The sequence below is a fragment of the uncultured Aquimarina sp. genome (assembly GCF_947495315.1).
GTDB lineage: Bacteria > Bacteroidota > Bacteroidia > Flavobacteriales > Flavobacteriaceae > Aquimarina.
In genome coordinates, this window is record NZ_CANLYD010000008.1 from 57672 (window position 1) to 115342 (window position 57671).

The following is a 57671-nucleotide window of genomic DNA, read 5'->3' on the forward strand; positions in this document are numbered from 1 at the left end:
ATTCAAATCTTGGTCCTTTTGATAATTGAACCAAACCAAATAAGCGAGGGGTAATTCTCCAAGCACTTTCAGTGTCATCAGTTATTCCATTTATATGGTCATCAAAGGTTAAATCATAATTAGTTCTCTGATATATGATGGTGGTTGTAAACTCTAGCTTGAAATTCTCTTTATCTATTAGATGTATACCACCACCGATGCCTGCAAACCATCTAAAATCAATAGCTCTTGTATTGCTTAATTCTAATCCAACTATAGCCAGTGGGAAGTATTTGTCCGTAGGGTTTAATCTAAAAATGTTATATGTAAAAAAATCATTCTCTTTAATTTCTCGCCTTACTTTTCCTACCTGGTAGTTCATTACCACACGATCCGACCATGCGTTATTACCTACAGTAAAAACACCTAGATTATTGAATAATACCCGCTGATTGCCATCATCACTAATAAATCCAGAAGCGGTTATGTCATATGTCCATGTTAAACTATCCCGAGCCACAGAGGTATTTTGAGCATTTAGATAACTAACATTCAGTAAAAAAAAGATCGCAACCAAAAATTGGATGTTATAGTATTTTTTCTTTAACCTTGCGACTTTTAAATTCATTCTTGGTTACATACGATTAAATTGTTATTTATTCTTCAATGTCCTTGCTGAAAAATTCAAGTACGTCCTTAACAAACAACTCTGGCTTTTCTACTGCAGCAAAATGACCTCCGCCAGACATTTCGGTCCACCGTACAATTTGGTATTCGTCTTCCACCCAAGAACGTGGGGGCATGGCGTTTTTCAAATCCTTTGGGAAATTGGCAAAGGCTGTGGGAACGTTTACCTTTTTTCCAGGAGTGGGATGAAATATCCCGTTGTTTTCTAAGAAAATTCCGTGATACCACCAAACTGAACTGTCTATGGTATCAGTAAGGGCGTAGATCATCACGAAAGTAGCCAGGTCTTTTATCGAAATGGCTGTTGTAAGATCCCCTTCGTGGTCCGTCCATGAATAGGCCTTATCCAATATCCACCCGGCAATACCCACCGGATTATCATGAAGTGCAAAAGCTACCGTGGTAGGTTCTTGCGCCTGCATAAAAAAGTAGTCGAATTGGGCTCTTTGAAATTTTTGACCATTATTGAACCATGCCTGCTCTTCTGGGGTGCGATTTTCGGGTTGTTTCCAATCCCATGGAATAATGTTCATATGAAGACCCACTACATTTTCTGGATATCTTGCGGCTAATTGCGAAACAATCAATGATCCAATATCGCCTCCTTGGGCACCAAATTTTTGATATCCTAGAACTTGGGTCATCAATTTGTGATATAGATCTGCCGTAGTTTTTGGTCCTATCACCTTATTTTCGGCTAATGTCGACCAGCCGAAACCTGGGACAGAAGGAATTACTACTGTAAGAGCATCTTCGGGGTTGCCACCAAATTTGGAAGGTTGTGTTAACCGTTCTATGATGTTTAAAAATTCAAATACCGACCCTGGCCAGCCATGGGATAAGATTACAGGTCTAGGATTATTGCCTTCCCCTTTAACATGATAATAGTGAATATTATAGCCGTCTATGTTTACTCGAAATTGGTCAAATTTGTTCAGAGCAGTCTCTTCGGTACGCCAATCATACTCTTTTATAATAAAGGCTCTGAAGGTTTCCATGAAATTGCTACTAGTGCCGAGATCCCATTTCCCAGTAGTGAGTTTGTCAGGGAATTTTGTGTTTTCAAATTGTGTTAATACTCGATTTAGCTTTTCTTGTGGAATATTAATTTTAAATGGTTCCGGTTTTCCTACTTGACCTGAACTAGATTCAGATATCATTAATGATAAAAATGCTATCATTAATAGAGGTTTGACTTTTAGTATTGAATGCATCATATTGTTTTTAAGTTTTAGTTTGATTTGTTTTTTTGATGTCTTCTGTAAGATGTGCATCTTCATAAATAGATAAATAATTTATAGCAATACATCTTAGCTTTATGTCTTTAATAATGAGTATGATAAATCCAAATAAAAATGATATACTTTTTACACATAGCTTTTAAGGGTATAAAAAATGGTCACTTGATTAACTCTTGCAAAAAGAGTATTGTTTATAATGAATTTATAAGCAAAAAAGAACAATGTCAAAACTAATCTACCAATAAGGTGATTTCATCTACGAATTATGAAACTAAAAATACCTTATGCGCTTTCGCGGTCTATATTGTATCTGAGTTGATAATTTTCATTTTTAATGTATTTCTATGTGTTCTTTGCTTTTCTAGAATCGTGCCATTAGTGAATAGTTATTTAAGGATTAATTTAAGTCGCTGATAGTCAAGTTTATGTATTTGTTTTTCAATTAAATTTTAGTTGCTTTTTCTATTAATGAAAACATTTAAAAATCCAATTTTTTGGAGATTTTGTTATATTATTTAATAATTTTGTAAATAAAGTTTGAAATGATCATGCCGAAGAAAAAAGGAAGTAGTGACAAAATATACTCTAAAGAGTTGCTTAAAATAAGCACCACTTTACTTAATAATATCACCAGTAAGGATTTATTACGGACGATTTATGACACCATAAAGCCTATCTTTCCATTTGACAATGCAGGATTATTTTTAATTGATCACGAATTGGATATTTTTTGGGAGATTTTAGAAGAAGGTATATTACCTCAAAATGACTTACAGGATTCTTTGGCAATAAATAATCTATTAGGACCTTTTGCCTATACAGGAAACCATCCCGATACTTTCTTTTATGCCGATACTCCAATCATTTTTAGTGTAGAGGCGCAGTCAAAAATTTATCAGAATCCCCAGTGGGAATTAATGAAAGCACATGGTCTAAAGGAAATGATTGCCGGACCACTTATGGTCAATAACAAGAAAATCGGTTTTTTCTGTTTTAATAGTAAAGAAGAAGGTTTTTACAGAGAAAAAGATTTTGAGTTATTTGAGACCATAGGAAACCAGCTTGCTGTAGCGGTAAGTAATATAATGACCAATGAACAACTGCTGGAAGAAAAACGGTTCAAAGAAACGTTGTTGGGCATCAGTAAAGCAGTGGCCACTATTCAGGATAGGAAGCAACTTTTTAAGATTATATTTGAAACCGTCAACAAAGTAATTCCCGTAGACGATGTAGGCTTTTTAGTACTGGACGAAGCGGGTACTCGCGTAAAAGATTTGGCCGTCAATGACAATTACCACAATGTAGAAAGCAATGAAATTTTGTTTGAAAAGGGACTTGGTGATTTTTTGGATGTGGATGCTTTTGTTAATCTGGCCCTTACTGAGACGGGTATCATAACTATTGAAGAAGCGATAACAAAATTTCCTGAAAACCCTATTTTTCCTACCTTAAAAAAATCAAGCAAAATTAAAGAAATGCTATTTACACCTATGAAAGTAGGAGATAAATCTATAGGTGTCCTTATTGTAGATTCTTTTTTAGAAAACACGTATTCTGAAGAAATGTTTTCTTTGTTCAAGGCCATTGCCGACCAGCTAGCCGTAGCGGTGAACAACGTACTGGCCAATGAGGAATTGCTCACACGACAAAAGCGAATTCAAGACCTGTTAAAAATCAGCACCGCTGCCACCAAGATTAAAAATCGAAGCGAATTGCTCAAAGTAATTTTTGAGACCATTAAGCCCATCTTTCCATTTGATACGGCAGGAATTTTCATCATTGATTTTGAGAATGATCTTCACTATGATTTATTGGATGCAGTTGAAATTTTAGGTTCAAATGATAGTATCCAAGTTGAACTGATTGAAAAAAAACTATTAGGTAGTTTTAAGCATAATGGTAGTGGTATTGATTATGTCACCAGAACTGGGGAACCTGTAGTTTTTAATATTAAAAAGGATGGAAAAAAGTGGCCGCATCCACAGCTTGAAGTCATGTACGATGCTGGTCTTAGAGAACTTTTATGTGTTCCGCTTAAAAGTGCCAATGAAACGTTCGGAATGTTCTGTGTCAATTCAAGAACAGAGAATTTTTTCAATGAAGGCGACTTTGGTTTTTTTAAGACAATTTCTGAACAAGTTGGGCTGGCTGTTAAGAACATTGTAGCCAATGAAGAGGTGCTCTTACAGAAACAACGACTTGAAAATCTGCTAAATGTTAGTACTGCTGCCACCAAGATCAAAAATCGAAGTGAATTGCTCAAGGTGGTTTTTGAGACCATCAAACCTATTTTTCCATTTGACTCGGCTGGTCTTTTTATTATTGATAGAGAACAAAACGAACATTATGAGATATTGGACGATATAGCTATTCTGGGAGATGAAGATATTTCGCAAAAGGAACTCATAACAAGCAATCTACTAGGTCGTTTTAGGCACAAAGACAGTGCTGTCGATTTTCTATCTTCCGGTGACCATCCACGACTTTTTACTATTAAAAAGGATGGGAAAAAATGGCCACACCCGCAATTTGAAATCATGTATAGCACTGGTCTTCGTCAAATCATAGGCATTGGACTGCGCAGTGGAAAAGAAACCTTCGGAATGCTATGTTTTAATACGAAACAAGAAGACTTTTTTTCAGAAAAGGACTTCCCATTCTTTCAAGCTATATCCGAACAAGTTGCCTTAGCCGTTAGAAATATGCTTGCAAAGGAACAAATTGTAAAACTCAACCATGAACTACAATTAGAGCGCGATTATCTTATAGAAGAGGTCAAAATTGAACATAATTTTGAGGAAATCATAGGAAACAGTCCTTTGTTAAGAGAGGTTTTTAAAAGTGTAGAAATGGTATCTCATACCGATGCCACCGTATTGGTTGAAGGGGAAACGGGCACAGGAAAGGAGTTGATAGCCCGCGCCATCCATAATAGATCCGACCGCAAAAAGAAACCTATGGTCAAGGTCAATTGCGCCACCTTGCCCAAGGAGCTGATAGAGTCTGAGCTCTTCGGGCATGAAAAAGGAAGTTTTACGGGAGCCTTTGAACGCAGAATCGGTAAATTTGAACTGGCTAATAAGAGTACTTTGTTTCTGGACGAGGTTGGCGAAATGCCTTTGGAACTACAAGCCAAATTGCTACGTGCCATCCAGGAAAAAGAGATTGAACGGGTGGGCGGAAAGGAGACTATTAAAGTGGATGTTCGTATTATAGCCGCTACCAATAGGAATTTATTGGAGGAATCGGAAAAAGGCGGGTTCAGATCAGATCTTTACTATCGATTGAATGTTTTTCCTATTCGTATGCCGGCATTACGGGAGCGCATTGAAGACATCCCGCTTTTAGCCACTTTTTTTGCGCAAAAATATTGTGGCAAGTTCAATACAAATTTTAAAGGCATCAAGGAAAAAGCAATGCAAGAGCTACTAGAGTACCACTGGCCTGGAAACATACGTGAACTTGAAAACCTAGTAGAACAGGCCTGTATTTTAAACCAAGGAAAAGCATTGTCGTGGGCTAGGGAATTAGTGTCTGCAAAACCTAAAAGAAGAGTGCTCAAAGAAAAACAGGATTATGGGAATTTTGATATTAAAGCCATCAAAAAAGAACAGGAGAATAAAGAACGTGAAACTATATTAGAAGCTCTCAAAAAGACAAATTGGCGTATACGTGGAGATAAGGGAGCGGCAAAACTATTGGGAATTAAACCGACTACTTTGGAGTACAGAATGACTAAATTGGGGTTAAAATAGCTAATAATGGATGTTAAAAGTTGACTACGATATCTAGAGTTTCATTAGCATTTTTGTACCGAACATCCTTATACTTTAAGTCAAAGAAAGGAAAATGCGAATACTATTATTAGGTGTTTAAAATCGAAGTCAGATCGCATAAAAAAAGCTAAATCCCACCAAGATATCCGCTATTTTACACCATAGAAATAGTAGATGATATACCTGTATGAATACAGTAATTTTTATGAGAAGTACTCTAAACCAAAGAACATAGTCTAATCGGTTTCTCGATTTAGCATTTTCCTTATTTCCGTCTGAATTGATTTTAATTGTTTTATAAGAGTTTCATCCTCCATATAATGCAGTAAAAAGTCAATTTGTCTTATTTCAATATTTATATAACGAGGACTATATAATAGTTGAAATACGTTTTGATAGGTTTTTATAATATCTATTTTAGGATCAACTTTAAAATCATTATTCAGTAACATCAAACTATATTGAGTTTCTGTGATACCTATTTGAATTGATACATCAAAATTTACAGTATTCATATTTCGTAATTTCTCCTGTAGTTGTAATAAATAATCTTTTACGTTACTTACTTGTTGAAGCGTTTTAATATTGCTTAATCGTTCAATAAGTGTTTTGCTTTTTCTTAGTTCTAAAATATAACCTACGAAAATTAAATTGGTAATAGCATCAAGATAATCGCCATCATCGATATCCCCAGAAGCAATTTCAAAAGCTTCGGTGTATAATGAAAATGCTTTTTCTAAAGATTCTATTTGTTTTTTTGGAGTGTCCTTAAAAAGTAAAGAAGCCATTTTATAAGCATTTGCTACTATGTTTAGTCGCTTTGGATTACGCCCAAGCAGACACAGTTTTTTTATTTCATTTAAATCGTCTTCAACACTCTCGGAAGTTAGATGATACGATTTAATGGTACAATAGTGTTGAAGCGCACAAATAGAAAAATTTCCATTGGGTATTAAAAACAACTCTTTAAATTTTGAAAGCGCTATGTTTTCCATTCCCAATTCATCATAAATCAAAGCTTCTTTCTCTATAACTACTGCATCCAGTAAATCTGCCTGACGGGCTTTATGGAGATAGTTGTCTAATTTTTCTAATGTTATAGAGGTATTATGTTCCTGGTCCCTTATGGCTACTAGCAAATTATCCATATCCGTATGGATTTGATCTGAGATTACGTATTCTAATCCTTCGTGTTCAGTACCTTGATTATTATTGAATTTATAAAATGGATTTCCATAGCACTGATAGGCACCCCAGGTATTGGTGGTTGAGTGATTCTGATAGCAGCTCATACGGGCTTTCTGAACGGATTGACCAAAATTATAACCCATAAACATATTGTTGTAAAATGTTTCAGCAAAAGTTTTTGCTGCCGCATCATTCACGGCCCATCCAGAGATTACAATTGCTTTAACACCCATTTCGATAAGTTGTGTTCCAACATCTGCTGCTAAACTATATCTGGATTTATAATATTTATCATCTTCTGCATTCAACGCTCCAGAGTAACAACAGTTTATAAATACAAACTCTGGTACCGTACTGAGTTGTTTTATCATTCCAGGATCGATGAATAAATCGCCACCAATGGCGATTCCTATTTCTCCTTTTTCGGGATTATAAACACCGTGTCCTGCAAAATGAAGCATCTTATATTCATAATTAAATAATTCTTTTAAAATATCCGAAGCTTCCATACGTATTACTGGATTAGGTTTATAGCTGTTAAACCTCATTTGATCGACAACCCATTCTGCCTCTATTTTTGCTGCGATAAGTGGTTTTAAGTCATCACGATTGTATAACGGATCCCCAACGACTAGTACATTGTTGTTATTTAGTTTTGCGTTTTCAACTTGGTAACTATCTTTGGTAATTAACTGTCTAATAAAGCCTGCCATAACAGAAGCTGGCATTTTATCAATATATCTATCGTGTAATAATTCCCAGGGAATCTGGGCAGCACATTTATCTAGTTTTACTACCATACTATTTTGATCCCTGAATATATTCTTAAAATCATTGGGGATCAGCATTTCGAAAAGGGTCTTTGATAACTTTGTATTCCATGACGATTCCAATATATCTTTATCCAGGAGATGCTTTACATGGCGAATTCCAATTCCTGTGGTCTTTTTTTCGACTCGAGCTTGATTGTTACTTGTGTATACTTCAAGTCTATTTTCTCCGACACATGCAATATGCAAGTTAGACCATCTGGTATATGGGTTTTCTTCTATTAAATGACGCCTTTTGGCTCCAGGCATTCGTATAATTTTGGGATGTAGCTTGAACTTAATCCGTTCATCTTGTTTTTGAATTCGATTTAAACAAAAATATGCCTGACTGGAGAGTGATTGATAATAGTTCACGATCTCTACATTTTCAATAGGTCTTAGACCGTGATTGGTTTTTTTGATGTAATTATTCGCTTGGGTTACCCCAAGAAGGATTCCTTTGATCGATTGTTCTATCGAAAGTTTGCCGTATCCAATACCGATCATCACAAAAGAAAGTCCTTTAGAATACTGCTTTGCTCTTGGCAGCGTGTAATTATCTCTCATGAACATGGCATATTTTCTGACGGCAAGATTTACAGTTTTTGCTAAAAGAAAAGAGGTAAGTTCATCGGGTAAACCTAATCCGCAAATGATAGCTCCTTTAGGTTTTGTCAGAAGATTAAAAAACACTTCGCTCTCACCAATTTTACCGGGATAATAACCGATTCCCATCCTCTGAGAAAGTCTGCCTCCCAGATAACTATCTAGTGCTTTTTCTGCACTTAAAATCAAATCCATGAAAAAGTGTCCTACCATAACAGGAAATGATGAAGCTTTTAAATCCCCGTGTATGACATCCACTCTTAATTCGCTAGGTTCGATTTTACTGGTGACTTTTCTGCCTCCAAAGATGGTATTGAATACTTCATCAGAGTCAAATAACGGAACCGGGTATTCTTCTCCTTCCGTAATAATTTCTTCGCTTCTAAGAGAGAATTCGGTACTAACTAATGCGGTAGTACTTCCTATTTCTAAAATATCGCCAACCCCTTTAAATACTTCTTCTTCATCGGCAAGACTTCCGTGAGTCGCATTAGCATAATAAAGATTTTTACTTCCGATAAGTGGTTTTGGAATTCCGGTATCCCAGGTTACGCTTCCATCTCCTCTCGAAGTAGATTTGTATATAAGTTTCTTTTTACTCGAAAAAGTTCTGTTTCCTAATCTATAATCAAATACAGTACGATCATCATTACCACAGATATAATAGATATTTTTAAAGAAGTCATCTTTATTATAAATCTCTTCTAAAAAAGATAGTACTTCTTCTCTATATTTTTCGAAGTGATGGAGTGATGGTTGATTGTTTTTGGGGTTAGGCATAGTATCTATTTTGGCATCTTCTTTTAGTTCATCCCAAAACTGTGACTGCCAAAAAGGGCGATTTTTTGTATCTTCAATAGGTAATAATTCAAATACTCCTTTGTATTTCCAAAATATACGTAGTAATTCTTTTCGATTATGTTTAAAATCTAACATGGCAAGTTGCTTAACTCTACCACTATGTCCGGTAAGAACTTCCATGATTAAGTAAGAACCTAACCATGGTGTGCCGAGCATGACAAATTTGTTTTGATTATTTTTTTGATAATCCTCCCAGAATTCTAGATGCGCCATCATGCATTGTCTCACAACAAGACCACCCATAGAATGTGCTACGATATGAACATTTAACTCTTTTGAAGCGTTAGAAACCTCTTCTACAACTTTTTTTAATTCATCGGCCGCTTTAGATATCGAAAGACGCCAATCGAATTCTAGAGTAACAACATCATACTTGGTGTTTAAGTATTGTGCAAAACTATCATAATATTTCTCGATGACTCCAGAAGGTCTTATTTTATCATTACTAATATTTAATTGAGTCGCTATTGCTCCTTTTTTTATCTTTTTAAACTGTACCCATAATTCTTCCTCACCTTCAGCAAGTGCAGACCCCATAATACCTGGAATAATGATAACCACGTCTCTTTCATAAGTGGTAGGTTTATAACTAACACTTTTCATGGAGAACCACTTCAGTAAAACGCCTCGATCTCCTTCTACATCGATCTTTCTCTTAAATAATGAAGTATATGTTTTTTCAGAAACAGACAGTGCTTCTACTATAGCCTGAGAGGTATCAGGATTCGAAAAATATTTAAAATGATTTGTATCACTATTTTGAGATTCATAAAAAAACATTCCTTGATTACGTTGGATACCGTGATACATACGTTGTGTATCTACTACTAAATCATTTGGCGAAAAATAAAATAAATTGGCTAAAATGACTTTCAAGGACTCAAAATTGAATCCACCAACCTCAGCGTCTCCTGCTATACAATACAATTCACTCTGAACCTTAGAGATTCCACTATTCATCATTTGCTGAAAAGCTGATTCTGGCATCATACTATTGAGTCCCGGTAATACTTCAGGATCTTCTTTTTGGGCTAGTAATTCTAATAAAAAGGATTTGACAATTCCATATAGAGGGTTGCTAACTCCTAAGCTTAAGGATATAGCATTCAGTAATAAATTAAAAAAATGATCTACTCTGCGAGATAAGATCGTAGTACCGCTAGATGGCGACGCTACTCTTACAACTTTGTTTACGTAGAGGCGATGAGCCTCGGCTTTTTTGTTAATTTCGGCTATGGTCTTGGTTAAGGATTTGTTGTTTTTTCTAACAATACTCAGCTCTTCATCACTAAATCCAATGGTACCATTAGACCGATTACGATAATCACATTTTGCCAAAATATCAGCAACCAGACCTCCTCTGGAATGACTTAGTATGTCTATTTCGCAGTTTTTGGGAGTGTTTTCCAAAAAAGTCAAGGCGTTGTCCAATGGGCTTTTAGAAAGAGTCTCATGTTCTAAAGCTATAATTTTATCTTTGTATATCTCTACCAATTCTTGCCAAACTCCATTTCCTATAAGTTCTCCAAATGCTTGTTGAGCCGTGGACAGTGTTCCGTGTAGTAACAATAGATATCTGCCGTTTTTATGATCTTCTATATCATAAGGTCTACGCTCCATATTGGCGTCCAGACAATAAAGACCAGGTTCTGGCTGTACTTTTTTGTCATATTGCGCTCCTAGTACTTTTATTGTTGTTGCAGCTGTGTTTTTTGGTTTGAAAACACTGAATAGCTTAATAGCTGCTTGTTTAATGCTCCCTCTTGAAGTTTCTTTGGATAGTATAAAAGGTTCGAAGACGTAATCTTCTTTTCCCGCAGAGCGGCTCGATTGAGTTTTTGTATCATAGATTTCCTGAATATCCTCCAGATGACCAATCCACTCTGTTTTATCTGTAAACTGAATTGCCAATAAATCGGTATCATCAAAATCAATCTTGATGGCTTCATTACTTGAACGAGTAGACGATACTTCTATACAATTTCCTAATTCATATGTTCCTTTTAGATGCTCAGGTAATAAATGGGACATCTTATTCACATCTATTTTTTTTCCGAAGAGTTTTGCTGTTTTTGTCATAATACAGAAGTTGTAATTATAATCTTTGTTTAAATCGATACAATCGAAATACTATTTTGATTGAGGTAGGGGTAAACAGGGTAGATTCTTCGTCATCCGGGAATTTCTAAGCATTTATTAATGCCATAATGTTGTTTTTTTAAATGGATAAAAATAAAAAAACCGTTTTCAAATCTGATGTTTGAAAACGAAGTAATCTTACTAAGATGGTACGTGGTAAACGTTAAGTATTATAAAATTAAATAAGTTAAGGTCTATGATTTGATCATGAAAACCTCTTAAATTTATTTTATAAGCAACTGAAAATCAAGTATTAATTATGTTTATAAGATGTGATATTCGAAAAGAGGTAATGATTCTTAGGTAACGTTAACATCACACCTTACTACATAGTGTTTTTGTTTTATGGAGTATCTTCTCCTTCACCCACAGGTTCTTTACCAGTACTAAGAGACCCCCATTTTAGTGTAGTATGAAACTTCACGTATACAGGATCTTCATTTCTTAGGGTATCAAGCAGCGTTTCCATCTCAGCTTCGTGGAAATAAATATTAAGAATTTTATTTGCGTGCTGTACATTTTGTGGTAGTGCTTGTCCATCCTTTATGATTCCAAAATATCCCAAATATTTGTTATTTGGATCATATAGATATAAGAAGCCTACTTGTTTTCCTCCAGAATAATTACTAATAATTAAGGTGCTATAATCTTTGATTTTGTGTGAAACTACCATTTTGTTTGGTTTAAAAGTTAAATTTTGTGTAGTCACAAAAGTAAACCTTGCTATGGAGTGAGAAAAGAGTTAAAAAACTGATTATTAAGGGGTTGTTTCCCCTTTGGAGATGCTTTTTTAGCTCATACTTATTGAGTCCAATATGTAAAAGATGAAACTAGTAGTGAATATTCTAATGTTTTCCGGATACTTTGTATTGTAAGAGTTAGAGAATAGGATTGGTTTTTTAATAACGATTGTGTTTAGAATCGTTTGTTTTGTTTGTAACATCTATTTCTATTTCGGAAGGGTCACTTTAATTTTAATCTTTTTTTAGATGGTCCAGAATAAAAGCCATTTCAATATCCTTTTTTGTGATCCATTCATCTAAGGTTGGATACATAATAAAATCTGGAATTGCACCTCTTCCAAAATTCTTTTTTGAGTCTACTGCAGTAGTGTATTTTTGTAATGGTATTGTAATCAACATATTACCGTGTATTTTGATTTCAGGCATCATTCCGCTAGTGTTTCCTTGAAACCCACCGCCAGTTTCTTGCCCTACTATTTTGGCAATGTTATTTTCTGCAAGAATTGCTACAAAGTCGCTACAGGAAGACATACATAAACCGTTGGTTAGGATATAAACATCTCCTTCGTAGTTGTTCTTAGCGGGATTTTGAATCTCATAGTAATCAAATTCATTTGTTTGCTTGGCTTTTTGCCAATGGTAGGTGTCACCAACTTTTATAGGTTTCTTATAAAAAAGTCGATTGACTCCTGTTATTTGCTCAACAGTTTGTTCTGTTACTTCTATCTTTTCCCAATATCTAAAAGGTTTACTAAAAAAATGACTTGCTAAAAAAACAGCATTACCGTCTGTTCCGCCAGCATTATATCTTAGGTCAATAACCAATTTCTTGATTTCCTGATCTTTTAAATTTTTGAAAGATTTTTTTATGAATTTCTTGAAGTTTTGACCATTTTCTTTTATAGTAGTTTTAGCAAAAGAACGAATTTTTAAAAATGCAACATCATTTTTAATTTCTAAATGTAGTTGTTCTTTATCCGAACCTTCTTGTGATAGAAATGAAGGAAAAGCTTCCTTATCAATACCATCCAGTTGGAACATTTTAATTTCGTCATTAACCTTCACTTGAATGTTAAAAGAAGTCTCACATTCAATAATACTTTGATACCAAAATGAAAAACGATGATTGAGTAAAAGTATTTTTAATGTTTCATTGTAACCATCAGAAGGGATAGTATTTAATAATGTTTCTAATATTTCGGAGCTCGATTTGCCATTGATAGTAATGAGCTCACTTCTGATGGGTAACTTCGTATTATTTGATAGGTTCTCTGTAATAAAGATCCTTTTATCTTTTGCTATGAATATGTTTATCGGAAGTAGTTTGTAGGTTTTATCTAAATACGTATTATAGCTTTCTGATAAATTTATTGAAGTGTGAAGACAACCAATCTGCGCAAATAAAGGCTTAAGTTTTCTGTAATACGCTATAGATGTTAATGAATCTGTTATAGTCTGAGTAGTGGAATCTATAATGTTATCAAAAGACTCTTTAGTCGTATATCTATAGAATCCAGGATGTCCTTTTTCTATACCTATCATAAGCTCCTTTGTCCAAACTTTTAAGCTATCGGCAGAAAACTTTTCTAGAGGATCAAAGGATGTTTCATTTTGAGCATTACTGTTATTAATTATCAAGAATACATTGAGTAAGATCAGGGTTATAAGTTTTTTGTTTTCCATATAGATACACTTCTTCAAATAGGATAGTATAGAGACGCAATCTCTAATAAGATAGTTGCAGAAAACCATTTTGAATTTTACCAAATATCAATAATAAAGGAGGAACATCATTATTTTGATCTGTTAGTCTCGTAACTACATTTCAAAATTGAAATGATTGAAATAATCTTTTATAATTAGCAAGAACAATTATACCCGTTCCTATCGAAAAGAATAGTATGAGTATAGATATTATATCGATTGTTCTATTAAAGATTGATTTATCTATAATCATACTCAAAGCATATATCCCGATTAATAAGATTCCGGCAAGAAAATAGTGCATAGAAGTTTTCAATTTAGACGATACTTCTTTCTTGTACTCATGAGTTTGACGGATAGTATTCATCAATTGATTTTCAAAATCGTCAGTTAACGTTGTACGATCCGCTTTTTTAACAATAGATGTTACAAAATCATCTTTAAATTCTGGCAGTCCTTTTTCCATAATTTTTTATAAAGAGGTTTTCCAAATTTGACGAACGCTTTTTCTTGCTCTATGCAATATTACCTTAGTGTTTGCTGTGGTCCAACCAGTAATAATTGTTACGTCATTTATACTTAATTCTTGTAAATAAAAAAGCTCTAAAGCTAGACTTTCTTTAGGGTCTAAAAGCGATAAAACTTTGTGTATTTTATCAGTATGATCTTTAGATATTTCTTCAAATTGTTCTTCTAAGATAGCATCACTTTGCTCTTCAATATATACAAACGTTTTTCTTTTTTTTAAAGATCGTAATCGTAAAAAAGACTCATTAACCACAATTCTGTAGAACCAAGATCTAAATTGAGCAGTTCTATTGAATGATTTAAGTCCATTAAATGCCTTCATAAAAGCATCTTGAGTGACTTCTTCCGCATATTGTTCATCCTTAACAATGGATAAAGAAATACTATATGCCATATTTTTATATTTTTTTATAAAATAGCTAAAGGCTTCAATATTGCCTGAGAGAACACTATCAATATAGGTGTCATCCATATCACTTTTGTCTCTTTTTACTTATGAAATTTATAATAAAGAGAGAAATACTTAAGCAAAAACCAATTACGCAGGTGATTAAAAAACCTTTGAACAATTCTAGATCATTATCTAAATATAGAATAATGAATGCTATGATTAAGAACGCTACGCTAAGAGCGCTTGTTATGATTGCTAGTTGTAACCAAGGGAAAATAAATTTAATTCGATGTTCCTTTTGAGCTTCTAGAATGTCTGAAAATTTCACGCCTTTTTCTATCAGATATATCCGTTCTTTATCTCTTGCTTTTTGATAGAAATACCAGGCAAAAAATAGGGCAGCAATGGCTGCTATGGCTACGATGCAAAATACTATTGATTCAATCATACTAATTATCTATGTTATAAAATTTAGTTGTCTACGTTTTTATTTTTTTTGGGCTGTCATTTCCATTCCTGAACCTTTCATATGCAAACCCGTTACGTTTCCATTCTGGTTCAATAAAAATTCTAAATCATGAGTTCGTTCATCATCAATAAACTTATGTTTGTCATAACAATTTATTTTTACACCTTGACCTTGAGATTCACCATATAATTTACCATCTTTTAGTGATACTGTTAATATAAATTCTGGAGAAAATTCATAAGCTCCCACATATTGCTTTAGTTCGTCTATAGATAGCTTTAAGTTCTTAGTTTTAGAAATGTTTTGATCTTGGTGATGGTTGTAACTCAATACTCTTGAAAGTTTCCATTGCTGCTTATCAATTAACCATAGATGGGAATAGGTAGCTTGAGTTTGCCCAAAACTATGACTGCCATTTTGTATAGCACCATATAACTCTCCATTTTTATATAAAGGAAAAACTTCAAAACTGGAATCATCCAGTACTCGACTTATGATGTTTTTTCCAGAGGTACATAAGTTATTTTTTATAGAGGCAATAAACTTTTCTCTAGATTTAGTGATTCCATCTCTATCGTGATAGAACTCAATATCATGAGCAATTAATTTTTCTATTTGAACAAGATTACATTGATTAAAACCAACTTCAAATAAGAGACTGTCTTTTGCTTTTAAGGTTAAAAATAGATCTGATTTAGTCTGGGCATAACCACTCGTAATAGATACAAGAAGAAAAATAAAGAATACTGTTTTTAATTTGAATGTCATTTTTTTAAAATTAAATTACTATTACCCATAGGATACAGATCTTTATAAAAGGTTACAAACTGAATACTATATTAGCTCTATTTGTTAGAAGAGAAGGTTGTAGTTTAATTTTAATTCTTGTTTAAATATTGTAAATCAAATAGTTATGTGCTTAAGATTTGTTTTTATTTAATTTTATAAAATTTTACATTTTGAATTCTACCAGATGTTAACAGTAAATTTGAGATAGCATTGTTCTCACCTCTTTTTAAAGTGATTTTATAATTGTAGTCATTGATGACCAGCTCATTTGGTGATAATAGAATCGCTTTCATTTTTGTTTTACCACTTCTAATTTTGTAGTCAACCCCAGAAATATATTTGATAGAAAATTCTACTTTTGTTTCTTTATTTAGGAAAGTTCCGTTTACTGATTTGAAGTCAAAATCACTGAAATCAGTATTTTTTCTGGTAAGTGTAAAAGGTTTTGTTCTGGTGTAATAGGTGGTGACTTCCATCTCGCCGTTTTCATTTTTTGTAAATTCTTGTTTAAAAGGTGCATCATTCCATTTCTGAAAAACGTTATCAGCTTCTCTAATTAATTTGGTGTCATTTCGCCCTGAGCGCACCAAAAACAGATCTCCTTCTTTTTCTACAAACTGCCATACGGCATCGTTTAATTGGTAGAGCCCTACGATGTCTTTTTTAGATACATAAGGACCAATTTTTTCTGGAGTTAATCGAATGTTTTCTGAATCAGATTTCAAATCCATTAAAATATTAGCACTGCTTAATGTTTGCGACATTGGATCTGTTTTGCCACTATTTGTAAGCGTGATAATTGAAAAATTTTTATCAGGAAATCTGGCGGCAATGGCTTTCCAGGCGCCTGTTGAACCTCCATGAAATTTATACGGGATATTCTGGTGTTCTCCAAATTCTACGCCATATCCATATTTTTTATTGGAAGAGTTCGTAAGTAAAGATTGACTTTTTTCTAATAATTGTTTTGAGAATCGTTTGTTTTCTTTTGTTTGAAGAATTTGTTCCCAGGACAATTGATCTTCTAAAGTGGAGAAAATGTTTCCATCGCCATAAATATTCCAAATCCAATCATATCCAAACCAGGTGTCAAAATTGAAATAAGGCTTGGCGATAGGCTCTTTGATTGCCTTGTGATTGGAAATGAATGAAGTATTCGGCATATTTAAATCCCGAAACATTTGATTGGTATAATCTATAAAAGAGGTTCCGGAGACTTTATCTACAATTTCTGCTAATAAGATGTAGTTAGAGTTGCTATATGAATATGTTGTACCAGGTTCACAATTTAGATCAGCTTGTTTGCTAAACAAGGATAAGGCATCTTCCATAGTATATGAATGTTCCCACCAAGTAATGCCTTGTAAAGACCATAAATCATAAACATCTCTGATACCACTTGTATGATTAAGTAAATGGGCAACCTTAATTTTAGATTTTATTGTGGGATATAGTTTAGGAAAGAACGTTCTAATATCATCGTTAAGGTCTATTTTTTTGTCTTCAATTAAACTTAGCATAGCCAAAGCAGTAAATTGTTTTCCATTGGATGCAATATTGAAACGTGATCTTTTATCAATCAAAGTACTGTCTTTCAGATCAGCAAATCCTGCATATTTCTCATAAATTATCTTACCTTCCCTGACAATACCTACGGCAATTCCGGGAGCTCCTTTTGGCACATCTTTAGTAGCGATAGAGTCCAGTTTTGTTTTTTGTAAAGCTGTTAATTGATTAATGTCTTGACAATATGCTAGGCTTGGTAATAGTATTAAAAAGAAATAGAGGATGAATGATTTCATGGTGTTGATTTTTGAACAAAAATGACAAATAGATATTCTCTGAACGCTTCAAATCAAGATTTGAGACCTTCTTTTAGGATAATTTAACAAGAAACTCTTTTGGAGATAAAGTAGTATTCTTCTTAAACGCTCTATTAAATGTTGCTTTAGAATTAAATCCACATTCCAGGGCAATACCCAATAATGTTTTGGTGTTTTGTTCGCCAGATTTCATGTTTTCAATAACTGCTTCTATCCGATAATGGTTTACAAAATCATTAAAATTCATCTGAAACCCCTGATTGATCAGATTCGAAATAGCTTTTGGGTGTGTGTTCATTTGTACTGCTACATCCGATAAAGTGAGCGTTGGGTTTTTATAGAGCTTTTTTGATACCATCAATTTCTCAAGCTTTACCTTTTCTTCTTCTATACTTGATAGAGTAGATTCAATAGCGGTTTGCTTTTTAGATGATCCTACTGGTATTTCAGGTTGTAATTCAAGGAAAGGAACAGAAGATTTTACTGTATTCGAATACCCACTTAGTGCGATAAAGTAAAAAAGGATTGAGAAACATAAATAATACCAAAATTTATTACCGAATTGACCCCATTCCGGATTCAAGATAAAATACAATATCCTAAGGATAAGCAAGGCAAGAAAAGCAATAAAAAAGTATTGTATCCATTTGAAAAGAACTGAATTAGCAAAACTCACGGTTTCGAATGCAATTTTTTTGTATTTCCAATAATATCGTAAACTCAAAATTAAATAGAATACCATAGAAAGCCATCCCGCAATTTGATACCATAAATCAAAATCTTTATCTCTTCCATCCGCGTAAAAGTAATAGTCAGATAGTATGAATTTATCTGTAATAAAAATAATCAAACTGTATCCGATATAAAGGAGTGCAGGTATAAAATGAATCCATTGACTTTTAGAAAATCGGAAAGATTGATTTAACAAACTTTGTGCATAGAGATACAGTATAGGTCCGATTAAAAATAATTGTTGGAACGGAATAAAAAAAAGAATTTCTCTATATATCTTTTGTGAATACCAGTTTGCATACCCCAGCATAAAAGGAGCTATATACAAACAACCTAAAAAAATAAACAGGCTTAACCATTTGCTAGCGTTGTTTTGGTCTTTTATGCCTTTTTGAAAAAGTAATATTGAAAAAACAATCCCTTGACAAAAAAATATCAGTAATATCGAACTTTTGGGACCGAAATCGAATAGCATATTTAAGGATAGGTTATGTTCTGAGGAATTTACAATTAGACATTACTCGTTAAAGATATTAAAATTGAGTATACTTAAGTGTTATATTATTGTCTTCATTTAGCTTATAAAAATATGGTTTTAGCAGTTAGGTTAACTAGTTTTTTACAACTACTTTTTTCTTTTGAAAATCATATTGTAGATTTCAGAATGTGATTAAGGATTGTAATAAACTGAAAAACCACTCATTTTTTTAGTGAGTGGTTTTTTTATATGAATATTTTAGTGTTTAGTTTTATCGGTGCATACTATCCAGAATTTCCATGACTTCCACTTTTTTACGAACAGAAACAGGGACATTTTCACCATTTTTTAACATAAGATAACCGCCATCTGCTTTTATAAAAGCGCTGATGCATTGTAGGTTAATTAAGTGGCTTTGATGAACTCGTAGAAACTGATAGTTTTTTAGCATATCAGCAAAATATTTCAATGTCTTAGTTACAAAAACCTTTTGACCGTCTTGTAAATAAAAGATGGTATTGTTACTATCGGATTCACAACGGACAATATCATCTAAACTTACTATAATAATTTTATCTAAAGTATGTAAGGATATTTTGTCAGGCTTTTGTTCTGGAGCAGATAATGTATCTTTAAGTATGTCCAGGCGTTCCTTATTAGGTTGGATTTGTTGCTTTGCTTTGCTTACGGCTTGTGCTAATTCTTCATTAGAATATGGTTTTAATACATAATCTATAGCGGCAAATTTAAAAGCTCTGATTGCATATTCATCACTGGCAGTAACAAAAATAATTTTGGATTTTAATTCAGGAAATATTTCCAAGACATCAAATCCAGTACCATCTCCTAGCATAATATCCAAGAAAAGAATATCAGGTTCGTTAGTTCTAAGCGCCTTAGCAGCTTCTACTACGCTTCGAGCAGTATCAATAATTTTTATTTCGGGATGATTGGTTTCCAGATCACTTTTTAAAAGTTGAAGCGCATCTGGCATATCTTCTACAATAATAGCTGTTAGCATAGTGGTTATTAATAGTCTGTTAATAATGGTATTCTGAACGATATTTCGGTGCCTGCTACAGTAGCATCTTCTTCTAGAATTTCTTTTATCTGTAGCGCATCTTTTCCTGAGATTGATTCTAATCGTTCTCTGGTTACCGTTAATGCCATGGATTGGTGATCAGTTTTGGTTTTCGCTTTTTGAGATTGAAAAATACCCAATCCATTATCTAATATCTTACAATGTAAGAATTCTTCATCAGTATCAAAAAATACTTTTAGTTTTCCATCTCTGTTTCCTTTCAGGATACCATGTCGTATTGCATTTTCTACAAAAGGTTGAATAAGCATCGGTGGGATCAAAACTTCTTCTGGATCAAATTCTGAGTCTATAGAAATAGTATACTCAAAAGACTTATTGGCCATTAGTTTTTCCACTTCTATATAGTGTTTTAGGGTCTTCATTTCCTGATCAAGTGTAATGTGATCTTTTCTGGAATTATATAGGGTTTCTCTAAGAAGTGTGGCAAAGGTATTAATGGTGCTGTTCATTTTAGTTGGGTTGCTGGTTCCCATAGCTTTAATGCCATTTAGAACATTAAAAATAAAATGAGGGTTCATTTGTAGGCGCAATGCTTTTTGTTCTAAAGAAAGTAAATGGTTTTGCATCTGCAGTTTTTCTCGTTCTTCATCATTTTTCAATTTAACTTTTCTTATGTACAATAATGTAATGATGGTGAGCGCTAAAAGTAAAATTCCGAGCATTGTGAGCTGAAACCATATTTTATTGTAGATAGGACTATCAATAAATATTTTGAAAGTAATAGGTTGGCTTTCTTCCCATCGATAATTTCTAGATTGAGCAGAAAATGAATGTGCTCCATAAGCCAAACCTGCCAGGTTTTGCTTTTTTTCTGATGACCAAGGACTCCAGGCGGTATTATTCAATTTATAGCGATATTCTATATCGTTAGGATGATCTAAATCAATAGTTTTATAGCTAAAGGATAATTCAGTTTGTTCTGGAGATAATTGTAATACGTTATCATTTTTAGCCCATATATCCGGATTTATAGAATCCAGTGTCTGGTAAGCTATTTCTACATTTTCGAAGTGTACCTCAGGTTTAACGGTAGCTTTGCCAATTTCTCCTGGTTCATATTTAGTTAATCCATAAATGGCACCAAACCATAAGTTACCCTCTGTATCTTTTGTAATTGCGTTAAGACAGGTTTCGATTCCTAAAAAACCATCATTTCTTCCAAAATGAAGAACATCTTTGATTTGGTTGAGAAGATTAATCTCTATGCGATCCACTCCACGTTCGGTTCCAACCCATAGATTCTCTTCATTATCAAAAATCATTTGATAAATGTTATTAGAATATAAATCCTTTTCCCCGTTTAATTTTTTAAAAGAAAGGTCTTCTTCCAAACTGCTCCACCATATTCCTTGTCCCGCAGTTCCGAGGTACAGTTTATTATCTTTAAAAACGAAAGAATTAATTGCGATTTTTTGATCAAGGACATTGCGATGATGTGTGACTTTATTCTTTTTAATAAACCCAATGCTTCCATTTTCTGTAGAATACCATATTTTGCCTTTCCCGTCAGAAGCCATATGTTTGATTTCCAGATCCTTTATTCCTCGTTTCTTGGAGAACCTTCGTATAGATCTTACTTTGTGTTTTTTATAATCATATATAAATCTTGTAATTCCAGAAGAATATGTAGCTGCCCAAACTGTATCATTAGAGATATGTATCGATCTCACCCAGTTAGCCGATAGCCCACGTTTTTTGTCGATGATATAGTTCTTAATTACTTTTTTAGTAAGCGTGTCCTTTGTAGGGTTTTTAGAACTCTTATTAGTAACTATGATACTATCTTTAAACTTAATTTCTTTCAACAAAATACCTTTTCCTTCTGTACCTGCCCAGATATTTCCTCTGTTATCACTAGTAATACTTTTGATTTTTATATCAGACAGTCTTTTATCTTGTTTGATTTGATGTATTCCTGTACTATCTATTCTTATAAGTCCTGACTCCGAATTAGAAGCCCAAATTTCATCATTTAGTGTGTGAACTGCGTATACTCGATTTCCCTTTAATCCGGTATCTTGATTATAGTGTGTAAAATTGTTTTGAGAATACTTATAAAATCCTCCTCCTGATGTAGCAATCCATATGTTGGATTGACGGTCTATAATACTTTTTCTAATATTAGAGACTGCGAGGCCATTTTTACGATTTATTTTTTTCTTCAACCTATAATTAGTAGCGTCTAATACGGTGATTCCAGCATTATTTGTCGAAAACCATAATTCTGTATCTAGAATAGAAATATCATTGACGCTCAATGGCTCCTGTATCCACTTATTTCCATAGCTTTTTGCGTTAGTGTTTAAAACTAAGACACCTTGATTTATGGCAGCAGCAAATACTTTTGTTTTGTGATATAGTGCAGTGGTAAAATTATAAGCACTATGTCTTACCATAATACTGGCATTTTTATCAATTTTGTTTAGTTTCCAGAGTCCTTTGTTAGTAGCAACCCAGAATAGTTTGCCATCAAATACAATATCATTTACAATACTAGTATTGATTTTGGGATCTAATTGTATTTTTTTTAATCCAGAAGTTGGAGTATATATGTGAATCCCAACGTTAGTAGCAAGATAGATTTTATTATGGATTCTAAATATTTTATTAATCTGTAACCCTTCAAAATTGAGGAATTGTTTTTTTGTTTTAATAGAAAGTCCTCTTCTAGTTCCAATAAATAGACTATCATTGGCAAAGTTCAAAGAATGAATATAGTTAGATAATAGTCCATCATCTTCATTCCATGTTTTAAACTCTTCTCCATTGAACCTGCTTAGACCTCCACCTCGAGTTCCGAGCCATAAATAACCAATATCGTCCTGTATGATGTCATATACTTGTGATTGAGGAAGCCCGTCTTCTAATGTATATGCTCTTAGGCCATTATTCTGCGCGGATAATGAATAGATAGAGTTTATCCATATAACAAAAATAAGGAGTGAATAAGAAAAGTAATTGGGGCTCATAAAAACTAATGTTTGATAACAAATATAATCAAACTGATTTTTTTGTTTTGTAAACCCATTAAATACTTAGATAAAAAGATGTGTTTTTTAAAACCGTATACAAGCAGGCAGTTTTTTTGGGAAAAACAATTGGAAATAATTGGACGCGCCTGCTGTATACATTGGTTTTATATCTCAATAGAAAATCTTAAAACTTAATAGAATGGTGAAAAAAAATAGCACAATGCAGTATAATAAAATAATAGAGTAATAAATAGTATATTTCTCTCTACTTAAGATATTAGTAGCTGGTAATTGCTGTATTCTTTGGAGTATTAACTTTGTTGTCATTCCAGGTTAAACTTAGTTTTAGATTTACGTATTTTGTTTCTAATTTTTCGTTATATAAAGTTTCCGTTTCTAATATATTACCTTTTATTCCATATTCTTGGCTAGGAAATGTATATTGAGAATTGGTGTCTGAGTTTTCACAATAAACATTAGTTAATTGTGGTAGTGAAACAAGTTTATCATCATTAGTAACCATAAAATAGTAGGATTCTACCTGGGCACAACATGATAAATATTCTACTTCCATCTTAATCACCTCAGAGACCCCTTCCAGACCAGGATTCTCTAAGGTGGTGATAAAGATGTCCTCAAAAAGCTCAATATCATTGATAGTGAAAGTAGTTAAGTTTTCCGAAATTCCCCCCAAACGAACCAGATTAACAATGCAAGTTGGTTGTTCTGATCCATTCTCTTTAATTTCAGTAACTGCTGCGTACTTTCCCGTTTTCTGAAAACTTTGTGCTTTCATAAACTGAAATCCTAAAATTAGGATGAAAAAAACAATGATCCTTTTCATAACAGTATATTTTGAGGTTGATTATTTTGTACGAATTTATGTACTTAATCTAGTTACGAAGTTTAGGTTTTAGAATTCGTTGCTATCAATTTAGAATTCGTAACCTTTATTAGTTTTCAATAAAATTTTAATTGTGATTAGATCATGCAGTTTATATTTTTGTAGTATGATTGATAATTTTGAAAATGAGTTTTTTGGTATTGGTATTCAAAATGGAAAAACACCGGAGAATTTAGGGGTTCTGTGGAGAACCGCTCAGAATATGGGAGCAAGCTATATATTTACGATAGGTAATCGCTATGCTAAACAAGCCTGTGATACACATAATGCCGTAAAATCAATGCCTTATTTTCATTATGATACTTTTCAGGATTTTTATGATCATCTTCCTAAAGGAGCAATGCTGGTAGGTGTAGAATTAACAGAAAAAGCGGTTCCACTAGAAACCTTTAATCACCCAAAGCGTTGTGTATATTTATTAGGGGCAGAAGATCATGGGTTGTCTAAGACTGCTATAGAAAAATCACATTTCTTAATTAAGTTTACATCAGAGTTAAGTGTTAATGTGGCCGTAGCCGGCAGTATCGTGATGTATGATAGAGGCATAAACAAACCAAGATTTATAAGGTGATTTAATTTAATTTCACATAATTTAATATAATTTGTTCTTCCTCATAATTAATAGCTGCTATTTTGAACTTGAAAAGTAAATTATCATTTGTTTTAACTACGAATATTGTACCTTTTTTTATATCATTTTTTGTTATGTATGTTTCTGTGAAAGGAGTATCATTTAATAGATTATAATCTACAATATCTAAATCATTATCAAAGATCCATAAATTCCCAGTAAAACTACCGTCTTTTCTTCTTAATATACTAATTTCGGGGTCTCTAGGTTCAATAAATAATCCAGGTGTATCACGGTCAAATTGCAGTTTTTTTTTAAAATCAATTGTATCTTTATTGTTTGATAAATCTAATGCAACAGCAGGGTAATTTCCAAAACTTTTTTTATTAATAATAATCGTATCCACATTATCTTTTCTTAGTTCTATTTTTTTTGAAAGGCTTTTTACTCTTTTTAAATATATTCTATAACCATATTTGTCCTTTAAAATAATATCATCAGATAATTGATTTTCAATTTCTAAATCTGTTCCCTGATCAAAGGATAAGATATTGTTTTTAGAGTCCAAATTCCAACAGCGTTTTTCAAAAGCTTTTTCATTTCCCAAAAACCCAATCTTTATATATCCTTCAGAAGATAAATGAAACCACACTCTTCCTTTAAATACGTTGTTTTCAGGATCTATTGTTTTTATAGTTTCCCATTGTCCAATTATTTCTGATGATTGAGAATAAGTGGAAATGGAGACCGAACTAATAAGTAAAATAAAATATATATTTTTCATGTAAACAAAACAGCCTATTTAATTTTTTACTATAGATTATTTTTCGATGCAAATGAACGTATTATAAGGAATTTGGTCATCACTGAATACAGTGAAATAAAAATTTAAGGTACTAGAAATAGCTAGTTTATGATTATATACTTTTTGATTGTCAATTTTTGTCAATTTTTGTTACTACATTTATTGAATAGTATCATCCTATGTTTGAAAAAATAGAAGCCAGTATTAAATTATTCAGTTCTTGGATATGGGATTGGCCTTTACTAATCCTTTTGATCGGTGGAGGACTATTTTTTCTGATATATTCTCGTTTTACACCTTTTTTATACTTCAGACATGCTATTGATATTCTTAGAGGAAAATATGATAATGAAAATGCTCCAGGACAATTAAGTCATTTTCAGGCATTATCATCGGCAATTGCTGCAACCGTAGGGATGGGGAATATTAGCGGAGTAGCAATTGCATTGGTTATGGGTGGTCCGGGAGCTATTTTCTGGATGTGGATCAGTGCATTGATCGGAATGGCTACTAAATTTTATACATGTACGCTAGCGGTTATGTATAGATCCAAAAGTGAAGAAGGAACTACACTTAGTGGTCCTATGTATGTAATAACAGAAGGATTGGGAAAACGTTGGAAACCATTAGCAGTTTTCTTTGCATTAGCAGGATTGGTAGGGACATTACCTGCATTTACAGCAAATCAGCTTACACAAACATTAGTGGATGTATTAGATTGGAACAATAGCGATAAACTCTATATAGGTCTTGTCCTTGCAGGTATTGCATCTTTTGTAATTCTTGGGGGAATTAAAAGAATCGGTTTAGTAGCAAGCAGACTAGTGCCTGTTATGGTAGTTTTATACTTTATCACTGTGTTTGCTATTCTGATATTACAAATTGATAAAGTACCCGAGATGTTTGTCTTGATTTTTTCTGATGCTTTCTCTGGCGAAGCTGTAGCAGGTGGCGCTTTAGGTCATTTAATTAAAACTGGTGTAAAACGGGCTGCTTTTTCTAACGAGGCTGGAATTGGTACTGCTCCGATGATGCACGGGACAGCCAAAACGAATGAACCCATTCGAGAAGGTTTGGTGGCTATGATTGGTCCAGCAATTGATACATTGCTGGTCTGTACGTTAACTGCGTTGGCAATTTTATCCACAGGAGTATGGCAACATTCTGATGATAATGGGATTTCGTTGACATTACAGGCATTTAATTCGGTTTTGCCATATGGAATAGGAGATGGTGTTGTAATAATTATGGTGCTTGTCTTTGCTTTTTCTACCTTGTTTTCTTACTCTTATTATGGAGTAACCTGTTTAGGGTTTTTAACCAAACCAAAATATGGAAAGTATTACAATTACATTTATATAATATCTATAATAGTCGCAGCGGTGGTCAAGATAGACTTTGCAATTAATTTAATTGATAGTGCATTTGCCTTAATGGCAATTCCTACAGTTATTTCTGGATTGTTACTAGCTAAAAAAGTAAATGTTCGTGCAAAAAGTTATTTTGAAAAACTTAAAATTAGTGCTAGTGATAATGCTTAACGGATATCATTATTTTCTAACAATAAATTCACTTCTTCTATTTTCTTGATGTTCCTCTTCTGTACAAGGAATACCATTAGCACATTTATTAATAAGTTGTCGCTCTCCATAGGCTTTTCCTCTTATTCGCCTCCAATTAATTCCACCATTGCGAATAATATAACGAACGGTGGCTCGCATACGTTTTACACTAAGCCTTTTGTTATACCAATAACTAGATCTACTATCTGTATGAGAACGAACCTCAATTTTTAGGTTAGGGTTTTGTTTCATAACGGCTATGACCTTCTGTAAATCAGCTTCTGCATCAGGTCTGATCTCATCAGTATCCAGATCAAAAAAGATGGTTCTTAATTGTAATGGAGCCACAATATCATCTCCAATATTAACAGGTTCTGAGGTAGTAGAAAGTAATTTTTCTCTCTTAAATTCTATGGGAACCTTGTTAGTGGTTTCATAAGAGGTCTTTGATCTAAAGATAATGTCATTAGGATTAAATCCTTCAATAGAAGCTCTGATGATATATTGTTCGTCACAATCTACTTCAAAAATATAACTTCCATCATAGTCAGACTTTATGTTGTTTACGATGTTTCCATCCATATCTATTAATGAGACATCAACATTAGCTAAAGGCTCGTTAGTTTCACTATCCGTAATAACACCTTCTAGGTATTCTTTGCAAGAGGTAATTAATGCAGACGTTTGTCTAAAGCTATAGATATCATCGTTTCCTTTTCCTCCCTTTCTGTTACTGGCAAAATATCCTGTTTTGTTTTCTTCATTTAGTACAAAAGAGAAATCATCTTTAGGGCTGTTTATTGGTTTGCCTACATTGAATACTTCGTAGCTACCATCTTCTTTGGAGATCGCTACAAAAACATCTAATCCGCCTAGTCCAACGTGTCCATCACTGGCAAAATACAATCGACCACTATCGCTTATGTAAGGAAAAGTCTCTCGGCCTTCTGTATTAATGTCATCACCTAAGTTTTTTGGCTTTCCGTATTTTCCTCCGGGTAGGATGTCAACAACAAATAAATCAGACTTGCCTCTTGTTCCCCTCATATCACTGGCAAAATATAATTGCTTGCCATCTGGACTTAAGGCAGGATGAGAAATAGAATAATTATCGCTATTAAAAGATAATTCTGTAATATTGGTCCACCTTTGGTTGGTTAGCGTAGCTTTATATAGTTTTAATAAAACCACACCTTTTCTATTCTTTCCGAGTTTGTTATTGGTAAAGTTATTTCTGGTGAAATATACTGTATTTCCATCTTTAGTAAAACTAGTAGAAGATTCATGAAACTTAGTGTTTATTTTACCCTTTAGTTTTTTTGGCTCCTCTGTAGATATATTATCTTCTTTGATAGTAGAAGAGAAAAGATCTAAAAAAGGCATTTGATTCCATTCATGAACTTTAGAATTCTTGCTTCGAGAAGAAGCAAATACAATTTGACCTTTATGATCAAAACTTGGTGCGTAATCAGAATATTCAGAGTTTATTGTTAATTTGTATAAATCATATTTCCCTGATTGCATTTCTATAAAATCCAGATAATCTCGTTTATTAATAAAAGATTTTGCTCGTTTATCGTTTCCGGTAACAGCGTTAAATCTTTCCATAACAGCATCAGCATCATTATATCGCTCTGCACTTTTTAAACTTTGTGCATATCTAAATAGGTACTCGGGTTTTATTTCTTCAGAAAAGTTCGAAATTAATTTTTCATACCACTGGATAGATTCTTCTAGTTCTCCTGTGAAATAATAGGAGTCAGCAAGTTTCCTATATAGGTCATAAGAGGAATACCCTTGGTTAGCGACATCCAGGTAGATATCACGCGCATTAATATATGCCAATGCTTCAAAACTTTGATCGGCTTTAGCAAGTTGCTTATTTCTATCTTGTCCAAAACTAGGATATGAGAACAATAGTAATGCTATCGCTGATACACATACATGTATATTGCAATATGTTTTCCAATAAGGTAAAAAAAAGATTGAATAGTTTCCCAAAATGATCCCAGTATTTTTAAAATAAATTATTTGTTTTCGTGGGGTTTTGAAAACGTACTGGAATTAAATTTACGAAAAATTAACAAAAGGTTTATTCTCTATATTGTTTTTTTACTTTCTCTGTGTACCACTATGAGATTATCCTATCTATAAAATAATAGATATCATGATAAATAATCCTTTGTAAGATTGGATAAACTTGTAGAATAATCAATTAACTTTGCACCAAAATATTATGTATGAGTCATAAAGCTGGTTTTGTAAATATTATAGGAAATCCTAATGTCGGAAAATCCACTTTAATGAATGCTTTTGTTGGAGAAAGGTTATCTATTATTACTTCTAAGGCGCAGACCACAAGGCATCGAATTCTTGGTATTGTGAATGGTGAAGACTTTCAGGTGATTCTATCAGACACTCCAGGGATTATTAAACCAGCATATGAGCTACAAGAATCTATGATGGGGTTTGTGAAATCTGCTTTCGAAGATGCGGATGTTCTTATTTATATGGTAGAAATAGGAGAAAAAGAATTGAAAGATGAAGCATTTTTTAATAAAATCACCAATGCAAAGATTCCAGTATTTTTATTGTTAAACAAGATTGATCAATCTAATCAGGAGCAATTAGAGGAGCAAGTACAATTTTGGGCAGAAAAAGTTCCGAACGCAGAATTATATCCAATCTCAGCCTTAGAGAACTTCAACGTTAAAGAAGTATTTGGAAGAATCATTGAATTATTACCTGATTCACCACCTTTTTACCCGAAAGATCAGCTAACAGATAAGCCAGAACGTTTTTTTGTAAACGAAGCTATTCGCGAAAAAATCTTAATGCATTACAAAAAAGAAATTCCATATTCTGTAGAGGTTGAAACCGAAGAATTTTTTGAAGATGAGAAAATTATAAGAATAAGATCGGTTATTATGGTAGAGCGCGATTCTCAGAAAGGAATTGTCATAGGTCACAAAGGTACTGCGCTTAAGAGAGTTGGAGTAGAGGCTCGAAAAGAATTAGAGAAGTTTTTTGGAAAACAAATTCATATCGAGTTGTATGTAAAAGTTAATAAAAATTGGCGTAATAATGAACGCCAATTAAAACGCTTTGGTTACAATCGCTGATTTTAGGATTAAAATATTTTAAATTAATAGGCTTGTAAGATTTTTGTAAGTGTTTCAATTTTATTGTTTACGGTAAAACTGTATTTCGAAGATAAAATGCTGCATTTGAACGTTTTTGCGCCTTTTTTTGATGCTTTTTTGAAGTGAATCCTCTAATTTAGCATTATTAACATATTTAAAACGCCCTAAAATATGATATAAACATTACGCTATCTTCACACGTTTTTTAAGTAACGGCTTAACTTTAAAAATCAAATATTTTACAAAAGATTACTTTATTCGTACAGTCAAGGACTGCTACGTTTTTTGGCATCCCTTGTATTTATTTAAGTAAAACCCAGAATAAATTAACCAGACTGAATTTTTGAAATTCAAACGAAAAAAACAACTACACAATGTCGAAAACTACTAACAAGCTTAACTTGTTGAGCAATAAAATCGGAGCAACTCCAATTGTTTCGTCTTTATTTGGCTTAACTATGATCGTCATTTTTATAATGACATCTGGATTTAAAAATATTGATGATAAAAGTAATGTAGCATCTTACTCAACAGCATCAGTATGTAATAACCCCTTATCAGAAGCATTAGGATATAATGCATTTGTTAGATACAATACCACAGTTCACGGTGGAGATACCGAAGGTCCTATTGCACTAGGAGGGGATCTAATTATTGACGGAATTATTACATTAGCTGCTCAAACGGCAGGTTCTAACTTTTTCAATGGAGATGATCAAGCATCATCATTAGTTGTAAACGGAAAAGTGATTTATAATTCTGGAGAAGGAATACATCTTAATCAAGGGTATGTGAAAGTAGGTGATTTGGATGGCTCATCAGTTTTTGATGTTGATTATAATAATGCCTCAGTAAATACCCGAGTAACTTCTGGAAATTATGAATCAAAGCCTAGAGTGCAAGTACAAAGAAAACAGGCTCAAAATTCAGTTGGTCAAGCTAATTTGATTGATTTCGAAGCGGCTTTCGCATTATTTGAAGCAAAGTCAATTTCTTATAGTAATATGCAACCTAATGTAACGGTAGGTAGCGATAATAAAATTTTGCTCACTCAGAATATTATTAATGTTTTAAATATTACAGGAACCGAGTTGCAAAACCTTCCTTATTTAACTTTTGAGAATACTCCTAATCAGGATACACCATTAATTATTAATGTTGATGCATCGGGTGATTTCGAATGGAATATATTAAACCTTACAGGAATTGGGGATCAACAAGGCACATTTATTATTTGGAATTTTTATAATAATTCCAGTCTAACATTAAAAGGAGGATCAACAATTATCGGAAGTGTATTAGCTCCTAAGTCAGATGTTATTAAGGATTCTTCTGGAAACATTAATGGACAAGTAATTGCGGCTAATTATGATCATATTCAAGGAGAATTGCATCAACACGTATTTGATTCTTGTACTGATGATGAAATAGGTTGTCAACTAACAGTTGATGCGGGAGAAGATGCAGAGTTTTGTGGAGAAGGAGAAGTAACACTTACAGCTACTATATCTGGGGAATCTGAGTGTGTTGATTGCACTGGAGAATACGGTGTAGAAAACACTAATAACTGCAAAAGAGATCAAGACTATGTAATGTGGTTAACAGATGGAGATAATCCACGATGGTTTTCCAATGTAGATTTAGAGTGGAATGAATTAGCAGATGGTACGGCTACATTAACCGGGACGATTTTTGATCATACATTAACCCAAACGACATATGAAGTAAATGCTATATATTCTGGAAGAACAAGTACTGCACCTGCAAATAGTCCTAAAGGACATGAATGCAATACTGAAGATGAATCAGCATGGATTTATTATACAGGGTTAACAGGAACAGTAACAAGTACAGATGGATCCTGGTCGATTGATTTATCAAGAAGAGGACCTGCTTTTCAGTTAGGAAACGGGGCTAATGTAACCGAGACAGAATTAGGAAAATATGGAGCATGTGGGTGGTTCAATACTACCGATGGTCAATATAATAGAGGAGATTTTAACTTTAATCTTGGAGATTGTGTTACTACCTCAACTACAGCTGTTAGTTATTTATGGTCAACAGGAGAAACTACTCCATCAATTACAGTAAATCAGGGAGGAACATATACCGTAACAGTAAAAGATTGTGAAAATTGCGAAGCTTCAGACGCTGTTGAAGTAGTGATAAACGATGCGCCTCAGGTAAATGCTGGTGAAGATCAGGAAATATGTTTAGGTGATGAGGTGACTTTAACTGCTACAACTAGCGGTAATGAAAGTTGTGAGAGTTGTATCGAGTATGGTATTCAGAATACAGATTTTTGTAGAGGAGATGAGAATTATGTATTGTGGTTAAAAGGTGGAAGATTCTTTTCTAACGTTGATTTGGAGTGGAATGAACTTGCTGATGGTACTGCTACGCTAAAAGGTACCGTGTTTGATTATACAAATACACAATCAAACTACGAAATAGATGCAGTTTTTACAGGAAAAACAACAAATACACCTACTAATAGTCCTAAGGAACATGAATGTAATAATGAGGATGAATCAGGGTGGGAGTATTATACAGAATTTACAGGTACAATTACCAGTGCTGATGGATCTTGGTCTACAAGTTTAACAAGAAGAGGTCCTGCATTTCAAATGGGTAATGGTGCTAATGTTACAGAAACAGAACCAGGAAAGTTTGGAGCTTGTGGATGGTTCGATACAACTGATAGCGAATATTCTGTAGGAGATTTTAATTTTAACTTAGGAGATTGTATAACTTCAGAGACGAATAATACTTCTTTCCTATGGTCTACAGGAGAAACTACAGAAAGCATTACTGTATCACCAGATGAAGATACTTTGTATTCTGTAACTGTAACAAATTGCAATGGATGTTCAGGTACAGATGAAGTAATGGTATTGGTTAAATCTGCTGCCGTTGATGCTGGTGATGATCAAAATGTTTGTTTAGGAGAAACAATTACTTTATCAGCCACAGGAGAAGGAACGTTCTTATGGTCAACGGGTGAAACTATAGAAACTATTACTGTTACACCAACAGAAACAACAACATATACAGTTACTGCAACTAGTGGTAGTTGTGAGGCTTCTGATTCTGTAACGGTTGTTGTAAATGACCCTGTAATAGTGGACGCAGGAGAAGATCAGGAAATCTGTTTAGGCGAAGAAGTAACTCTTACAGCACAGGCTAGTGGTATAGAAAATTGTACGGATTGTACAGAATACACTATCACTGGTACAGATTATTGTGCAGGAAATCATGACTTTGTTATTTGGATGACAAATGCAGATAGAAGTGATAAAAGATGGTACTCTAATGTTGATTTGGTTTGGAAAGAAAATGAAGATGGAACTGCAACGTTAACAGGTACTGTTTTAGATTATACAGTAACTCAAGAAACATATGAGTTGGATGTGACATATTCGGGTAGAACTACTATAGTACCGACGAATAGTCCTAAAGAGCACGAGTGTAATAATGAAGATGCAACTGGTTGGGCGTATTATCCTGAAATGAACGGTACGATTACTAAAACAGATGGTTCAGAAGTGATTACTATTACAAGAAGAGGAGAAGCATTTCAGGTTGGAAATGGGGCTAATGTTTTCGAAACTGAAGAAGGTAAAAATGGTGCTTCAGGATGGATTGATGTAGTTGATGGTTATTTCGCTTATGGAGATATCAACATTAATTTTGGTGATTGTATTACAACTGGAGCAGGAGAAGCAAATTATTTATGGTCCACAGGAGAAACTACTCAAAGTATTACTGTGTCACCAGAAGAAGGTACAACGTATACGGTTACCGTAACCGGCTGTACAGATTGTGTGGGTGAAGATGAAGTAACAGTAACTGTAGATTCCGCAACCGCAGATGCTGGAGATGATCAGGATATTTGTGCTGGAGATACAGCGACACTTACAGTTGTTGGAGATGGAGATATAGTATGGTCAACTGGAGCAACAACAGCTAGTATCGAAGTTTCTCCGCAAGAAACTACAACTTATAGTGTTATAGTTTCTAACGGTAGTTGTGAAGCTACTGACGAGGTAGCTGTTGTAGTAAGTTCTGCAACCGCTAATGCTGGAGATGATCAGAATATTTGTGCTGGAGATACAGCGACACTTACAGTTGTTGGAGATGGAGATGTAGTATGGTCAACTGGAGCAACAACAGCTAGTATAGTAGTTTCTCCACAAGAAACTACTACTTATAGTGTTACAGTTTCTAATGGTAGTTGTGAAGCTACTGACGAGGTAACTATTGTAGTAGGTTCTGCAACTGCAGATGCAGGAGAAGATCAGACTATAGCTATAGGAGAAACTACTACCCTTACTGCAATAGGTGGTGATACATATTTATGGTCTACAGGTGAGACTACAGCAACTATTGTTGTTTCTCCAGAAGAAACAACAACATATAGTGTTACAGTATCTTTAAATGGTTGTTCAGCTGTTGATGATGTTACTGTTTTTGTAGAAGGTTGTACCCTTACTGCAGATGCAGGGGAAGATCAGGAAATATGCTATGGTGAAGAGGTAGTACTTACCGTTCAAGGTGAAGGAGATATTTTGTGGTCCACAGGAGAAACTACTGCTAGTATTACGGTTTCTCCAGGAAACACTACTACATATACAGTTATTGTAACAAGTGGAGATTGTGAAGCAATGGATGAGGTGAAAGTAAATGTAACTATAGTAGAAGTAAATGCAGGAAGAGATAAGTTTTTGTGCGAAGGATTTGGAGAAGAAGCAACATTAACGGCTTCTTTAGGAGATAGTTATTTATGGTCTACTGGTGAGACTACGAGAATTATTATTGTTTCTCCGGCAGTTACAACAGATTACACACTAACAGTAACTATTGGAGACTGCAGTGCTACAGATCAGGTAACTGTTTTTGTAGATAATTGTGATGAGAGTATAATTGCAACAAGTGTGTATCCTACTGTGTTAAAATCAGGAGAGACACTTACTGTGGATGTAATGTCTAAGAAAGATCAAAATGTGTATGTGTCCTTTTATAGTATGTCTGGGGCTACCATAATTCCGACAGCTAAAAATGTAATTCAAAAAGGTAAAACATCTCTAACTTTTGATATGGTTGGATCAATACCTTCTGGAATGTATTTGGTAAAAATAAATAAAGAAGAAGGTACTGAATACAAAAAGATTATTATAAAATAGTAAACATTCAAAATAATATTTTTAAAACTGCCTGGAATTTTTTTCAGGCAGTTTTTTTATGAAAATATAAATTATTTATAATTTATTCTTTTCGTAACATTAAGGATATACTCATTATTGATTTTTGATAGCTAATTCAAATCAAATTAATAATGAAAATCTTTAATAAAACTGTTGTAGTTCTTGCTGTAGTAAGCATGTTTATTTCTTGTAATTCTGATGACGATAATGTCATAGATCCTATCGATATAGCTGATTTAACTTTTAAAAAAATTGGAACCTTCAGTAATGGTATGGGTGAAGAGGGATTTGCGGAGATTTCGGCATTCGATCCCATTACCAATAAGTTGTTTATTGTGAATCCTAATGATACCGAAATATCAGTTTGGGATTTATCTAATCCGGCAACTCCAATACCAGGTACTAATATAACAGTGAATGGAGTGCCAAATAGTGTAGCTGTTTCTAATGGAGTAGTTGCTGTTGCTTTGGAAAACGCAGCCAATAAGCAGGCTAACGGAACTATAGCTACTTATAATTCTGATACTCAATCTTTATTAAATACATATGATGCTGGAGCGCTACCTGATATGGTAACTTTTAGCCCAGATGGTAAATTCATCTTAGCTGCTAATGAAGGTGAACCGGATGATTTGTATGAAAATGACCCAGAAGGATCTGTTACTATTATAGAAGTAGCTTCTGGACAAACAACTAATGCTGGATTTACTGCTTTTAATGGTCAAACTATTGGCAATGATTTTAGAGTTTTTGGTAAAGGAGCTACTTTGGCACAAGATGTAGAACCAGAATATATAGCCATTTCAGATGATTCTAAAACTGCCTATGTTTCATTACAAGAAAATAACGGATTAGCTGTAGTAGATCTAGATACTAAAGTAGTTACAGACATTCTTGGACTGGGATTAAAAGACCATTCATTACCTCAGAATCAATTAGATGCTAGTAATAGAGATGATGTTTCTGGAAATTTTAAGAATTGGCCAGTGTTTGGAATGTATCAACCGGATGCAATAGAATTTGTCTCTATTAGCGGCATAGATTATATCATTTCTGCAAATGAAGGAGATGCTAGAGATTATGACGGGTTTTCTGAAGAAGAAAGAGTAAAGGATTTGGTTTTAGATCCAATCGCATTTCCTGATGCTGCAACTTTGCAGTTAGATGAAAACCTGGGAAGATTAAAAACTACTACAGCTAATGGGGATACAGATGGAGATGGAGATTATGATGAAATCTATGCATATGGAGGAAGATCTTTTACAATCTGGAGTACATCAGGAAGCGTTATATATGATAGTGGAGATCTAATTGGTAAGAAAACTTTTGAGCTAGAGCCTATGCTTTTTAATAACGATGAAGGTGAAATTGATGATCGATCTGATGACAAAGGAGCAGAACCAGAAGCAGTAGAAACTTTAAAAATAGGAGACAAAACATTGCTCTTTGTTGGATTAGAAAGAACTGGAGGTACTATGGTATTTGATATCTCAAATCCTGCAAGTCCAACATTCTTAGATTGGATGGTAGATACTGCAGATGTTGGGCCAGAAGGATTAATAGCAGTAAAAGCGGAGGATAGTCCAACAGGAAATGATTTAGTGATTATAACACATGAGGTTTCTAATACAATAGCAATTTATGAGATTAAGTAATCGTCCATAAAAAGTTTGATGTTTTACAGTAACCAAGATATCTGTAATTGTTTTTATCTTTGAATAAGTAATTATTTCACTGACTGACTATCAATTATGAAAAAGTTCAATAGGTCGATGCGCTGACCATTGAGCTTTTTCGTTTTTTAATAATGTACTAGTCTTCTAAATCATTTAACAAAGCAATTGCACTTTTTTTGTATCTGGTATTTTTAGAAATCAATTCTTTTAGAATCGGAATCATTCTATCTTTTTGATCCATTCTTAAATAAGTAAGAGATAAAAACCATTGAGCATCGAAGTGGTTTGTACTTTCTCTTGAAAAAGCCTTAAACAATGTTTCGGCTTTTATCAATTGATCGGTATTGAGATAACTATTTCCTAAGCATAGTTTTAACTTTTCGTCATTTGGTTTTTGTGCTATCAAGTTTTCCAAGTCAATAATAGTTTCGCTGTATTTCTGACTTTTATAATTTAACAAAATGTCTTTGAGAACTTTATTTTCCGTAGTATCAACACCTCGTTTAATGTCTCCAATAGGATAGGGAGTATAATACATGGCATATAAATCTTGTTCAGTATTATTTTGGAACCAAAAAAAGGTGGATATCCCAATAATAAATATGATGGATGCTGCAATTTTCCAGTAAGATAATACAAGTGATCTTTTCTTTTGCGTATTATTTTCTTGTGCTAATTCTTCCTTGGCTGTTATTAACTTTCTCCTAAAATCGATTGCTTTTGTACTTGCTAATTCATTTTGAAGTTCTTTGTGAATTGTTATTTCATTCTTAAGCTCAGGATTAGCTTCTATAAGAGCCTCAAAACTTTCTAATTGCGTTTCAGATAATGAACCTTCAATGTATGCTTCTATTGTTTCGAATAGTTCTTGTGTCATTTCCATAATTGAAACTTATTTAGTGTCTGTTTTTCAATTCTTCAAAAACAGGATCTGTCTTGATTAATTCTGTTAGCCTCTTTTTACAATTGAATTTTTTCTTTCTTACATATGATTCAGTGCTGTCTCTTTGTTTTGCAATATCTTTCATCGATAAACCTTTAAAAAATAGCATTAGTAGTTCTTGACAAGCCGGGCCTAGTTTCAAAAAATACTTCTGATATACATAACTTCTTTCTTTTTGTTCAATTTCATCAATAATATCCTCGCTATCCGAGGCAACTATAGAAAGAATACCTTCGTTTTTTATTTCTTTTTTACTCCTTCTTAACTCATTCATCCACATGTTTCTGCATACAGAGTAGATGTAAGTTCCTAATGAGCTAGTAAGTTGTAAGGAATTGCTTTCAAGTTTCTCGTAAACAAAAACCATGGCATCTTGAAAAATATCTTCAGCATCTTTTTCACTTCCCGAATTCTTAAGAATAAAGCTTTTTACTTGAGGTAAATACTTTTTGTAACATTCTTTTATAATGGTTTGATCTCCTGCAACAATTCCTGCTAAAATTTCGTTTTGTATTTTGTTACTCATCGATTAATGTTAAATAACTCCGAATTGTTACCCGGTTAGGAATAAAAATATGATATAAAAGTAACATATTTATTCTTTTAACTACTAATGAAAAAGATTCAATACTATATAAAACTTTAATACAGGATAAGTATATGCGCGAAAATACAGGTCTTTTAGTAATATTATTGTTTTTATTTATTTCTAACCCTTGTCGGTCTCAATCCAGAAATGATACACTTGCTGCTCATAGGTATTTTGTTATTGGAGATTCCCTGTTAAATGTGGAGGAATATAAAAATGCTATTGATAATTTTCAAAATGCAGCGATACGTTATAAGGAAAATGCTTCCTCAAAAAGACATGCAGAAAGTCTTCAGAGAATTACAGATGCCTACTACTATTTAAATGATTTTGACAGGGTAATTCTTATCGCAGATGCGGTATTAGGTATTTGTAATGAAAAGCTTGAAAAAGATACGCTAATAGAAGCTAATTCTCTTATAATCAAAGGGAAAGCATATAAAAGAAAAAATCAGTACGGCAAGGCGATAACGCTATATAAGAAAGCTCTTGAAATCTTGATAAAAAAAGTTGGGGAGTATCATATTGAAACTGCCTATCTAGAAATATATCTCGGTATAGCATATGACGATTGGGGGCTTTCAGAAGAAGCACAAAAACATTATACCAATTCGTTAAAAATAAATCAGAAGCTATATGATGAAGGAAAAGATAATGAATTAAATACTGTCTATTTAAACTTAGCTGTTTTATATAGCAGACTTGGATTATACAAACAAGCAATTCCTTTTTATGAAGAGGCTATTGCTTTAGATATAGAAAAGTATGGAGAAAAAGATCCGTATTTGGCAGAAAGCTACGGTAATTTAGCGAGTAATTATAGTAAAATTGGGGAGGATTATATATCACTTCAGTATTTCTATAAAGGGCTGAATATTTGCAAAGAAAACCTCAAAGAAGGAGATGAATACTTTGCTGTATTATATAACGGAATTGCAACCCAATATACAAAGTTAGAAAAGCTCGATAAAGCCCTTGAAACATATAATAAATCATTAAAAATTTACCAAGATATTTATGGTGATTCTCACATAAATACGGCTGAGGTTTTGGGTAACATCGGTGGAACATATAGAATACTTAAAGAGTATGATAAGGCTTTAAATTATTTACAAAAAGCCAAACAAATTATGGAGTCTCTTTTTGATAAAAACCATAGGAATTTATTTTTACCTAATTATGAGCTTGGTCAATTATATGAACAACTGCAAGAATATGACCTAGCGATCGAATATTATGAAAAAAATCTGGCTATCGCACTACAAAACTTTGGTTTAAAAAATCAAAAGACTTCAGAAGCATATATAGAAATCGCAAGAATTCAATTGATAAACAAACAATATAAAAAGGCTATAGATACCTATCATAAAGCTATTATTGCGGGATCGAAGAAGTTTAAGGATGAAAAAATTGATGCAGTTCCAGAGATCAAAGATTATTTTAATGGGGATACTCAGCTAACCGCTTTATATGGAAAAGCAAAAGCAATAAAACTATTGGCCGAAACTCATAACGACACCCAAAATATTAAATTAGCGTACCAGCATTTTTTTATCTGTGATGCATTATTAGATGAAACTAGAATATCGTATCAATCAGCAGAAGACAAAATGTCTTTAGAAAAAAATGCAAAAGAATTGTACAGGGAAGCTATTAGTGCCGCACTATGGTTGAACCAAAAGACTGGAGATAACAAATACTTGAAGGAAGCTTTTTATTTTTCAGAGAAAAATAAATCTCGCTTGCTAGACGAGCAACTACGAAAAACGAAAGCGACTAATTTTGCTGGAATCCCTTCTGATAAAATTAAAGAAATAGAGGAAGTGAAGATCAAATTAGCTCAGTACACCTCAAAATTGTATGAGTATAAAAGTGAATCAACTGAACAAGATTCAGAACAAATAGATAAGTATTCGGATTTGGTGTTTTTATACGCTCAAAAAAATGATTCTATTATCAAAGAATTGGCTCATGATTATCCAAAGTATTATAGACTTATTTATGATCATACCATTGTATCTGTGGATGAGATTCAATCAAAATTACCAAAAAATACCGCCCTTCTGGAATATTTTACCTCAGAATCAAAGATCTATAGTTTTTATATTTCTAATGATGCGTTTACCATACAATTATTACATACCGAAAACCTAAAAGAAAAAGTAATTGGTTTTAGGGATGCCATTATCCAAAAGGATATGAATACATATTCTCAAATTGGGAACACATTGTATAATGATCTAATCGCACCGATCAAATTAAAAGAACAAATAGATAATTTAATCATTGTACCTAGTGGTATTTTATGGCATCTTAATTTTGACTTATTAATAACAAAAGAATCCGATTATTCTAATCCTCAGGAGATTTCGTATTTCTTAAAAGATAAGGTGATTAGTTATGCTAATTCAGCAGAATTGTTTTTTTCTGAAACATCAAAAAAACAAAACGTTTTACAAGAATGTTTGGCTTTTTCATTTTCAAATGATAATGCAACTTCATCTTCGTCAATTTCTATGAATACCTTACGAAACACCAAAGATAATTTGCCAGGTGCTAGAAAAGAAATTAGGGCAATTTCAGAAATTATTGATGGAAAATACTTTTACGGAAAGCAAGCTGGAGAGGCTAATTTTAAAAAACACGCGAATCAATATGACTTGTTACATCTTGCCATTCACGGAGAATTAGATGATGAGCACCCAGAGAATTCTAAACTATTCTTTACACAAGATTCATTGTCTAATGAAGATAACTACCTCTATAATCAAGAAATATATAATCTGGAGATTACGGCAGGATTAGTAGTATTAAGTGCTTGTAATACAGGTGCAGGAAAAATTTCTAAAGGAGAAGGAGTCATGAGTTTAGGTCGTGCATTTCAATACGCTGGAGCCAAAAGCTTGCTACTTACCTCTTGGGAAGTATCTGATGATACTACTCCCGAGATTATGAAAAACTTCTATCATAATCTTTCTAATGGTATGAATAAAGCAAAAGCATTGCAACAGGCAAAACTACAATTTCTGTCCACAGCAAATATGTATCAGACGGATCCGGTATATTGGGGAGGCTTTTATGTATTAGGAGATATTTCTAAGGTCAATCTATCTAATACAAAGTATGTATACCTGTATGTATTCATCTCAATAGTAGTTTTAATGATAGGAGTGTTGTTTTTTATGAATAAAAAGAGAAAAACACAGGTTTAATATATTCATAACCAAAGAATAGTGTCAGATAATAATAAAAAGTATTATTTTTGCGGGCCAAAAAAACACAGGAGAAATGGGGTAACATTCTCGTGGTTTTAAACATTAAGTATAACGATAAAAAGTGAATAGAAGATAAAGGGCTTCTTTTTAATTAGATATACGAACCCAAAATAAAACAAGAAAAGTGAGAAAACAATTATTTTTTTTAGTGGGACTTTTGATGAGTTTCACCGTATCGGTAGCGCAACAAGTCTATGTAGGAGACCTTACACTAAGTTCTCAAGCGGAAATAGATGCGTTTAATTATTCAGAGATTCGAGGGAGTCTAACGATTCAAGAATCTCAGTCCGGAGATATTACTGATCTTACACCTTTAGAAACGTTAGAAATCCTGGGTGGAGGTTTATTCATCATCAAGAATGATAACTTACAGAACCTGTATGGGCTTTCGGGTATAAAGACAGTGAATGGCAATCTGGAAATTATGAATAATACTGATCTTAATGATATCAGTAGTCTTTCTAATTTAGAACGGGTACTAAGTGATGTTAAAGTTCATGCTAATCATAAAATTACATCTCTTAACCCATTTAATGGGTTGATAAAGCTTGGCGGTGGATTGAGTATTCATTGGAATTTGGGACTTAGTACGCTAGATGGATTTAATAATGTAGAGCGAATTGAGGGGCATCTGGAAGTTACTTCCAATCTAAATATGACCGATATCTCTGGATTAAGAAATCTTATATTTATTGAGGGACATTTACGGATTGTAAATACAAAAATATCAGATTTAGAACCGCTAAGAAAAGTGACTAGTATTTTAAGTCTGATTCTTAAAAAAACTCCTATCTATAATCTGGACGGATTATCAGGGATTAATGAAATTAGAGGAGGTTTATATATTCATAACAACCCATATCTTCAAAATATCAAAGGGATATCAGACGGGTTAATAGGTAACTTTGTTACATTGGATTTTGAGAATAACCCCAACCTTGAATCTATTGAAGGAACCGAAAAGATTACTAGTATTAATATAGATATACGATTTGTCGGAAATACTAAATTAAGAAATCTGGATGCGTTGTCTAATATTATGTTTGTGATCGATGACGTAGAGATCAAAGACAACACAAATCTCGAAAGTGCCTGTGGTATTGTTCAATTATTAGAGGACCCTTCTTTGGTGTATAGAGGAACAATTACTATACAAAATAATGGAGCAGACACTAGCGATATTGAGCGTATTATCGATATATGTAACAATTGTAGAATTTATTTTGGTGATATCCTGTTAAGTGATCAATCAGATATTGATAATTTTAGATATTGTAAGGTAAACGGAGATGTAATTATCGAAGAAGCTCTAAGTGGAGAGATCATAAACATAAATGGCTTATCAAATCTCACCACAGTAATTGGTGATTTGGTTATTAAAAATAATGAAAGACTTGAGGATCTTAATGCACTTTCTAATTTGAGTGTGTTAAGAAGGGATTTTATTATTGAGAATAACACTGCGCTTACCGATTTAGGTGATTTTGATCTGTTAAAAGCAACAGGAGGATCTTTAAATATTGTCAATAATCCATCAATCCAAACGCTCAATGGGTTTTCAGAATTGAGAGTATTAAGTGGTGATCTATATATCCATAATAATCAAAATCTAACCAATCTTGATGGCTTACGCCTTAGAGGGTTTGATATGTACAGGTTTTGTGATATTAAAATAGGTCAAAATAACAGCCTTACCAATATCGATGCTATTTCTGACGTAGGCTTGGTTCCAGGTAGTGTGATTGTCTATGATAATCCTGTATTACAAACATTAGATGGACTTTCAGGAATTTATGGAGTACAGGATCAGCTTTCTATTATTGGAAATACAGCTTTACAAAATGCTTGCGGTATTGTTAGTTTGCTAGAACCAGCCACTATATGGAGATCGATCTTACAGCCTTCTCTAGGTGAGATATCAAATAACGGTAGTACTTCGAGCAGCGTACAAGAGATTATTAATTTTTGTAAGAGGACACATTTTGGAGATCTAATACTAAGGTCTCAAGAAGAGATAGATGCGTTTGATTATGAAATTATCAGAGGAGCATTAATTATAGAAGAGTCAGTACCTGGTAATATTACAAATCTCGATCCTTTATATAGTTTATTACAAGTGGATAGCGTAATAATTAGAAACAATACATCACTTACAAGTTTAGGGAGATTAGCCTATAGTCTTATCGATGTTGTAGAAGATAACGATAGTTTTATACTAGATAATAACCCATTACTTTTTAAATCAGAAGATAGTAACTCGAGGTCTCGTAATTATTTTGAGGTGTATTATATGTTGTGTTTGAGAACGATCCGAGAAGCCAAAGTACGATACAATGCCACAGAGGATTATGAAGTGATTCGTGGGTATCCTCCAGGAAGTATAGGATGTACACCGGGACCAGTTACCGTTTTTAAACCCAGAGAGCCAAGACCTAGAAAAAAGACTGCTCAGCAGTATTATGTTGGGAATGAACCTCTAAAGACTCCTCAAAAATTAATAATGTATCCTACTGTTACTGATGGAATAGATGTTACTATTAATGGTTTGTCTACTGATTTTACCTATACGATTTATAGTATGACAGGGGTGTTAATGAAACAAGGCTCGTTACAAAACGAAGCACAGTTAAAAACAATTCGATTGGATAGTCATTTAGATACAGGAATGTATCTTATGAAGATACAAGAAAATGATAAGGTAACTACCTTACGATTTATGGTAAAATAAGTTTTAAGAAATACATAAGTACTATAAAGACTGTCTGAGAAGGTAGTCTTTTTTTATGTTATTTTTTAAAAGAAGGGGGTAATGTTTTGGTGTGTTTTTACATAAAGAGGAAATAAAAACATGAAAATATGAAAAACGTAACATTACTTTGCGCATTGTTCTTATTGACGATGCAAACAACTTTTGCCCAAGTATTTCCAGGAGATTATCTTATTGATGAACAATCTGATATTGATTTATTTAATTATACCACTATTACCGGGGATTTAATTATTAAAGAAGGATCACCAGGAGCTATCTCCAATCTGAATGGCCTTTCAGAATTGACATTTGTAAGCGGAAATGTGATTATTACCGAAAATAGAAATCTACAAAATTTAGATGGTCTCTCGAATATGAATGCAGGAGATTTTACGGCAATCACAATTTCTAAAAACGCTTCATTAAATAATGTTAATGGATTATCAGGAATTACACTTATTTCTCAAAGACTTGTTATAGAAGATAATATAGTATTAGATAACCTGGATGGTCTGGAAAATGTAGTCTTTATAGATAGTGCAGAAGGTTTTTTTTTATTAAGAGTTAGAAGAAATTCCAGCTTAGCAAATGCTTGTGGGATTATTAATATCATTAACTATGACCAAAGTTTAGTAACCGTTATCAATAGTATTAATAGTAACGGTCCAAATACCAGTTCCGTAGAAGACGTAATTGCAAATTGCATAACGCCTTCTTGCGAAGGAATATATCCTGATAATTTGGTTTTGGACTCGCAATCAGCTATCGATGCTTTTAACTATTGCGAAGTGGCAGGTAGCCTGACTATCGAAGAATTGGTAACAGGAGATATTGTGGATTTAAGCCCCCTCAATGTGTTAGAAAATTTAGGAGGAGATTTAAAGATTTATCGTAATAAAGCACTCACTGAAATAAATGGATTTCAGAACCTAACTACTATTAATGGTACTTTAGAACTTAGAGGAAACACATTGGTAACCAATATTGATGGACTTAGTAATATAACAGCGCTAGAGAGACTAGAATTGTTTAACAATTTTAAATTAGAGAATATCGACGCTTTATCTAATATTACAGAGCTAACAGATGTAAGAATCACCAACAACAATCTAACAAATCTTTATGGGTTAAGAAATCTAGAAACTATTACAAACAGTCTGTATTTAAACAACACTAAATTAATTAATCTAGATGATCTAAATAACCTACAAACAATAGTAAAAGCCATGTATCTATATTCTAATGGTACATTAGAAAACGTAAACGGATTACAAAATATGATAGTAGGTAATGCGATACATATAAATAATAATGTTTCATTAAAAAATCTCGATGGACTAAATAAAGTATCATCGCTTAACAAAGATCTTATTTTTAAAAACAACACAGGCTTGGAGAATGCTTGTGGAATTAAACAATTGTTAGCAGAAAATGCTGTAGATGGTACGATTTCAATTTCTATGAATGGTCCTAATGCAAGCAGTATCAATGCTATAATGAACAATTGCCTTCCATCGTTAGGGCTGGTTATGTACCCAACCGTAGGTTATGGTAATCACATGATAGTAGAAGGTATAAAGGCCCCGTCATTTACGTACATGATTCATAATCTTTCTGGAATATTGTTAGAACAAGGAACCATATCTAATGCAAACGATATTAATACTGTCATCTTTCGTAATGTACTTGGTCCAGGAAATTACATATTTACCGTAGAAGAATCTGGTCAAAGGACTTCAGTACAATTTGTGGTACAATTTTAAATAAGTTCGATATAAAGGCTGCCTGAAAAGCCTTTTGCCTGTCATTTCTGGCGGAGTCGAGAAATAATATATGTGGATTTTACCACGTATTGTTTCTCGGCTCTCCTTTAATTTGATGTTTTCTGTTTTTATGCATTTTTCCAACAGTTTTTTGTAATGTTTAGTATAGAAAATAGTTTATAACAAGTAATAAGAATGATCAAAAGACAATCTATGTTTTATAAAAGTGTAATTTTTATTTTATTTCTCTTGGTTCACCAGATGATTGCTGCCCAATCATCGACGTCTTGTGATACATCTTTACTAAACCAGATTGAAAAAGCTAAAGAAGCGTATGAAGCTGCCAACTATACAGAAGCAAAGGAATTAGCACTTTGTACCCTTAAAAATTTAGGAAGGAATAAAGATAAGTTATTGTGCGTTGCTGATCTTTATTCTGTTTTAGGTAATATTAGTATACTTAATGGAGTCAATAAATATGAAACTGCTCAAGAGTACTACTTGCATGAATTGTCTTTAAGACAAAAGCTTGGAGAAAAAGGAACTGAATCAATTGCAATAGCTTCTTTTAATTTAGGAGCGTGTAATTATTATTTGGGGTCATATGAAAAAAGTAAAGAATATCTAGAAAAGTCGCTTGATATATTTTTGTCAAAGGATATTTATGAACTTAGTGATGTTTATTTTTCTGAACTTATACGATTTTTATCAGAAGTATACTGGTTTTCGGGAGAAAAGAATAGGGCAGAAGAGCTTTTACAAAAAAAGGTTTGGCCCAGATTAAATAAAATCAAATTTGACAGAAGGTTGATTGGTTACTATGCATCCAGAGGTTATAATTATTATCTCAATAAAGAATATCAAAAATCGATTGATTTTCAGATAAAAGCGGTAACCCTTTATAAAAAACACCTTCCTAATGAACTAGGAACAATATTTAATACTACTAGGTTAATTGGTTCGGTATATGTTGCTTTAGGTAACACTGATAAAGCAATAAAATATTACGAGGAAGCTTTTGATATAGCAAAACAAAATAATTTTCCTAAGCTAGCATACTCACTTATTTATAATATGTTAGGCAACACTTATAGAAAAAAAGAGGACTTCGTTACATCTCTAGACTATTATAAAAAATCTTTGAGGTTTCATACTCCTACTAATACTTATGAAGATTCTGATAAAATTCCTAAATCTGAGGAACTCTACGACCATTATCCTTTGATAATGAGCATATTAAAAAGTAAGTTTTATGTGTTAAGAGAAATTTATAAACATAGTAAAGATAGTAGTTATCTCACACAATCTATCAATACTTTTAAACTAGCTGATACTTTACTGTCAAATCAATATCGAAAATTCCAATTCAATAATGACGTTTTAACTTCAAATGCATTACATAATTTAGAGGTGTACTCTGGTTTAATAAGTTCCTATTTTGATATTTATAATAAAACGAAGACCCCAAAATCTTTTAACCAAATGTTATTTTATTCTGAAAAAAACAGAGGATTAGTTTTAAATCAATCGACAATAAGAAAAACACTAAAATTGAATAGTTTTATTCCAAAAGTGATATTAAAAAAACAGCAGAATATAGAAACAGATATTTCTCAAAAAAAGTCAAGTTTTTTGTATTATAAAGACAAAAATGATTCAGTAAGTTTTAGAAAGGTTAAAAAAGAAATCTTCTCTTTAAACTTAAAAAAAGACTCTCTAGAAAGTGTCATAAGAAAACAATATCCTAAGTATCATCAACTTACTTATGATAATACTATTATATCGGTAAAAGAAATCCAAAATAAGTTGTCTAAAAATGCTACCTTATTAGAGTATTTTGTTGCCGATAGTACCACCTATGCTTTTACAATTTTTAAAGATGAGTATAGCGTATCAGCATTGGATATTGATAGTTTAGAGGATACTATTACACAGTTTAATAATGCCATTATAGCTAAAGATGCTGAGAACTATAATGAATTGGCATATTCATTATATCAAAAGCTTATTGTTCCGGTGCAGCATACATTAAAAGGCGAAGAGCTTATTATCGTACCAGATGGTCCGCTTTGGCATCTTAATTTTGATCTATTATTAACCAAAGAATCTACATCAGAAGCTTATCAAGAATTGCCTTATTTCCTTAAAGAAAAAGTCATTAGCTATGCGAATTCTGCAAACTTACTGTTTAATCAAGTATACGATGAACAGAAAAAGAATATAAAAGAGTGTTTGGCGTTTTCTTTTGCAGATACAACCAAAACTGATCAGGGAAGCACTATGGATTTGGCTACCCTGCGCAATACTGATGATGATTTACCCGGTACACGAAAAGAAATCAAAGCGATATCCGAAATCATAAATGGGAAGTATTATTATGGAAAAGAAGCCATTGAAGATAATTTTAAAAGTAATGCGGCTAACTATAATATCCTTCACTTAGCCCTACACGGAGAAGTGGATAATGAACATCCAGAAAATTCTAAGTTATTTTTCACAAAAAATAAAGATAGTATAGAAGATAATTACTTATACAATCATGAATTGTATGCGATGGATATTCCTGCAGAATTGGTAGTGCTAAGTGCTTGTAATACAGGTACCGGAAAAGTCGCCAAGGGAGAAGGAATCATGAGTTTAGGAAGAGCTTTTCAGTATGCGGGAGCTAAAAGTTTGGTACTCACCAACTGGGAAGTGTCTGATGAAACCACTCCTATATTAATGAGAAATTTCTACGCTAATTTAAAACAAGGAATGAATAAAGCAAAGGCTTTACAGCAAGCAAAATTACAATACTTACATACTGCAAATGTCTATAATTCTGATCCCTTTTATTGGGGAGGTTTTTATTTGATAGGGGATACGGCAGCTATTGATTTTCAAAATAACCTTTCACATTGGTATTGGTTAAGTTTATTTCTAGTCTTGTTGAGTATAATTCTTGGGTTTTGGTTCTTTAGACAGAAAAGAAAAAGAAGTTGATCGCTTATTTGATTATAACAAGTTAATAAATACATATCTATGTGTATTTGAGTGAAATGTAAAAGAAAAGCGTCAATTCGAGACATTCGATAAAATTTTATCGAGCGAAGAGATTTGACGTTTCAAAGCAGAGCTTTGGAATCTTTTTTCATCAGTGTAAGATTTGTTTTGCGTTAAAAAATCTTGAAGCCTTGGAAAGATTTTAGTAAAATAAATCTGGTTTTGTTGAAAACAAAAACACCTTGAAAAAAGTGCCTTTTCTTTTGTTTCGTTTTCTTTGGGCAAGTAAAGAAAATGAAAAAGTTAAATTAAGTCAAAATTTAAATATTTAATAAACAAGTAATTACATAGTCCGTCAATGGTGGTAATTTTTTGTGAGGACCTCTCAATTAAGCCTGTCCTGAGCCAAGTCGAAGGGCTCGAGATGACAGAAGAAAAATTGTATCGAGGATAGCTTTTTTAATCCACCCCCCCTATTCTTAATAAACTTCTCTAAGTTTTTATATATTTTAATGGACATATTTTGATTAAAAAATTCTAAATAAGCAACGATCAAGGATATCATTTTGCTTCATGTTTTTAGTAGAAGAGGGGGTAACATTTGTACAGATAAATACATAAAGGGTTCATTTATTAAAACAAAAAAAACAGAAACATGGGAAACAAGAAATTTAACATTAAAGGAATGCAAATATTAAGCAAAGAAGATCAGAAATTCGTACAAGGTGGTATGGAATGGGAAGGCCGCCGACAAAGTTGTAATGTACAATATAGTGCCGCATCAGCCTCAGCATATACCAATGCAATAAGGACTGCTTTAAGGTGTGGAGGATATGCTTCGGATTATCTTCATTATAACATAGACCTTCCAGCTTTCTTAGATGAATAACATCTGTATTATTAGTTAATTAAAAAAAGTATCGAAAGTCATGGCACTAGCTATGGCTTTTTTGTTTGTGTAAAATAAACATTACCTCATCTACTATCATAAACATTCCTAACATAGTCACCATCTTCAAATCTTCTTTGTGAAATTTTTTAAATGAAGGGGGGTAACATATATCGTCTTGATTACATAAAGAGCGATTAAAAACAAAAAAGTAAGTATCAAAATTAGTCTTATGAAACAAAAAAGGAACTCGTATGAGATGAAATCATCTCCAAGGGAATTCTATTTAACAGATTTTCTGTTCAAACTTCGTGAAAAGTTGCAGGAGCCATATATGGTTCTGATCATGCTATTAATTTATTTGTCTACACCAAATAATATGTGGTCACAACAAGTAGGAGATAACCCTTCTGGAAACAATGTAAATTACAATGATTTTTTCGTAAAAAACATTGAAGAACCTAATGCTTCTACATTTAAAGAGGTCAAACTATCGGCAGCCAATCCTTATGTAGGGAGCGCTAATATTAGTATTCCTTTATATGTGATCAAAGACGGGGACATTAGCGTACCTATCTCTTTAAGTTATTTAAGTACTGGAGTAAAAGCCAATAGTGTAGCTTCAAATGTAGGATTAAATTGGACGCTAAATGCAGGTGGTATGGTTAATAAGGTTGTGGAAGGCTTTGAAGATTTTGGGGTAGAGTTTAGGAATCCTTTAAGAAAGCCCTTTGATAATGACCCTGATGATGATTGTAATGTAATTCCTAGTTTTTGTAACTATAGAAAATTAAAATATGATGATTTTGAAAGACCTGCTGATTTAATAAATACTATTGGTGATGGTAGTATTGGTTTAAAAAGCCTAGGTTGGTTTTTAGGAGATGAGCCTTTAGATATCAAAGATTTTTTAGGGTATACATCTAATTACCTAGATAAAATACTAACCGTTGAAGAATTAAATAGATATAAGATAAAACAAGATGTATATCCTGATTTCTTTTTTGTAAATGCACCTGGATTAAGTACAACATTTACACACAGAAAAGATAAAACAGCTTTTGAAATAGAAAATAGTGGAAATAAGATTAAAACCACAATAGGTAAGAGTAATGTGATTAATTTTTTACCGAAATTTCACGATGAAAGCTATTTTCACACTATCCAGACTTTTTATGGAAGTAAGCCAAGGCCTTTAACGTGTATAAATAATATAGAAATAACGAATACTTCAGGGACAAAGTATAGTTTCAAAGAATTAGATGTTAACCAATACATAACACGTAATTCTTTTGGACCATTTCAATATGGTTCATCTATCAGTGCTCACTTAAGCTCGCAAGAAGTATCAGCCTATCATTTAAATTCTATTAAGGATGCTAATGGTCGTGAGGTAACTTTTGAATATGAAAAATATACATTGCAAAGCTTTTCACCTTCATCGTCATCAAGTCATAACTTAGGAAGGGATGAAAAATTTAGACTAACCAATGCTTCAATTACAGAAGTATATTACCCACAGTTAAATCGGTTAACTAAAATTAACTTTAGCAATGGCTCAGTTGAGTTTAAATACAATCTAAATAGAAGAGATAACCAAGGTGATAAAGCGTTAACAGGTATTATTATTAGAGATAAACAAAACAAAATTGTTAAAGCATTTTCTCTTAAATACAACTACTTTTCTTCGAATACAGACTGTAATGAACCTTACTGTTTGCGTTTAAAACTTACCTCGGTAAGAGAATATGATGCGACAAATAATAGCTTACCTCCATACTTGTTTTTCTATGACGAGACTAAACTACCAGAAGTAGGGACACATAATATCGACTATTTAGGCTATGCTAATAGTACTGAATATACTTCTTATCGTCAATTAACAGGTTACGTGTCTAATATTTATTACTCTTATGATAAAGGGAGGCTTAGTTTTTCTCCTGTCAAAATTTTTAGTGATAGTTATGAATTAGCCAAGAATGCAAGAAGTCTAGCTCCTAACCTAAAATATTCAATGGCGGGAACTTTAAATAGAATCAAAGAACCTACCGGAGCGGAAAAATATTTTACTTATGAGTTAAATACATTTTCTACTCCAACGGTCAAAAATATAACAGCAGCTGGTTTACGATTAAAGCAACAATTGATTAAAGATGAAAAAGGGCACACAAAGTTATTAGAAAACTATACCTACGAAAATGAGGATGGTAGTTCTTCGGGTTTTTTAAATAATCTACCTACTTATGGAGATGTTTCGGTTAGTAAAGCATATAGAACAAATCCAGAAGTCTATAATATTAAATACGGAATCACAAGTGGTCATCTTAATTTTAGAACCTATTCTTCACCTAAAAATAAACTGAAATTAGTACAAGGGAATAATATTGGATACGCGAGAGTAGTCATTAAAAATGGAATTAACAATGGTGTCATAGAAAGAAATTATCATACGGCAAAGGAGTATCCAATTGAAGAGCCAAAACTATATAGGGCATCATTTAACGGTCAGGCTTTAGAGGAAATAACGGATACGTATAGTGATTATAAACTAGTAGATTCCTATAAAAATGGAGGACATTTTCCGCATTACAATAACAAGGACATCTTGCTCGGAAAAATGTGGTTAGAAAGAGTTTTTGATGCCGATAATGAACTAGTTAGCCAAAAAGAGATCCAATATCAATACGATGTATTAGAAGAAATGCAGCAAAATGTTGAACTATACAGATCTCAATTAGTGATAACTCCAGAACTTGAGGGAGATTACCCTATTTTAATACAGCCTAAAATATTTTCGCATAGAAATTTGCAAAGTGTAGTAAAGGATAAAACAATCTATCCCAATGAAAACATTGAACAAGTAGGACAATTTACATATCACAATACTTTTCCTTTTGTGAAAGAAAGTAAAATGATATTTAACGATGATCAAAGTATTACCACAAAAAATTATTATCCTTTTGAGATAAGTACTGCAAATACCCTGGGTGATACTCCTCTTACAGGATATGAGATGGAAGCTATAGCATCACTAAACAATGATCATCAGATAAATAGTCCAATACAAACCGAAAGTTATAGAAATGATCAATTGATTGGTCTACAAAGAACCAACTTTGGAGTTTTTCATAATAACCATATACTACCAAAATCTATAGCTTCTGCAAAAGGGGTAAGACCATTAGAAGAACAAGTAGAGTTTACGGCATACGATACCGCAGGAAATCTTGAAGAAGCAAGCAGAGTTAACGGTTCTAAAATACGATATGTTTGGGGATATCAAAGAGAATATATTATTGCAAAAATTGAAGGATATACTAATGAACTGACTACAGAGCAAATCGATTTGATGAATAATGCCAGTAGCGTATCTAATCAAGATAATGATAGAACTGTAGATTTTGTTGGTAAAGAAGGGACGCTGAGACAAGCACTTCACCAAATAAGACAAGCATTTATAACAGCTAATGTCACCACTTCTACCTATGATCCACTAATTGGAATCACCAGCATAACCAATCCAAGAGGTGAAACAGTGTATTATGAGTATGATAATTTTAATAGGCTTGAGTTTATAGAAGATCAGAATAATAACGTAATCACACAATACTGTTACAACTATAAAGGAGAACGAAAAAAATGTAATTATGATAAGGATAATAATATAGATGTACGAATAACTATAAACATTGGTGAATTTAAAGAATATATGATTCCATCACCTGTTAGAGAGAACTATGTTGAAGAAGGTTTTTATCCGGTTAAAGAAAATACTTTTCCTTGGTATACTTGGCCCGAGATTAATGATATTAACACTGGTCCACCAGACCTACTTCCAAAATATAGCATGCACCCTATGTTCTATAGAACAAACGTAATAGGATATTATCATAATCCAGATGATTTTAATCCTGATCCTGTAAGCGAATTAAATACATCCTTTTATACTTTAAATGATCGTTTTGTCGGTGCGAGAGGGTATATTAAAACGTTTAGAAATGGATATGCATTTGCTATTAATGATCTGGATAAACTTGCAGAATGTGATGCAACTCGTAGAGCCGTGGGAAGAACGGTAGCGACCAACTGTACCAACTCTGATAATGCTATCGAAAATCTAATTCTAAAATGGCATATTCTAGTAGATGGAGAAAAATATCCATTACACATAGCTCCAGAAATTAAGACCGTATTTTTTGTTCCGAGATGCTTAGATAATAAAATTGGCAAAGTGGTCTGTGAAATCTATAGGAAAAACGATACGGATCAATCTAATCCCTATCGCAAAGTAGAATCTGATGAGATGATTTTTTCCGCTGGATTTGAACCTTTAGATAATAATGGCTCTGATAATTGTGGTGCCTCAGCATTTACGCCACCTACCTTTTTACTAAACAATTAAAATGATGATCATGAAATTAAGAATAAGTTTACTACTACTGTTCATGACGGCGATGAGTTTTGCTCAAGTTGTCTTGCCACCAGATGATAGTGTTGATCCAGAGCCATTCCGATTAGGGATTAAAGGAGATATATCTGTCAATCCAAATGACATTAAAACTTATGTGTTTGAAACTCAAGGAACCGATGATAACGATATTAATATATTCGAAGCACAATGGGACGTATCTGGCGGCGAAGTTATAGGCTCTGATACTCAAAGTGTAACTATTAAGTGGCTTGGAACATTTCAAAATGATGTAACGGACGGAATTGGAATCATAGAATATAAGCCTTTTTTTATTAATCCAGTTTATCGAGATTTTCTAACACTAAATATTACCATAAAGAATCCAAAAAACTTTGTAGAAATACCTTCAAAACCATCTGTGTTGAGCCAAAATTGTGACTCGGCTGTATTACAAAAAGGTAATGAAGCATCAGACAATGTAACCTGGTATTGGCAAGGTACGAATAAGAATGGGCTGAGTACATCAGATGCCAATCCAACAATAACTGTTACAAATTCCGGAACTTATTACCTAAGAGGCAAAAGATCCGATGGTAGATGGAGCAAAAAATCAAGTGCTATAGATGTACTACTTACGGGATGTGCAAATTATTCTTCTACAGATGAGAACTATATTAAAACTATCGTTTTTCAGCAAGCCTATAAAGAAAACGAATTAGCAACCGTAAAAAAAGATAGCGTTATAGAGAATATAACCTATTATGATGCCTTAGGAAGAGCGAAACAGAGCATTGGGATACAACATTCACCAACAAAAAAAGATGTGGCAATGCACATTGAATATGATGTGTTGGGCAGGCAACCAAAAAAATACTTGCCTATAGTAACAAATCATAGTGATGGTATTTTTTTAGTAGAAGATATGCCTGCAAAAACAAGAGAATTTTATAAAGCGTTTTATCCAGAAGATTTTGAAAATAGTAATATAAATGAAGTAAATGCTTATAGTGAAGATGCATATGACGGATCACCTCTAAATAGAATGCTAAAAAAAGCAGCTCCTGGAGAAGCCTGGAAAATGGGTAATGGACACGAAATACAGTTTGGATATAATACGAATAGTGCAGAGGATGAAGTTTATCATTTTATAGCAACTACTGTGACGGATGGAGATATTTATAATCCTACGTTGATTTTAAATACAGTTAATGATGGACAGTACAAAGCTGGTGAATTATATAAGAATAGTACAAAAGATGAAAACTGGGTAGCAGCAGATGGCGTAAATCGTACTACCGAAGAGTTTACAGATAAAGAAGGGCGTATGATCTTAAAGAGAACATACAATAATGATGAAAAACACAATACCTATTACGTATATGATGAATATAGTAACCTGAGTTTTGTAATACCTCCTAAAGTGAACGTAGCAGATGACGTGTCAGATGGTGAACTGAAGGAGTTGTGTTATCAGTATAAATACGATCATAGAAATCGCTTAGTAGAGAAAAAAATCCCCGGGAAAGGTTGGGAGTACATCGTATATGATCGCTTGGATCGACCAGTACTGACTCAGGATGCTAAAATGAAATCCCTTAATAAATGGTTGTTTACTAAATATGACGTATTAGGTAGGATAGTGTATACAGGAATGTATATACATCCCACCTTAATAAGTAGACCGCAAATGCAATCATTGTTTAACAGTGAAAATGTAACAAATGAGGACTACTACGAAGATAAATTGCAAGCTCCTGGAGGAGAAAATATATACTACAGTAATGTACACTTCCCAAATACCAATCTAACGATACATACGGTTAATTATTATGATGATTATTATTTTGATGTAAAGGGAATTGTAAAACCAAATGAGGTATATAATCAGCAAGTAACCTCAAATGCAAAAAGCTTAGCTACAGGAAGTAAAATACGGGTTTTAGATACTAATAAATGGATTACTTCAGTTAACTATTATGATGAAAAAGCAAGATTGATTTATGGGTATACTAAAAATGAGTATTTAGGCACTACCAATACCATAAGTAATAAACTGGATTTTGTGGGTAGAATAGAAGAAAGCAAAACTACGCATAAACGCGGGGCAAATTCTATGATCACTACTATCGATACTTTTGAGTATGATCATATAGGAAGACTTATATCGCAAAAGCAAGTAATCAATGATCAGCCTGAGGAGTTAATTGTAAAAAATACTTATGATGAATTAGGGGTATTGGTTATAAAAGATGTTGGAGGTAAAACAGAGGAAAACTCGATTTCTTTTTCGAATATAGTTAATATAGCTATACAAGGAAATAAAATTATAAAAACAGGTGAAAAAGGTTGGAATGCAGGAACGAATACTAAAACAGGTATTTTAGAAAACGGATACATATCTTTTACTGCAGGAAAAAATAATATAGGGCTAATAGCAGGCCTATCATATGATCATTCAGATCTTACGTATAAAATAGATTATGGTATCTTTCTTGAACAAAATGGTTATCTTAAAGTTAAGGAAAAAGAAAATACAATCTATGGATTAAATCAGAATTATAAAATAGGGGATACCTTTACTGTAGAGAGACAAGGAAGTATTATACGATATAAAAAGAATGGAGCTGTTTTTTATACTTCTTCTGTACCGGCATTGACGGGAGAGTTATACGGAGATTTCTCTCTGTACACGACAGATGCAAGTCTTACAAATATTAAGATGAGTGGACAATCTTTACAAAGTTTACAGACAGTAGATTATAAATATAACGTAAGAGGTTGGTTACAACAAATCAATAATCCAGACATAGCGTTAGGAGAAGATCTATTTGCTTTTAAAATCAATTATAACACCCCATATATCGCAGAGAGTACAGCATTGTATAATGGAAATATAAGTGAAATCCATTGGAAAACAGCCAATGATAATAAACAAAGACATTATACTTATGGGTACGATGACTTAAATAGAATTACCAAAGGGATCGATAATACCAATAGATATAGTCTTACCAACGTAAGTTATGACAAAAATGGCAATATCCTCCATTTGGTTAGAGACGGGCATGTGGTTGCCAATCCTGATCAGACAGAAGATGCACATTTTGGTAGTATGGATAACCTCCAATACGAGTATAGAGAAGGTAATAAACTATGGAAGGTAACAGACCATTGTAATAATCAATTTG

General features: G+C 33.0%; 31 protein-coding genes (2 of these 31 cut by a window edge). 13 read left to right on the forward strand and 18 right to left on the reverse strand.

Annotated elements, in window-relative coordinates; translation table 11 throughout:
- Together Q0910_RS15170 and Q0910_RS15175 are read right to left on the reverse strand one after the other, a co-directional pair.
- Positions 1–607, reverse strand: partial view of a DUF481 domain-containing protein gene (locus tag Q0910_RS15170; protein ID WP_299218256.1) — the 5' portion only. 200 nt of this gene lie to the left of the window's left edge; 607 of the gene's 807 nt are visible here — the first part of the coding sequence; it begins with the start codon at positions 605–607; the stop codon falls past the left edge of the window.
- Between the two features lie 28 nt (positions 608–635).
- A complete protein-coding gene (locus tag Q0910_RS15175; protein ID WP_299218258.1) occupies positions 636–1946 on the reverse strand; it encodes an epoxide hydrolase family protein in 1311 nt (436 codons plus the stop codon).
- 503 nt (positions 1947–2449) lie between these two features.
- On the opposite strand from Q0910_RS15175, the gene Q0910_RS15180 reads away from it, so the two are divergent.
- Entirely contained in the window at positions 2450–5662 is a 3213-nt protein-coding gene (locus Q0910_RS15180; protein ID WP_299218260.1) for a sigma 54-interacting transcriptional regulator, read from the forward strand.
- Positions 5663–5919: 257 nt separating this feature from the next.
- On the opposite strand, the gene Q0910_RS15185 is transcribed toward Q0910_RS15180, so the two are convergent.
- The 12 genes from Q0910_RS15185 to Q0910_RS15240 form a co-directional block, all read right to left on the reverse strand.
- Positions 5920–11226, reverse strand: coding sequence for a CHAT domain-containing protein (locus tag Q0910_RS15185; RefSeq protein ID WP_299218263.1), 5307 nt, complete (start codon positions 11224–11226; stop codon positions 5920–5922).
- A 403-nt stretch (positions 11227–11629) separates the two neighbouring features.
- Entirely contained in the window at positions 11630–11959 is a 330-nt protein-coding gene (locus Q0910_RS15190; protein WP_299218264.1) for a hypothetical protein, read from the reverse strand.
- A 301-nt stretch (positions 11960–12260) separates the two neighbouring features.
- The gene (locus tag Q0910_RS15195; RefSeq protein ID WP_299218266.1) at positions 12261–13712 is read right to left on the reverse strand and encodes a S41 family peptidase; all 1452 of its coding nucleotides are present in this window, start codon (positions 13710–13712) and stop codon (positions 12261–12263) included.
- 142 nt (positions 13713–13854) lie between these two features.
- On the reverse strand, positions 13855–14199 hold the full coding sequence (locus tag Q0910_RS15200) for a hypothetical protein (protein WP_299218268.1): 345 nt from the start codon (positions 14197–14199) through the stop codon (positions 13855–13857).
- Positions 14200–14205: 6 nt separating this feature from the next.
- Complete coding sequence (locus Q0910_RS15205; RefSeq protein ID WP_299218270.1) at positions 14206–14733, reverse strand: sigma-70 family RNA polymerase sigma factor; 528 nt, start codon at positions 14731–14733, stop codon at positions 14206–14208.
- 1 nt (position 14734) lies between these two features.
- A complete protein-coding gene (locus Q0910_RS15210; RefSeq protein WP_299218271.1) occupies positions 14735–15100 on the reverse strand; it encodes a hypothetical protein in 366 nt (121 codons plus the stop codon).
- A 39-nt stretch (positions 15101–15139) separates the two neighbouring features.
- Positions 15140–15889, reverse strand: coding sequence for a DUF3471 domain-containing protein (locus tag Q0910_RS15215; RefSeq protein WP_299218272.1), 750 nt, complete (start codon positions 15887–15889; stop codon positions 15140–15142).
- 164 nt (positions 15890–16053) lie between these two features.
- Positions 16054–17712: a serine hydrolase domain-containing protein gene (locus Q0910_RS15220; RefSeq protein WP_299218274.1), complete on the reverse strand. Its 1659-nt coding sequence runs from the start codon at positions 17710–17712 to the stop codon at positions 16054–16056.
- Between the two features lie 73 nt (positions 17713–17785).
- Positions 17786–18775, reverse strand: coding sequence for an AraC family transcriptional regulator (locus Q0910_RS15225; RefSeq protein ID WP_299218276.1), 990 nt, complete (start codon positions 18773–18775; stop codon positions 17786–17788).
- 439 nt (positions 18776–19214) lie between these two features.
- On the reverse strand, positions 19215–19964 hold the full coding sequence (locus Q0910_RS15230; RefSeq protein WP_299218278.1) for a LytTR family DNA-binding domain-containing protein: 750 nt from the start codon (positions 19962–19964) through the stop codon (positions 19215–19217).
- 8 nt (positions 19965–19972) lie between these two features.
- On the reverse strand, positions 19973–23014 hold the full coding sequence (locus Q0910_RS15235; protein WP_299218280.1) for a two-component regulator propeller domain-containing protein: 3042 nt from the start codon (positions 23012–23014) through the stop codon (positions 19973–19975).
- 280 nt (positions 23015–23294) lie between these two features.
- Positions 23295–23861, reverse strand: coding sequence for a hypothetical protein (locus Q0910_RS15240; RefSeq protein WP_299218282.1), 567 nt, complete (start codon positions 23859–23861; stop codon positions 23295–23297).
- Positions 23862–24027: 166 nt separating this feature from the next.
- Here Q0910_RS15240 and Q0910_RS15245 point away from each other — a divergent pair, with 166 nt between their 5' ends.
- Positions 24028–24492: an RNA methyltransferase gene (locus Q0910_RS15245; protein WP_299218284.1), complete on the forward strand. Its 465-nt coding sequence runs from the start codon at positions 24028–24030 to the stop codon at positions 24490–24492.
- A gap of 1 nt (position 24493) precedes the next feature.
- Here Q0910_RS15245 and Q0910_RS15250 read toward each other — a convergent pair whose 3' ends face one another.
- Positions 24494–25276, reverse strand: a complete 783-nt coding sequence (locus Q0910_RS15250; RefSeq protein ID WP_299218286.1) for a hypothetical protein — start codon at positions 25274–25276, stop codon at positions 24494–24496.
- Positions 25277–25476: 200 nt separating this feature from the next.
- Between Q0910_RS15250 and Q0910_RS15255 the strand changes: the two genes are divergently transcribed.
- A complete protein-coding gene (locus Q0910_RS15255) occupies positions 25477–26838 on the forward strand; it encodes an alanine/glycine:cation symporter family protein (protein ID WP_299218288.1) in 1362 nt (453 codons plus the stop codon).
- A 9-nt stretch (positions 26839–26847) separates the two neighbouring features.
- Here Q0910_RS15255 and Q0910_RS15260 read toward each other — a convergent pair whose 3' ends face one another.
- Positions 26848–28860, reverse strand: a complete 2013-nt coding sequence (locus Q0910_RS15260; protein WP_299218290.1) for an OmpA family protein — start codon at positions 28858–28860, stop codon at positions 26848–26850.
- 239 nt (positions 28861–29099) lie between these two features.
- On the opposite strand from Q0910_RS15260, the gene era reads away from it, so the two are divergent.
- The 3 genes from era (at position 29100) to Q0910_RS15275 (ending at position 36861) form a co-directional block, all read left to right on the forward strand.
- Complete coding sequence (gene era, locus Q0910_RS15265; protein WP_299218292.1) at positions 29100–29981, forward strand: GTPase Era; 882 nt, start codon at positions 29100–29102, stop codon at positions 29979–29981.
- Between the two features lie 395 nt (positions 29982–30376).
- A complete protein-coding gene (locus tag Q0910_RS15270; RefSeq protein WP_299218294.1) occupies positions 30377–35185 on the forward strand; it encodes a collagen-binding domain-containing protein in 4809 nt (1602 codons plus the stop codon).
- 152 nt (positions 35186–35337) lie between these two features.
- The gene (locus Q0910_RS15275; RefSeq protein WP_299218296.1) at positions 35338–36861 is read left to right on the forward strand and encodes a choice-of-anchor I family protein; all 1524 of its coding nucleotides are present in this window, start codon (positions 35338–35340) and stop codon (positions 36859–36861) included.
- A gap of 157 nt (positions 36862–37018) precedes the next feature.
- Here Q0910_RS15275 and Q0910_RS15280 read toward each other — a convergent pair whose 3' ends face one another.
- Both Q0910_RS15280 and Q0910_RS15285 read right to left on the reverse strand, forming a co-directional pair.
- On the reverse strand, positions 37019–37765 hold the full coding sequence (locus Q0910_RS15280) for a hypothetical protein (RefSeq protein ID WP_299218298.1): 747 nt from the start codon (positions 37763–37765) through the stop codon (positions 37019–37021).
- Positions 37766–37778: 13 nt separating this feature from the next.
- On the reverse strand, positions 37779–38351 hold the full coding sequence (locus Q0910_RS15285; RefSeq protein WP_299218300.1) for a sigma-70 family RNA polymerase sigma factor: 573 nt from the start codon (positions 38349–38351) through the stop codon (positions 37779–37781).
- 134 nt (positions 38352–38485) lie between these two features.
- Here Q0910_RS15285 and Q0910_RS15290 point away from each other — a divergent pair, with 134 nt between their 5' ends.
- From Q0910_RS15290 to Q0910_RS15320, 7 genes are all read left to right on the forward strand, one after another.
- Positions 38486–41626 (forward strand): CHAT domain-containing protein, encoded by a 3141-nt coding sequence (locus tag Q0910_RS15290; RefSeq protein ID WP_299218303.1) that lies wholly within the window; start codon positions 38486–38488, stop codon positions 41624–41626.
- Positions 41627–41813: 187 nt separating this feature from the next.
- On the forward strand, positions 41814–44417 hold the full coding sequence (locus Q0910_RS15295) for a T9SS type A sorting domain-containing protein (protein ID WP_299218305.1): 2604 nt from the start codon (positions 41814–41816) through the stop codon (positions 44415–44417).
- A gap of 128 nt (positions 44418–44545) precedes the next feature.
- A complete protein-coding gene (locus Q0910_RS15300) occupies positions 44546–46201 on the forward strand; it encodes a hypothetical protein (protein WP_299218307.1) in 1656 nt (551 codons plus the stop codon).
- A 195-nt stretch (positions 46202–46396) separates the two neighbouring features.
- A complete protein-coding gene (locus Q0910_RS15305) occupies positions 46397–49183 on the forward strand; it encodes a CHAT domain-containing tetratricopeptide repeat protein (protein ID WP_299218309.1) in 2787 nt (928 codons plus the stop codon).
- 655 nt (positions 49184–49838) lie between these two features.
- Complete coding sequence (locus Q0910_RS15310; RefSeq protein ID WP_299218310.1) at positions 49839–50072, forward strand: hypothetical protein; 234 nt, start codon at positions 49839–49841, stop codon at positions 50070–50072.
- A gap of 232 nt (positions 50073–50304) precedes the next feature.
- The gene (locus tag Q0910_RS15315; RefSeq protein WP_299218312.1) at positions 50305–54474 is read left to right on the forward strand and encodes a hypothetical protein; all 4170 of its coding nucleotides are present in this window, start codon (positions 50305–50307) and stop codon (positions 54472–54474) included.
- A gap of 10 nt (positions 54475–54484) precedes the next feature.
- Positions 54485–57671, forward strand: the 5' portion of a protein-coding gene (locus Q0910_RS15320; RefSeq protein WP_299218314.1) for a DUF6443 domain-containing protein. 1343 nt of this gene lie beyond the right edge of the window; 3187 of the gene's 4530 nt are visible here — the first part of the coding sequence; the start codon lies at positions 54485–54487; the stop codon falls past the right edge of the window.

What these genes read in the sequence shown, in the direction of transcription:
- Q0910_RS15180 (WP_299218260.1), top strand. Translation starts at nt 2,450, where the DNA reads ATGATCATGCCGAAGAAAAAAGGAAGTAGTGACAAAATATACTCTAAA.
- Q0910_RS15240 (WP_299218282.1), bottom strand. Translation starts at nt 23,861, where the DNA reads ATGAAAAGGATCATTGTTTTTTTCATCCTAATTTTAGGATTTCAGTTT.
- Q0910_RS15275 (WP_299218296.1), top strand. Translation starts at nt 35,338, where the DNA reads ATGAAAATCTTTAATAAAACTGTTGTAGTTCTTGCTGTAGTAAGCATG.
- Q0910_RS15300 (WP_299218307.1), top strand. Translation starts at nt 44,546, where the DNA reads ATGAAAAACGTAACATTACTTTGCGCATTGTTCTTATTGACGATGCAA.
- Q0910_RS15200 (WP_299218268.1), bottom strand. Translation starts at nt 14,199, where the DNA reads ATGGAAAAAGGACTGCCAGAATTTAAAGATGATTTTGTAACATCTATT.
- era (WP_299218292.1), top strand. Translation starts at nt 29,100, where the DNA reads ATGAGTCATAAAGCTGGTTTTGTAAATATTATAGGAAATCCTAATGTC.
- Q0910_RS15280 (WP_299218298.1), bottom strand. Translation starts at nt 37,765, where the DNA reads ATGGAAATGACACAAGAACTATTCGAAACAATAGAAGCATACATTGAA.
- Q0910_RS15175 (WP_299218258.1), bottom strand. Translation starts at nt 1,946, where the DNA reads ATGAAGATGCACATCTTACAGAAGACATCAAAAAAACAAATCAAACTA.
- Q0910_RS15190 (WP_299218264.1), bottom strand. Translation starts at nt 11,959, where the DNA reads ATGGTAGTTTCACACAAAATCAAAGATTATAGCACCTTAATTATTAGT.
- Q0910_RS15310 (WP_299218310.1), top strand. Translation starts at nt 49,839, where the DNA reads ATGGGAAACAAGAAATTTAACATTAAAGGAATGCAAATATTAAGCAAA.
- Q0910_RS15220 (WP_299218274.1), bottom strand. Translation starts at nt 17,712, where the DNA reads ATGAAATCATTCATCCTCTATTTCTTTTTAATACTATTACCAAGCCTA.
- Q0910_RS15235 (WP_299218280.1), bottom strand. Translation starts at nt 23,014, where the DNA reads ATGAGCCCCAATTACTTTTCTTATTCACTCCTTATTTTTGTTATATGG.
- Q0910_RS15315 (WP_299218312.1), top strand. Translation starts at nt 50,305, where the DNA reads ATGAAACAAAAAAGGAACTCGTATGAGATGAAATCATCTCCAAGGGAA.
- Q0910_RS15255 (WP_299218288.1), top strand. Translation starts at nt 25,477, where the DNA reads ATGTTTGAAAAAATAGAAGCCAGTATTAAATTATTCAGTTCTTGGATA.
- Q0910_RS15270 (WP_299218294.1), top strand. Translation starts at nt 30,377, where the DNA reads ATGTCGAAAACTACTAACAAGCTTAACTTGTTGAGCAATAAAATCGGA.
- Q0910_RS15225 (WP_299218276.1), bottom strand. Translation starts at nt 18,775, where the DNA reads ATGCTGGGGTATGCAAACTGGTATTCACAAAAGATATATAGAGAAATT.
- Q0910_RS15210 (WP_299218271.1), bottom strand. Translation starts at nt 15,100, where the DNA reads ATGATTGAATCAATAGTATTTTGCATCGTAGCCATAGCAGCCATTGCT.
- Q0910_RS15290 (WP_299218303.1), top strand. Translation starts at nt 38,486, where the DNA reads ATGCGCGAAAATACAGGTCTTTTAGTAATATTATTGTTTTTATTTATT.
- Q0910_RS15230 (WP_299218278.1), bottom strand. Translation starts at nt 19,964, where the DNA reads ATGCTAACAGCTATTATTGTAGAAGATATGCCAGATGCGCTTCAACTT.
- Q0910_RS15285 (WP_299218300.1), bottom strand. Translation starts at nt 38,351, where the DNA reads ATGAGTAACAAAATACAAAACGAAATTTTAGCAGGAATTGTTGCAGGA.
- Q0910_RS15245 (WP_299218284.1), top strand. Translation starts at nt 24,028, where the DNA reads ATGATTGATAATTTTGAAAATGAGTTTTTTGGTATTGGTATTCAAAAT.
- Q0910_RS15195 (WP_299218266.1), bottom strand. Translation starts at nt 13,712, where the DNA reads ATGGAAAACAAAAAACTTATAACCCTGATCTTACTCAATGTATTCTTG.
- Q0910_RS15185 (WP_299218263.1), bottom strand. Translation starts at nt 11,226, where the DNA reads ATGACAAAAACAGCAAAACTCTTCGGAAAAAAAATAGATGTGAATAAG.
- Q0910_RS15250 (WP_299218286.1), bottom strand. Translation starts at nt 25,276, where the DNA reads ATGAAAAATATATATTTTATTTTACTTATTAGTTCGGTCTCCATTTCC.
- Q0910_RS15215 (WP_299218272.1), bottom strand. Translation starts at nt 15,889, where the DNA reads ATGACATTCAAATTAAAAACAGTATTCTTTATTTTTCTTCTTGTATCT.
- Q0910_RS15305 (WP_299218309.1), top strand. Translation starts at nt 46,397, where the DNA reads ATGATCAAAAGACAATCTATGTTTTATAAAAGTGTAATTTTTATTTTA.
- Q0910_RS15205 (WP_299218270.1), bottom strand. Translation starts at nt 14,733, where the DNA reads ATGGATGACACCTATATTGATAGTGTTCTCTCAGGCAATATTGAAGCC.